Annotated in this window: 40 protein-coding genes; 27 read left to right on the top strand and 13 right to left on the bottom strand. The window is 66.1% G+C overall.

From position 1 onward, the window contains the following. Positions 1–52 precede the first annotated feature (52 nt). Both glgB and Q4E25_RS09600 read right to left on the bottom strand, forming a co-directional pair. Positions 53–2173, bottom strand: a complete 2121-nt coding sequence (gene glgB / locus Q4E25_RS09605; protein WP_303156579.1) for a 1,4-alpha-glucan branching protein GlgB — start codon at positions 2171–2173, stop codon at positions 53–55. A 54-nt stretch (positions 2174–2227) separates the two neighbouring features. Beyond that, a complete protein-coding gene (locus Q4E25_RS09600; protein ID WP_303156578.1) occupies positions 2228–4234 on the bottom strand; it encodes a maltotransferase domain-containing protein in 2007 nt (668 codons plus the stop codon). 58 nt (positions 4235–4292) lie between these two features. On the opposite strand from Q4E25_RS09600, the gene Q4E25_RS09595 reads away from it, so the two are divergent. The 9 genes from Q4E25_RS09595 to Q4E25_RS09555 all read left to right on the top strand — a co-directional run bounded on the left by Q4E25_RS09595 (position 4293) and on the right by Q4E25_RS09555 (position 15158). Continuing rightward, positions 4293–5168, top strand: a complete 876-nt coding sequence (locus Q4E25_RS09595) for an ABC transporter ATP-binding protein (RefSeq protein WP_303156577.1) — start codon at positions 4293–4295, stop codon at positions 5166–5168. A 33-nt stretch (positions 5169–5201) separates the two neighbouring features. Continuing rightward, positions 5202–6029: an NUDIX domain-containing protein gene (locus tag Q4E25_RS09590; protein ID WP_303156576.1), complete on the top strand. Its 828-nt coding sequence runs from the start codon at positions 5202–5204 to the stop codon at positions 6027–6029. Beyond that, on the top strand, positions 6026–7183 hold the full coding sequence (locus Q4E25_RS09585) for an SAM-dependent methyltransferase (RefSeq protein WP_303156575.1): 1158 nt from the start codon (positions 6026–6028) through the stop codon (positions 7181–7183). The genes Q4E25_RS09590 and Q4E25_RS09585 overlap by 4 nt, the downstream gene beginning before the upstream one ends. A gap of 19 nt (positions 7184–7202) precedes the next feature. Continuing rightward, a complete protein-coding gene (locus Q4E25_RS09580; protein ID WP_303156574.1) occupies positions 7203–7997 on the top strand; it encodes an electron transfer flavoprotein subunit beta/FixA family protein in 795 nt (264 codons plus the stop codon). A 36-nt stretch (positions 7998–8033) separates the two neighbouring features. Further along, positions 8034–8972 carry an electron transfer flavoprotein subunit alpha/FixB family protein gene (locus tag Q4E25_RS09575; protein WP_303156572.1) on the top strand — a complete coding sequence of 313 codons (939 nt, stop codon included), beginning with the start codon at positions 8034–8036 and terminating at the stop codon, positions 8970–8972. Further along, positions 8972–10105, top strand: coding sequence for a cysteine desulfurase family protein (locus Q4E25_RS09570; protein ID WP_303156571.1), 1134 nt, complete (start codon positions 8972–8974; stop codon positions 10103–10105). The genes Q4E25_RS09575 and Q4E25_RS09570 overlap by 1 nt, the downstream gene beginning before the upstream one ends. Before the next feature lie 56 nt (positions 10106–10161). Further along, a complete protein-coding gene (locus Q4E25_RS09565; RefSeq protein ID WP_303156570.1) occupies positions 10162–11451 on the top strand; it encodes an alpha/beta hydrolase family protein in 1290 nt (429 codons plus the stop codon). Then, entirely contained in the window at positions 11432–13867 is a 2436-nt protein-coding gene (locus tag Q4E25_RS09560) for a bifunctional lysylphosphatidylglycerol flippase/synthetase MprF (protein ID WP_303156569.1), read from the top strand. The genes Q4E25_RS09565 and Q4E25_RS09560 overlap by 20 nt, the downstream gene beginning before the upstream one ends. Positions 13868–13934: 67 nt before the next feature. Further along, positions 13935–15158: a glycoside hydrolase family 25 protein gene (locus Q4E25_RS09555; RefSeq protein WP_303156568.1), complete on the top strand. Its 1224-nt coding sequence runs from the start codon at positions 13935–13937 to the stop codon at positions 15156–15158. Here the strand turns inward: Q4E25_RS09555 and Q4E25_RS09550 are convergent. Next, positions 15155–16042, bottom strand: coding sequence for a spermidine synthase (locus Q4E25_RS09550; protein WP_303156567.1), 888 nt, complete (start codon positions 16040–16042; stop codon positions 15155–15157). The genes Q4E25_RS09555 and Q4E25_RS09550 overlap by 4 nt on opposite strands. Positions 16043–16158: 116 nt before the next feature. Here Q4E25_RS09550 and mnmA point away from each other — a divergent pair, with 116 nt between their 5' ends. Further along, a complete protein-coding gene (gene mnmA, locus Q4E25_RS09545) occupies positions 16159–17253 on the top strand; it encodes a tRNA 2-thiouridine(34) synthase MnmA (protein ID WP_303156566.1) in 1095 nt (364 codons plus the stop codon). Then, positions 17254–18165 carry a methionine synthase gene (locus tag Q4E25_RS09540; protein ID WP_303156565.1) on the top strand — a complete coding sequence of 304 codons (912 nt, stop codon included), beginning with the start codon at positions 17254–17256 and terminating at the stop codon, positions 18163–18165. Between the two features lie 53 nt (positions 18166–18218). Here Q4E25_RS09540 and Q4E25_RS09535 read toward each other — a convergent pair whose 3' ends face one another. The 4 genes from Q4E25_RS09535 to Q4E25_RS09520 all read right to left on the bottom strand — a co-directional run bounded on the left by Q4E25_RS09535 (position 18219) and on the right by Q4E25_RS09520 (position 21815). Continuing rightward, positions 18219–19346 carry an ATP-binding protein gene (locus tag Q4E25_RS09535; RefSeq protein WP_303156564.1) on the bottom strand — a complete coding sequence of 376 codons (1128 nt, stop codon included), beginning with the start codon at positions 19344–19346 and terminating at the stop codon, positions 18219–18221. 148 nt (positions 19347–19494) lie between these two features. Next, entirely contained in the window at positions 19495–20550 is a 1056-nt protein-coding gene (locus Q4E25_RS09530) for a serine hydrolase (protein WP_303156563.1), read from the bottom strand. Next, entirely contained in the window at positions 20550–21077 is a 528-nt protein-coding gene (locus Q4E25_RS09525; protein WP_303156561.1) for a helix-turn-helix transcriptional regulator, read from the bottom strand. The genes Q4E25_RS09530 and Q4E25_RS09525 overlap by 1 nt, the downstream gene beginning before the upstream one ends. 66 nt (positions 21078–21143) lie before the next feature. Beyond that, entirely contained in the window at positions 21144–21815 is a 672-nt protein-coding gene (locus Q4E25_RS09520) for a 3'-5' exonuclease (protein WP_303156560.1), read from the bottom strand. Between the two features lie 219 nt (positions 21816–22034). Here Q4E25_RS09520 and Q4E25_RS09515 point away from each other — a divergent pair, with 219 nt between their 5' ends. Together Q4E25_RS09515 and ligA are read left to right on the top strand one after the other, a co-directional pair. Further along, the gene (locus Q4E25_RS09515; RefSeq protein ID WP_303156559.1) at positions 22035–23294 is read left to right on the top strand and encodes an ATP-binding protein; all 1260 of its coding nucleotides are present in this window, start codon (positions 22035–22037) and stop codon (positions 23292–23294) included. Positions 23295–23366: 72 nt separating this feature from the next. Next, the gene (gene ligA, locus Q4E25_RS09510) at positions 23367–25391 is read left to right on the top strand and encodes an NAD-dependent DNA ligase LigA (protein WP_303156558.1); all 2025 of its coding nucleotides are present in this window, start codon (positions 23367–23369) and stop codon (positions 25389–25391) included. 6 nt (positions 25392–25397) lie between these two features. On the opposite strand, the gene Q4E25_RS09505 is transcribed toward ligA, so the two are convergent. After that, positions 25398–26060 carry an amino acid-binding ACT domain protein gene (locus Q4E25_RS09505; protein WP_303156557.1) on the bottom strand — a complete coding sequence of 221 codons (663 nt, stop codon included), beginning with the start codon at positions 26058–26060 and terminating at the stop codon, positions 25398–25400. Positions 26061–26309: 249 nt separating this feature from the next. On the opposite strand from Q4E25_RS09505, the gene gatC reads away from it, so the two are divergent. The 3 genes from gatC (at position 26310) to Q4E25_RS09490 (ending at position 28805) form a co-directional block, all read left to right on the top strand. Then, positions 26310–26612 (top strand): Asp-tRNA(Asn)/Glu-tRNA(Gln) amidotransferase subunit GatC, encoded by a 303-nt coding sequence (gatC, locus tag Q4E25_RS09500; protein ID WP_303156556.1) that lies wholly within the window; start codon positions 26310–26312, stop codon positions 26610–26612. Between the two features lie 2 nt (positions 26613–26614). After that, a complete protein-coding gene (gene gatA, locus Q4E25_RS09495) occupies positions 26615–28105 on the top strand; it encodes an Asp-tRNA(Asn)/Glu-tRNA(Gln) amidotransferase subunit GatA (protein ID WP_303156553.1) in 1491 nt (496 codons plus the stop codon). 79 nt (positions 28106–28184) lie between these two features. Continuing rightward, positions 28185–28805 carry an META domain-containing protein gene (locus Q4E25_RS09490; RefSeq protein WP_303156552.1) on the top strand — a complete coding sequence of 207 codons (621 nt, stop codon included), beginning with the start codon at positions 28185–28187 and terminating at the stop codon, positions 28803–28805. A 177-nt stretch (positions 28806–28982) separates the two neighbouring features. Here Q4E25_RS09490 and Q4E25_RS09485 read toward each other — a convergent pair whose 3' ends face one another. Continuing rightward, a complete protein-coding gene (locus tag Q4E25_RS09485) occupies positions 28983–29306 on the bottom strand; it encodes a hypothetical protein (RefSeq protein WP_303156550.1) in 324 nt (107 codons plus the stop codon). A 46-nt stretch (positions 29307–29352) separates the two neighbouring features. On the opposite strand from Q4E25_RS09485, the gene Q4E25_RS09480 reads away from it, so the two are divergent. The 4 genes from Q4E25_RS09480 to Q4E25_RS09465 all read left to right on the top strand — a co-directional run bounded on the left by Q4E25_RS09480 (position 29353) and on the right by Q4E25_RS09465 (position 35224). Continuing rightward, the gene (locus tag Q4E25_RS09480) at positions 29353–30750 is read left to right on the top strand and encodes a DHA2 family efflux MFS transporter permease subunit (RefSeq protein ID WP_303156548.1); all 1398 of its coding nucleotides are present in this window, start codon (positions 29353–29355) and stop codon (positions 30748–30750) included. Between the two features lie 72 nt (positions 30751–30822). After that, positions 30823–31854: an ATP-dependent 6-phosphofructokinase gene (locus tag Q4E25_RS09475; RefSeq protein WP_303156547.1), complete on the top strand. Its 1032-nt coding sequence runs from the start codon at positions 30823–30825 to the stop codon at positions 31852–31854. A gap of 125 nt (positions 31855–31979) precedes the next feature. After that, positions 31980–33485, top strand: coding sequence for an Asp-tRNA(Asn)/Glu-tRNA(Gln) amidotransferase subunit GatB (gene gatB, locus Q4E25_RS09470; protein ID WP_303156546.1), 1506 nt, complete (start codon positions 31980–31982; stop codon positions 33483–33485). Positions 33486–33775: 290 nt separating this feature from the next. Beyond that, positions 33776–35224, top strand: a complete 1449-nt coding sequence (locus Q4E25_RS09465; RefSeq protein ID WP_303156545.1) for a hypothetical protein — start codon at positions 33776–33778, stop codon at positions 35222–35224. Positions 35225–35353: 129 nt separating this feature from the next. Here Q4E25_RS09465 and Q4E25_RS09460 read toward each other — a convergent pair whose 3' ends face one another. Further along, positions 35354–36034 carry a LysE/ArgO family amino acid transporter gene (locus Q4E25_RS09460; RefSeq protein WP_303156544.1) on the bottom strand — a complete coding sequence of 227 codons (681 nt, stop codon included), beginning with the start codon at positions 36032–36034 and terminating at the stop codon, positions 35354–35356. A 70-nt stretch (positions 36035–36104) separates the two neighbouring features. Between Q4E25_RS09460 and Q4E25_RS09455 the strand changes: the two genes are divergently transcribed. The 4 genes from Q4E25_RS09455 (at position 36105) to Q4E25_RS09440 (ending at position 39322) form a co-directional block, all read left to right on the top strand. Next, on the top strand, positions 36105–36962 hold the full coding sequence (locus Q4E25_RS09455; RefSeq protein ID WP_303156543.1) for an ArgP/LysG family DNA-binding transcriptional regulator: 858 nt from the start codon (positions 36105–36107) through the stop codon (positions 36960–36962). 93 nt (positions 36963–37055) lie between these two features. Then, positions 37056–38333 (top strand): DoxX family protein, encoded by a 1278-nt coding sequence (locus tag Q4E25_RS09450; protein WP_303156542.1) that lies wholly within the window; start codon positions 37056–37058, stop codon positions 38331–38333. A gap of 165 nt (positions 38334–38498) precedes the next feature. Beyond that, positions 38499–39014, top strand: a complete 516-nt coding sequence (locus tag Q4E25_RS09445) for a hypothetical protein (protein WP_303156541.1) — start codon at positions 38499–38501, stop codon at positions 39012–39014. Further along, entirely contained in the window at positions 39014–39322 is a 309-nt protein-coding gene (locus Q4E25_RS09440) for a transcriptional regulator (RefSeq protein WP_303156540.1), read from the top strand. Before Q4E25_RS09445 ends, Q4E25_RS09440 begins: the two co-directional genes overlap by 1 nt. Here the strand turns inward: Q4E25_RS09440 and Q4E25_RS09435 are convergent. Genes Q4E25_RS09435 through Q4E25_RS09425 form a run of 3 tightly spaced genes read right to left on the bottom strand, consistent with a single transcriptional unit; the run spans position 39275 to position 43013 of the window. Beyond that, on the bottom strand, positions 39275–40555 hold the full coding sequence (locus Q4E25_RS09435) for a glycosyltransferase family 87 protein (protein WP_303156539.1): 1281 nt from the start codon (positions 40553–40555) through the stop codon (positions 39275–39277). The genes Q4E25_RS09440 and Q4E25_RS09435 overlap by 48 nt on opposite strands. 50 nt (positions 40556–40605) lie before the next feature. Beyond that, a complete protein-coding gene (gene ilvD / locus Q4E25_RS09430) occupies positions 40606–42459 on the bottom strand; it encodes a dihydroxy-acid dehydratase (protein ID WP_303156538.1) in 1854 nt (617 codons plus the stop codon). Between the two features lie 26 nt (positions 42460–42485). Continuing rightward, positions 42486–43013, bottom strand: coding sequence for a PH domain-containing protein (locus Q4E25_RS09425; RefSeq protein WP_303156537.1), 528 nt, complete (start codon positions 43011–43013; stop codon positions 42486–42488). Positions 43014–43324: 311 nt separating this feature from the next. Between Q4E25_RS09425 and Q4E25_RS09420 the strand changes: the two genes are divergently transcribed. The 3 genes from Q4E25_RS09420 to ilvC all read left to right on the top strand — a co-directional run bounded on the left by Q4E25_RS09420 (position 43325) and on the right by ilvC (position 46765). Beyond that, entirely contained in the window at positions 43325–45145 is a 1821-nt protein-coding gene (locus tag Q4E25_RS09420; protein WP_303156536.1) for an acetolactate synthase large subunit, read from the top strand. 3 nt (positions 45146–45148) lie between these two features. After that, complete coding sequence (gene ilvN / locus Q4E25_RS09415) at positions 45149–45670, top strand: acetolactate synthase small subunit (RefSeq protein WP_303156535.1); 522 nt, start codon at positions 45149–45151, stop codon at positions 45668–45670. Between the two features lie 81 nt (positions 45671–45751). Beyond that, positions 45752–46765: a ketol-acid reductoisomerase gene (gene ilvC / locus Q4E25_RS09410; RefSeq protein WP_303156534.1), complete on the top strand. Its 1014-nt coding sequence runs from the start codon at positions 45752–45754 to the stop codon at positions 46763–46765. Positions 46766–47069: the final 304 nt, after the last annotated feature.

The raw sequence follows: 47069 nt of genomic DNA, 5'->3' as shown, positions 1-47069 counted from the left end.
CGGGTAAGGCGCAGGGCGGGTGGAGCGTAGGACGGACTGGATCAGCGCGGGCTTAGCCGCGGAAGGCGTACCACTGTACCGAGTTGGCCGGCAGATGCAGCTCCATCTCGTTGCCAGCGGAGTGGACGTGGCGGGGGAGATCGTTGCCGGCGCCCTGGTAGACGGCGTCGTCAGTGTTGAGCACCATCTCCCAGGCGCCGTCGCGCGGAACCCACAGGCGGTAGTTCGGCACGGAGGAGCCGGAGAAGTTGCACACCGCCAGCAGGGCGGAGCCGTCGCTGCCGTAGCGCACGTAGCCCAGCATGGAGTTGGAAGAGTCATCCGCCTTGACCCACTGGAAGCCCTCCTCGCTGAAGTCCTGGGACCACAGCGCCGGGGTATCGCGGTAGACGGCGTTGATGTCGCGCACCAGGCGCTTGATGCCGTGGTGCCACTCGCTGCCCCAGCCCTCCAGGTTGGCCCAGTCGATGGAGTAGGACTCGTTCCACTCGCTGGTCTGGCCGAACTCCTGGCCCATGAACATCAGCTTCTTGCCCGGGTGCGAGAACATGTAGCCGTAGAGGGCGCGCAGGCCGGCGGCCTTGTTCCAGTCGTCGCCAGGCATGCGGCCCCACAGCGAGCCCTTGCCGTGAACTACCTCGTCGTGGCTAAAGGGCAGGACGTAGCGCTCCGAGTAGGCGTAGATCATGGAGAAGGTCAGCTCGCCGTGGTGGTAGCTGCGGTGGATGGGATCGTGCTTGAAGTACTCCAGGGTGTCGTTCATCCAGCCCATGTTCCACTTCAGGCTAAAGCCCAGGCCTCCCTGTTCCGTCGGGGCGGTCACCCCCGGCCAGGAGGTGGACTCCTCCGCGATGGTCAGCACGCCTGGGTGCGCGCGGTGCACGGTGGCGTTGGTCTCCTGCAGGAACTGCACGGCCTCGAGGTTTTCGCGTCCGCCGTACTGGTTGGGCAGCCACTCCTCGCGGGAGTAGTCCAGGTAGAGCATGGAGGCCACAGCATCCACGCGCAGACCATCGACGTGAAACTCCTCCGCCCAATACAAGGCGTTGGCCACCAGGAAGTTGCGCACCTCGTGCCGGCCGAAGTCAAAGACGTAGGTGCCCCAGTCCGCCTGCTCGCCGCGGCGCGGATCCGGGTGCTCGTAGAGGGCCTGGCCATCAAAGCGGCCCAGGGCGAACTCATCTTTGGGGAAGTGGGCCGGTACCCAGTCGATGATGACGCCGATGCCGGCGTTGTGGAGGGCGTCGATAAGAGCACGCAGCTCATCCGGGCTGCCCCAGCGGGCCGAGGGGGCGTAGTAGCCGGAGACCTGGTAGCCCCAAGAACCGCCGAAGGGGTGCTCGGCCACAGGCAGGAACTCCACGTGGGTGTAACCGTGCTCCACCAGGTAGGGGATGAGCTCCTCGCGCAGAGAGTTGTAGTTGGAGCCGATCTTCCACGAGCCCACGTGCAGCTCGTAGATGCTCATCGGCACGTTGAGATCGTCACTGCGCGCCTGCATCCATTCCGCGTCCTCCCACTGGTAGTCCGAGGCGGTGACCACCGAGGAGGTTTCCGGCGGGGCCACCGCGGCCTTGGTCAGCGGATCCGCCTTGTCCACCCGGCCGGCGTGCTTGGTCTGGATGGCGTACTTGTAGCGCTCGCCGGCACCCACGCCGGGGATGAAGACCTCCCACACGCCGGTGGAGCCCAGGCTGCGCATGGGGAACTGGGTGGGGTTCCAGCCGCAGAAGTCACCCACCACGGCAACACCCTCGGCGTTGGGCGCCCACACGGCAAAAGCCGTGCCCTCGACGGTGCCCATGTCCGTCTCGTAGCTCTTGAGGTTGGCGCCCAGTACCTCCCACAGGCGCTCGTGGCGGCCCTCGCCGATGAGGTGCAGGTCCAAAGTGCCCAGGGTGGGCAGGAAGTGGTAACCATCGGCCACCTCGCGGGGCGGCTGGCCCGGGTAGGTGATGCGCAGGCGGTAGTCCTCCTCGCGCTCAAGCGGGGCCTGCCACATGTCGTGGCCCGCCGGGGTCATGGGCACCGAGCCGGAGGCGGTCACCAGCTCCACCGCCTCCGCGCCCGGCTGGCGGGTACGCACCGTACCCTCGTGCCAGCCATAGAAGGCGTGTGGATCGTGGTGACGGCAGCTGTTGAGCCGAGCGAGGTCGGAGGCGGGGATAGTCATAAAATTCAACGTACCTTGCTGCAGGGCGCCGCGCCCTGCTTTGTGGGGAAGAGGCTACGGGCGGTAATCAGCAACGTGGCGCCAGGCCAGCTGCTCTAGGCGGTGCGGGTCCGCGGGCGGCAGCACAAAGAGGTGAGCGACATCACGCATGGGCTCGAGGCGTACGAAGTTGCGCTCGGACCACTGGTAGGCCGCGCCGGTGATGGCGTCGTGGACCACGTAGACATCGCCAGGCTCGCGCCCGATGGCGGACATGTCCACGGTGACGGTGGCCTCCTGCGCGTTGCGCGGATCGAGGTTGACCACCGCGAGGATGACGTTGCCGGTGGCCGGATCCGCCTTGGAGTAGGCCATGATGGCCTCGTTGTCCACCTGGTGGAAGTGCAGGTTACGCAGCTGCTGCAGCGCGGGGTTGTCGCGGCGGATCATGTTGAGCAGGCGGATGAAGGCCTCCAGCGAGTCCCCGGAGTTGACCGCGGCCTGGAAGTCACGCGGGCGTAGCTCGTACTTTTCGGAGTCGAGGTACTCCTCGGAGCCGGGCGCCACCGCCTGGTGCTCGTAGAGCTCGAAGCCGGAGTACACGCCCCACAGCGGGGAGAGCGTGGCGGCCAGCGCGGCGCGGATGGCGAACATGGCCCGCCCGCCGGTCTGCAGGGACTCGTGGAGGATGTCCGGGGTGTTGACAAAGAGGTTGGGGCGGCAGATATCGGCCTGCTCCACGTGCATCTGGGCAAACTCGGTGAGCTCGTGCTTGCTGGTCTGCCAGGTGAAGTAGGTGTAGCTCTGGGTAAAGCCAGCCTTGGCCAAGCCAAACAGGCGCGGCGCGCGGGTGAAGGCCTCCGCTAGGAAGATGACCTCGGGGTGGGTGACGTGCACCTTGGCAATCAACCAGGCCCAGAAGTTCGCCGGCTTGGTGTGGGGGTTATCCACGCGGAAGGTATGCACGCCGGCGTCCACCCAGCGCATCACTACGCGGTAGATCTCGGCGTAGATGCCCTCGGGGTCGTTATCGAAGTTGAGCGGGTAGATGTCCTGATACTTCTTCGGCGGGTTCTCCGCGTAGGCGATGGTGCCGTCCGCCAGCACGGTGAAAAACTCCGGGTTGCTCGTGGCCCACGGGTGGTCCGGGGAGGCCTGCAGCGCGAGGTCGAGAGCCACCTCGAGGCCCAGTTCGTTGGCGTGGGCCACCAGCTCGCGGAAGTCCTCCATCGTGCCCAGCTCCGGGTGGGTGGCGTGGTGGTCCTGGATGGCCCAGGGGGAGCCCACGTCACCGGGCTCGGCCACCACGGAGTTGTTCTTGCCCTTGCGGTGTACCTTGCCGATGGGATGAATCGGCGGGAAGTAGACGGTGTCAAAGCCCATGTCCGCCACGCGCTGCAGGGCGGCGGCGGTGGTCTTGAAGGTGCCGTGGACGGGGTTGCCTTCCTCGTCCCAGCCGCCGGTGGAGCGCGGGAAGAGCTCGTACCAGGAGTTATACAGGGCCTCGCGGCGCTCCACGTAGACCTCGTGGATTTCGCCCTCCACCAGTAGCTCGCGCAGTGGGTGGTGGTGCAGGATGTCCGCCACCTCCGGGGAGAGGGCGGTGCGCACACGCTTGTCGACGTCCATCTGCTCGTCCGCCAGCTCCGTCGCCGCCTGCATGAGCGGGCCGGCGTGATCGGTGGGGGACTGCATCGCGGCCTTGTCAAAGAGCTCGGAGCCGTGGAGCAGATCGTTGCGCAGCTCCTCGACGCCCTGGCCGGCCTCCATCTTCTTGGTCACCGCGTTGCGCCAGGTGGAGATCGGGTCCGACCAGGCGTCGATGCGGAAGAACCAGCGGCCCATCGTCGCCGGGCTAAACACGCCGTGGACGCGGTCAGGATCCTGCGGGTCCACGCTCATGGTGGAGGAGGACACAGCGGGGGATTCGGTGTTCCACACCGAGAGGGTAGCGGCGACGGCGTCGTGGCCCTCCCGCCACACCAACGCGGTGACGGGGATGACCTCTCCCACCACCGCCTTTGTGGCGAGGTTGCCGGCAATGGACGGGCGGACATCATCGATACCAAGGCGTGTAGTCATGCCCTTTAGAGTAATGCAGCTGTGTCAGTTTCACCGGGTAGCGGAAGAATCGGCCACAATGGGAGCCGTGAATACTCCAGCAGATCCTCAACAGCAGCCAGCGGCGGCCTACACCGCGCGCCACGCAGCCCCAGAACCCGTCACCGATGACGATTGGCTCATTGACTTTCGCGGCGTCGAGTTGCGCCGCGGCGGGCGCACGCTCGTCGGGCCCATCGACTGGCAGGTCGAGCTCGACGAGCGCTGGGTGATCATCGGCCCCAACGGCGCCGGCAAGACCTCCCTGGTGCGCATGGCCGCCGCCGAGGAGTACCCGTCTGCCGGCACCGCCTTCCTCATGGGGGAGCGCATTGGTAAGACGGACATGCGCGACCTGCGCGCGGCCATCGGCATCTCCTCGGCCGCCGTTCAGCACCGCATCCCTGACAACGAGCGTGTCGATGACCTCGTGGTCTCCGCCGGCTACGCCATCCTGGGCCGCTGGCGCGAGGAGTACCAGGACATGGACTTCGGCCGCGCCCAGGAGATCCTCGAGCAGGTCGGCGCCAGCCACCTCGCCGAGCGCACCTGGGGCACCCTCTCCGAGGGCGAGAAGAAGCGCGTCATCCTGGCGCGCGCCCTCATGGCCAACCCGGAGCTGCTCATCCTCGACGAACCCTCCGCCGGCATGGACCTGGGCGGGCGCGAGGACCTCGTGGGCTACCTGGGGGATCTGGCCCTGGACGCCGACGCCCCGGCCATCGTCATGATCACCCACCACGTGGAGGAAATCCCTTACGGGTTTACCCATGCAATGATCCTCGATGAGGGTAAGGTCGTGGCGAAGGGACTCATCAACTCCGTCCTGACGTCGGACAACCTCTCGAAGGCCTTCCACCAACCCATCCAGGTGGACCGCATCGGGGAGCGCTACTTCGCCCGGCGGATTCGCTAACTCTCGGAACTTCGCAACTCCTCGGAACAATGCATGACCCAACCCATTCATGACCGTATCGACGCGATCGACCCCACAGACACCGGCGGTTTCAACGGGGGTCGACTCGCCGCTACGGTCCTGCTCTTGCGCGACGGCGCCGAGGGGCTGGAAGTCTGGCTGCAGGAGCGCGTGCACACCATGCGCACCTACCCCGGTCACGCCGTCTTCCCCGGCGGCGGGGTAGACCCGCGCGACTTCCCACCGCGCATGTGGGATTCCGGTGAGCTGTGGGCGGGCAAGTCCGTAGTCTCTATGGCCCGGCGCCTGGGCGTGACCAAGTACAAGGCCCACGCGCTGACCTTCGCTGCTGCTCGCGAGCTCTTCGAGGAGGCCGGCACCCTGCTGGCCATCAGGGAGGACGGCATCGTCTCCGACGCCTCGCGCTACCACCGCGAGCGCGAGATGCTGGAAACCCACACCATTTCCTTTACCGAGTTCCTCTCCCACAACGGCATGCGCGTCGACGCCGACATGCTCCACCCGTGGTCGCGCTGGGTGGGGGAGGACCGCGGTCACTGGTATGACACCTTTTTCTTTATTGGTGTGCTTCCCGAGGGCCAAGAACCCGACGGGCGCACCACCGAGGCCGACGACGCCGGCTGGTTCCCGCCCTCTCTCATCCTCGAGGGCTGGCGCGCGGGCCTGGTCCGCCTGGCCATCCCCACCTGGGCGCAGATCCAGCGCCTGGCCCGCTACCCCAGCGTCAAGGCCGTGCTTGACGACGTCACCTTCTCCGACCTCCGCCCCATCATCGGGGATCCCTCCGAGGACCCGCTGTACCGCGAATACTTCACCACCCAACCCGTAGACCGCATATGAGCTATACCCTCTCAGACATCGCCTTCTTCCGCGCCCACGCCTCGGATATCGCCGCCGCTACCGCGGACCTGCCGCTGACCAAGAAGTCGCTAGTGGGGGACGTCGCCACGCTGCGCAAGCAATTCGGCGAGCACGGCCGCGCCGTAGCGGAACTGGCTGGAGCCCGCCGCGGGGACAAGCTGCCCGGGCACTGGCTCATGGACCACGACTCCGCCCAACAGGCCACACCGCTGCCGGTAGCGCGCTACCGCGCGCAGCTGCTGCGCGAGGCCGGGGTGGAACTCGTCCACGACGTCACCTGCTCCATTGGCACCGAGGGCAGTGCCTATCGGCCGGGCACCTACGTGGGCTCGGATCTCGACCGCGTGCGCGTGGAGATGGCCCGGCACAACGTCGCGCACCCCGTCTTCCAGGCGGACGCGTTGACGAGAACCACCACCGCCCCCGTGGTGATCGCGGATCCCGCGCGCCGCGCCGGGGGCAACCGCATCACCCGCCTGGACCAGCTGCTGCCGCCCCTGCCGGATCTGCTTAGCGCCCACGCGGAGCTGGCCGTTAAGTGCGCGCCGGGCATTGACTACTCCGAGTGGGAGGGCCTGGTCACGGTGGTCAGCCTCGACGGCGGGGTGAAGGAAACCTGCCTGTACACCCCGGTCCTCGGCCGGGGCAGGAGGGCGGTGATGCTGCGTACGCAAGGCGGCGAGGTGGGCGTGGACGTCCTCGACGATTCCGCCGCGGAGGAGGACCTGCCCGAGGCCGGTAAAATCGGGCGCTTCATTATCGACCCCGACGGCGCCGTCGTGCGCGCGGGCCTGGTGCGCCACTACGCCGCTCGCGAGGGCCTGCGCCAGCTCGACCCGCGCATTGCCTACCTCACCGGCGAGCGCATCCCGCAGGGGGCCTCCGGCTTTCCATTCATCGAGGCCGTGCCCATGAAGAAGCTCAAGGCGGCGATGGCCGCGCACGACGTGGGCAGCCTGGAAATCCTGGTACGCGGCCAGGACGTGGACCCGGACCAGCTGCGCAAGAAGCTCAAGCTGCGCGGCAGCACGGCAAAGACGGTGGTGATCACGCGCATCGGCGCGCAGGGAATCGCGTTGTTGTGCGGACCCCGAGTAGTATCGGGCGAAGGTAATTACGCAACAAAATTCTGACGGAAAGGCGAGTGCTCACATGCCAGTAATCGTGGCTCTGGTCAAACACGTACCGGATACCTGGTCCACCAAGACCCTGGAGGCGGATCACACCTTGGATCGCGCCAGCGTGGATAACGTCATCGACGAGGTCAACGAATACTCCGTCGAGCAAGCCCTGCGCCTGCGCGAGGCCAACCCGGAGTCTGACTTTAAGGTGGTCGCCCTGACCATGGGCCCGGCGGTCTCCGAGGAGTCCCTGCGCAAGGCTCTGGCCATGGGCGCGGACGAGGCCGTCCACGTCAGCGATGACGCGCTCTCCGGTGCCGACGCCCTAGCCACCGCCTGGGTACTCAACGCCGCGGTGAACAAGGTGGCGGAGACCTTCGGGGAGGTGCAGCTGATCACCATGGGCAACTCCTCCTCCGATGCCAGCACCGGCGCGCTCGCCGGCCTGCTCGCGGAGTACCGCCAGCTGCCGGCGCTGACCGAGCTCAACTCCGCCAGCCTGGCCGGTGGCACCCTCAGCGGCACCCGCGAGGACGCCCACGGCCACTGGGAGCTCGAGGCCTCCCTGCCGGCCATCGCCTCCTTTGGCGATAAGGCGGATAAGCCGCGCTTCCCCAACTTCAAGGGCCTCATGGCCGCCAAGAAGGCCGAGATCACCACGCTGAGCGTGGCGGAGCTGGGCATCGACGGCGTGCCGGCCACCACCGCAGTCACCGCCGCCGCGCAGCGCCCAGCCCGCACCGCCGGCGAGGTCATCGCGGAGCCGGATGCAGCCACGGCCGCGGCGAAGATCGCGGACTTCCTGGCCGCGAAGAACTTTATCTAGCCACCACCGAAGCGAAGAGAAGAAAAGGGAGCAAGAATGTCTCACGTCTACGTGCTTGTAGAACACGAAGCAGGCCAGCTGAGCGCCGTCACCGCTGAGCTCGTGACCGCCGCCCGCGCGCTGGGTACGGTCTCCGCCGTGGTGGTCGGCCCCGATGCCGCGGCCTTCGACGCCGAACTCGGCGCCCTGGGCGCCGCCCAGGTGGTGCAGGCCACCGCCGCCGATTACAACAAGCGCCTCATCACCCCGGAGGTGGACGCCCTCCACGCGCTGGCCGCGAACAACCCGGCGCCCGTCGTCTTAGCCGCCACCCCCACCAACAACGAGATCGCCGGCCGCCTGGCCGCCCGCCTGGGCTCGGGCGTGCTGGCCAACGTGGATGCCATCAACGCGGACGGCTCCGCGCACATGACCATCTTCGGCGGCTCCTACGAGACCACCTCCACGGCCACCGGCTCGGCCGTCTACACGCTGCGCCCGGGTTCCGTGAAGGCCGACCCCCAGCCGGTGGCCGCCGCCCCGGCGCCCTTCGAGCTGCCCGCGGCCACCGCCAAGGACGTCACCGTGACCTCCTTTACCCCGGCGGAGAGAACCGCCCGCCCGGAGCTGACCTCCGCAAAGGTCGTTGTGTCCGGTGGCCGTGGTGTGGGCGATGCCTTCGGCACCATCGTTGAGCCGCTGGCCGACGCCCTCGGCGGCGCCGTGGGCGCCACCCGCGACGTGGTGGATTTGGGCTACTACGACCCCGCGCATCAGATCGGCCAGACCGGCGTGACCGTTTCCCCGGAGCTCTACATTGCGCTGGGCATCTCCGGCGCCATCCAGCACACCTCCGGCATGCAGACCTCCGACACCATCGTGGTCATCAACCAGGACCAGGACGAGCCCTTCTTCCAGATCGCGGATCTCGGCGTGGTGGGGGATGTCCACGAGATCGTGCCGGCCCTGGTCAAGGAATTGGAGTCGCGCGCATAATGTCTCACTACTTCGATTACGCCGCCACCCAGCCCATGCGCCAGGTGGCCATTGACGCCTGGGTGGAGGCGGCGGGCGCGCTCAACTCTGGCGCCAGCTACGCCTCGGGCCGCCGTGCGCGCTCCGTGCTGGACGACGCCCGCGAGACCGTCGCCGAGCTGCTGGGGTGCGAGCCCATCGAGGTGATCTTCACCGCTTCGGGCACGGAGGCTGACAACATCGCGGTGCAGGGCTTCTACCGCGCCCGCCGCGGCGAGCAGGGCGGGCAACGCATCATCTCCACCCCGGTGGAGCACTCCGCGGTGCGCCAGACCGTCGAGCACCTGCGCAAGGCTGAGGGCGCGCAGGTGGAGCTGCTGCCGGTGGGTGCCGACGGCCGCGTCACCGACTTCAGCGCGTTGGATACCCCGGCCGCGCTAGCCACCTGCATGTGGGCTAACAACGAGATCGGCGTGATCGAACCCATCGAGGAGGTCATCGCCCGGGCCACCGCCGTGGGCACCCCGGTGCACGTGGACGGCGTGCAGGTCGTAGGCAAGATCCCGGTGAACTTCCACGCGGCCGGCATGAGCACCCTGGCAGCTAGTGCCCACAAGTTCGGCGGCCCGCGCGGCACTGGCCTGCTGCTGGCCAAGCGCACCCCGGTGCCGCAGCCGCTGACTTTCGGCGGCGGGCAGGAGCGCGGCCTGCGCCCCGGCACGGTGGACGTGGCCAGTGCCAGCGCCCTGGCCGCGGCACTGCGCGAATCCGTGGCTGAGATGGAAGCGGAGGAGGCCCAGGTGCGCCGCCTGCGCGATAAGCTGCAGCAGGCCATCGTGAGCACCATCGAGGACGTCCAGGTCAACTCTTCTGAGCCGGGCCTGGCCTCCCACCTGCACGTCTCCTTCCCCGGCACTGACGGCGATAGCCTCATCATGCTGCTAGATTCTGCCGGCATCGAGGCCTCCGCGGGCTCTGCCTGCCACGCGGGCGTCAACCGCATGTCCCACGTGCTGGAGGCCATGGGGGTCAGCGAGGAGCGCGGCCTGGGAAGCCTACGTTTTAGCCTGGGCAGGATGACCACCGAGGAGGACGTGGACTACGTGGCCCAGAAGCTGCCGGAGCTCATCCAGCGCGCACGCAGCGTCTCGTAGAAAAGTCACAGACTTCTCGCAGCCCATTCTCTTTCACCCGGTCATAGTCTGACCGGGTGAATTCTTTTGTCGGTGTGCCGGTCCTCCGCGATATCCTGCGCCTTCCCCTGACGGGCCCGGTCAACGGCGCGCTCTACACGGCGGTGCTCGTGCTCGGCGCGCTGCTCATCGCTTGGAGGCTTAAGCGCCGCGACGGCCTCTCCCTGCTGCTGGCGCTGCCCTTGGTGGTGGCCGCCTACGCTGCGCTGCGCCGCTGGGACGTGCCGGTGCATCTTTTCGTCGCCGGGCTGGTACCCGTGGTAGCAGTCATTTCGCTCATCCACCACTCGGGGCGCCGCGCGCTCATGGCCGCGGTGGCCGTCGTCAGCGCAGTGGCCACCGCTGGGCTGGTCAACGTGGAGTACCAGTCTTACCCGGACGTCGGCTCCCTGGACCCGCAGCCGGTGGCCCCGGAGATGAGCTACGCGGAGTCTAGCTCGCGGGGCCTAGAGTCCCCAGGCGCCGATCACTCTGCGGCTGGCTCCGGGGCGGCCATTGTGCACGTGGATCTGCCTGGCAGGTCCTCCGGGTTCCACGCCCGCCAGGCCATCGCCTACCTCCCGCCTGCCTACTGGACTCAGCGCCTGCCGGTGCTCGTCTTGCTGCACGGCAACCCCGGCGGCCCGGAGCAGTGGTTCGGCGCAGGGGAGGCCGCCGAGACCGCCGATGCCTTCCAGCGCGCCAACGGGGGACTCAGCCCCATTGTTGTGGCCGTGGACGCCACCGGCAGCGAGAGTGCCAACCCTATCTGCGTGGACTCGCCGATGGCCAACGTCATGACCTACCTCAGCCGCGACGTACCCCAGGATCTCAAGCAACTCTTCCGCGTGGACGAGGACCAAGAGCACTGGACGCTGGCCGGGCTCTCCTACGGAGGCACGTGCTCGCTGCAGGTTCTCACCACCCACCCCGAGGCCTTTGGCTCCATCGTGGACATCTCCGGCGAGCCCGAGCCGACCATCGGCAGCCACCGCGCCACCGTGGAGAAGTTCTTCGGCGGCAGCGAGCGCGCCTTCGCGGCGAACAACCCCGCTGATCTGCTCAGCACGCAGCGCTATCCGGGCAAGAAGGCCGTCTTCATCACCGGAAACCGCGATGAGGTCTCCCTGGACGCGCTGCGCGAGCTCTCGGAAAAGGCCCGCCGGGCGGGTATCGCCACCTTTTACGGCATCCGGCCTGGCGGCCATTCCTTCGACGTGTGGCGCCCCGCGCTGCGCGACACCTTCGCCTGGGCGGCCTACCGCGGCGGCCTGAGCACCACCACTGATCCCTTCGATGGAGTCCACGATGACGATGTTCACCTCTGAGACATTCACCAAGACCATCCCTGCCGCGCTGTGGCGCGCCCGCACGCTCGCCGCCGGTGTCCCCGTCACCTGCGGCCTGCTGCTGAGCATGTGGCTGGCCTTTGCCGCGCGCGGGGTGCTCCCGCCGGTCCTGCCTGCGCTCTTGACAGCCTCCACGCTCGGCGGGCTGGCCTCGCTGAGCCTTCTGGCCCTGGCGCTGTGCATTCCCGCGGAGCGGGTGCTGGGATCGCGGGGCATGCTGCTGGCGGGGCTGGGCATCGAGCTGCTCGCAGTGCCCGTCGCTCTGGTGGCCGCCCGCGGTATCGAGCTGGCCGGGCTCAACCGCTGGGGCGAGGACCTCCTGCACTCCACGCAGCTGACCCCCATCGCGTTCATCGTAGGTGCGGCGGGCTGCGCCTCGGCGTGGATGCCGCGGCTGTGGCAGCGCCGCGTGCGCGTGGTCATCCTCGCGCTCATGGCCACCATGGCGCTGTACTCGGGCTCGCTTGCCGACGTCCTCGGTACCACCGCAGCGTTCATGTCGATCGCAGCGGGCATCGCCTGGGCGCTGCTGTGCCGGGGGCGTGCGGAAGGCGGGGTGATGCCGGTGGGGTGGGCGTCGACAAGCGAGAAGCGCGTACTCACCGCCATCGTGGTGGGGGCGGTGGCGCTGGGCCCGCTGTTGGTGGCGCTCAACCCGGCCGCGGAGGGGCCCTTCAGCCCGGTGACCCAGTTGATGTGGTCCGGTGACGTATCGGCCTACCAGGCGCAGGCGGCCTGCGCGGCGGATAGCGCCTCGCAGCTGTGCCGGGAGGCGGTGGATTTCAGCCGCGTCTCCGGGCTCGGGCCGCTGGTGGCCAACCTCATGCCTGCGGTGATCCAGTTGGTGGTGTGCTTCGGGCTCATGCGCGGCCGGCGCGCGGCGTGGTGGGCGGCCTGTGCCATCCAGCCCATTGTCATGGCTGTGCTCTTGACGCAGCTGGCGGATCTTGATGCTGACGGGATAGTGCTCTACGGGGTGAACCTCGCCACGGTGGTACTGCCGTGGCTGGCCTGCCTGGTGGTTCTGCTGTGGAACCGGCGGGCCTTCAGCGTGCGCGAATCCCGCGCTGAGCTGCGCCGCGCCCTGCGCCGGGTGCTGGCGGTGGCGGCGCTGTGTGCGGGCGTGTGGTGCGCCGGAGCCTACGGGCTGCGCGAGTCCTTCCTGGGTGGGGCTGGCTGGCCGGAGATCCTCGGCGAGTTGCCCCTGCGCTTCCTCCCGCCGGTGGTGGGGCTGATGTTTCCCTACTGGATGGTCCCGAACAGCGCGGCGAGCTGGATGCTCTACGAGTGGACGGGCACGGTGCTGTGGCTCGCGGTGGCCTGGGTGGCCTACCGGATGTTCGCCACCCCGGCGGATCCGGCGGCCGAGGCTACCCGTGCCCGGGCCCGCGCGGTGCTGGATCAGGGCAGTGGCGACCACCTCTCTTTCATGTCCCTGTGGCCGGGAAACCGCTACTTCTTTAACGCGGCCGGTACGGGCTACGTGGCCTATCGGGCCTGGGGCGGGGTAGCGCTGACGCTGGGGGAGCCGGTGGGGTGCGAGCGCGCGCAGGTGGCCGAGGAGTTTGAGGCCTTCGCCCGCGAGCAGGGGCTGCGGCCTGCCTGGTACTCAGTGGGGGCTTCGTTTCAGCGTCCCGGCTTTAGCCGCGTGGAGGTCGCCGAGGAGGCCGTGCTCTCCACCGAGCACGCGGACTTTAAGGGCAAGAAGTTCCAGAACGTGCGCACCGCCCGCAACCGTGCAGTCACGGAAGGAGTACGGACTTACTGGAGTACGTGGGAGGAGCTGAGCCTGGTAATGCAATCGCGCATCAGCGAGCTTTCCGAGTCCTGGGTGGTGGACAAGGCCCTGCCCGAGATGGGCTTTACCCTTGGCGGGCTGGCCGAGATGCAGGTGCCGGGCACGCGGCTGCTGGTGGGTGTGGATAAGCAAGGCGCGCTGCACGGGGTGACCTCTTGGCTGCCGGTGCGCGAGGAGGGGCGCTTGGTGGGCTACACCCTTGACGTCATGCGGCGAGCGGAGGGCGGCTTCAAGGGAGTCATGGAGTTTCTCATCTCCGAGGCGCTCCTTGTGGCCAAGGAGGAGGGCTGCGGGTGGATTTCGCTCTCGGGCGCCCCGCTAGCTGCGCACCCGGAGAACCCCGGCCTGGTGGACGCTCTGCTCGCTCGGCTGGGGCAGGGCATGGAGCCGGTGTACGGCTTTCGTTCCTTGGCGGCCTCGAAGCGCAAGTTCCAGCCGCAGGAGCACACCTGGTATGTGGTCTACGAGGACGAGCTGGCCTTGCCGGCCATCGGTATGGCGGTGGCGCATGCCTACCTGCCGCAGATGCGCCCTGCTGACGCCGCCCGCGCGGTGAAGGCCTGGCGCCAGGCTCGTGCCCGTGTGCGGCAAGTGTGAAGAAAGTTATCTATGTTTCGCGTGTTGTGAACGTGACAAATGGGACTAAGCCGGTACTGTGGCGCGCATGACCTATGCACGCCGCCTTGTTGCCATCGCCGTTTCCGCTGTGACTGCCCTGACACTTTCCTTGTCCCCTGCCGCCGCAATCCCGTCCACCGCGCCCTCGGGCATCGACGTCTCCTCCAACAACCACGCCTCGCTGCGTGGCATCGACTGGAACGCCGTGAAGTCCGACGGCCAGTCCTACGCCTTTGTCAAGGCCACCGAGGGCACTGGCTACGTCAACGAGAAGTTCGTGGGCGACGCCAACGCCGCCCGCGTGGCTGGGCTTAAGGTGGGCGCCTACCACTACGCCCGCCCCGCTGGCGACGCCAAGTACCAGGCTGCCAACTTCGCATCCCAGATCGCGCTGGTGCCCGGCCAGACCCTGCCGCCGGTGCTCGACATCGAGGTCAGCGAAGGGCTGAGCCAGGCGCAGCTGACCGAGTGGATTGACACCTTTATGACTGAGGTCAAGCACCTCACCGGCCGCACCCCGATGCTCTACACCTACAAGTACTTCTGGATGGGCGAGATGGGCAACACCACCGAGTTCTCCGAGTACCCGCTGTGGCTGGCCGCCTATCAGGACACCGCCCCGGAGCCCGTCGGCGGCTGGGACAAGCTGGCCTTCTGGCAGCGCTCCGGCTCCGGCCGCGTGGCCGGCGTGGAGACCGACGTGGACATGAACCTCTTCAACGGCACCCACGCCCAGCTGGAGTCCTTCTCCGCCGGCAACTACATCGACTTCGGCGGTGTGCTGCGTGAGATGACCGTGCCTGGCCTGGACCTCGGCGAGGACGCCACCGCGCTCATCGGCGCGATTATCGCCCTGGCCGCCGGTGCCGCCCTCATGCCCGCGGTGGTGGACGCGGCTGCCGACGCCGGCATCAGCATCGACCCGCAGGGCCTGGCCACCCAGGCCGAGCAGCTGCTCAACGACGGCGCCATCACCACCGATGACCTGCAGAAGCTCATCAGCAACGACGCCACCGTGAGCGACCTGGCCATCTTCCTAGACAACGCCGATCATCTGCAGCAGATGAGCTCTGCCAACACCGGCGCCGCCCCGGAGGCAGGCGCCGCCGATCAGGGTGGCGATGAGAGCAACGCCGCGGCTGTGTCCGACATCGAGGTCGACGCCGAGGACGTCGCTGCCGCCTCCGAGATGGCCGACGCCGCCGGCGTGGAGACCCCGGACGTGGATCACGTCCAGGTGGCCGGCGCGGTCAACCAGGCCCTCAACTAGTCGGCGCTGACCTCAGCAGATTTTACCGGAGGATCCCAGCGCGGCTGCGCGGCGTCGATGAACCTGCGCGTCCACGCCTCGTCCTTGTAGTGGGCGGGAACCGCCCCGGAGAGCAGGGGCTTGGCCAGGGCGGCGGCCTCCGGCGAGCCCTCGGCGGGTAGTTCGGCGTCGGAGCCAATGAGGATGATGTTGCCGTAGCGCCGACCCTTGAGCATAGGGGGATCGGCAATGCACGCGACGTGCTCGAAGACCTCCCGCATTCCGGCCAGCTCCGCGGTTGCCCCGCGCAGATCCGAGTGATCGCCGCAGTTGGCCACGTAGAGCCCGCCCGGGCTAAGCACCCGGTGGGCGTGGTGGAAAAACTCCACCGTGGTCAGCGGCTGCGGTGTTTCGGCACCGGCGAAGACGTCGCGGATGATGACGTCGAAGCGCCCAGGCGGGAAGCCCTCGGTGACCTCCCTGGCCTCGCCGGCGCGGATCTTGACCCGCGGGGCCTTGGGGATATCGAAGAGCTCGCGGATGAGCTCGCCCAGGCGAGCGTCGAGCTCCACCACGGTGTTGTGGGAATCCGGCCACAGGTCCGCGACATACCGTGGCAGCGAGCAGCCCCCGCCGCCCAGGTGCAACAGGCGCCTGCCAGGTGAGAGGGACTCCAAGGCAGCGGCGATCCAGCGCATGTACTCGAACTCCAGCTCGCGCGGCTGGCCCAGCACGATGTGCGAGGAAGGAACCCCGTTGATGTTGAGGATGTAGGCATCCTCCCGGAAGGTGTCCGCCTCCACCACGAGCTCCCCAGTGGAAATGGCGTAGGTGCCCGCGATGCTCTTCGTCGCTTTGCCCGCGCCTGCGCTGCTGGAACCTCCGCTGCCTCGTTTTCTACCCATTGCCCCAGAACTAGTCGCAGCACGCGCGGGCGCCGAATTGCGTGGACTGAGAAGGCGTGGACTGAGCCAGACGGGAGCGTTTGGACTGTGCTCACGAGGAGTCCATACTGTTAGGCATGCGAGTTCTAGTAGCAATGTCCGGCGGCGTGGATTCCTCCGTTGCGGCGGCCCGCGCCGTCGAGGCCGGTCACGACGTGGTGGGGGTCCACCTCGCGCTGCACAAGGACGCCCAGCAAACCCGAGAGAAGGCCCGCGGCTGCTGCTCCCTGGAGGATTCTGCCGATGCCCGCCGCGTGTGCGACAAACTGGGCATTCCCTTTTACGTGTGGGACTTCTCCGAGGAATTCAAGGAGGCCGTCATCGGGGACTTCGTGGACTCCTACGCCCGCGGTGAGACCCCGAACCCGTGCTTGCGCTGCAACGAGAAGATCAAGTTCGCTGCGCTGCTGCGCAAGGGCATGGCGCTGGGCTTCGATGCCGTGGCCACCGGCCACTACGCCACCATCGATGAGAACGGCTACATGCGCCGCTCCCTTGATGAGAACAAGGATCAGTCCTACGTGCTGGGGGTCATCACCAAGGAGGAGCTGGATCACTGCTTCTTTCCGATCGGCGATACGCCCAAGCCCCAGATACGCGAGGAGGCCAAGAAGCATGGCTTCTCAACGGCCACCAAGCCCGACTCCTACGACATCTGCTTCATCCCGGACGGCAACACCCAGGCCTTCCTGGGCAAGTCCATCGGCATGCGCCCGGGCATGATCGTAGACACGGAGGGCCAGGAGCTCAAGGAACACGACGGCGCGTGGAATTTCACCATTGGCCAGCGCAAGGGGCTGGACATTAAGACCCCGACCGCCGACGGCAGCCCGCGCTACGTCACGGACATCGACGCCGAGTCCGGCACGGTGACCGTCGGCTCGCGCGCGGATCTTAGCGTCAGCGGCATTGAGGCCGACCGCCTCAAGTACCTCCACCCGGCCATGGAGGGGGAGTTTGACTGCGAGGTGCAGGTGCGCGCCCACGGTTCGGTGGTGCCATGCCGCGCGCACGTTGACCGCGAGGCTGACCGCATGGTGCTCGAACTCAAGGAGCCGCTGCAGGGCGTGGCCCGCGGGCAGGCGGCCGTGCTCTACCTGCCGAGCACCGACGAGCTGGGCGATATCGTGCTGGGTTCGGGCACCATTTGCGCAACCTCACGAGCCGCATAGATGACTGGGTTTGCACGCGGCCCCATGCCGGGCCTGTCCATTGCCGAGGCCGCCGACATCATCATGGGGGAGACAGGCCAGCTGCCCGCCATCCCGCAGCTCCCGCAGCGTGGGCTGGGATCGGATGCGGTGGGGCGCACCGCCAGCATGCTCGCGGCCATCAGCATTGACCGCGGCCCACGCGCGTGGCGGATGACCGCGCGCCCGCAGCTGCTTACTCGCAGGATCTGGGACAGGTTGGAGCGCGATCTCGACGAGATCCAGGAGGCCTGGGGCGAGAGCGTGCAGCGCATCAAGGTGCAAGCGATGGGCCCGTGGTCGCTGGCGGCGAGCATTGAGCTCTCCAATGGGCACCGGGTGCTCACAGATCGCGGCGCGCTAGAGGAACTCACCGAGGCCCTGCGCGCAGGCGTGGCCGAGCACGCGGCCGACGTGGCCCGTCGCTTCCATGCCGAGGTGGCGGTGCAGCTCGACGAGCCACTGCTGGCGCAGCTTATTGCGGGGCAGGTGCCCGGCACCACGGACTTTGATACCATCCCGCCGCTGCCGGCCGAGGCGGCACTCGAGCGGCTGGCGCCCTTCGAGGCCGAGTACCTCTACGCACCGCCGGTGTGGGAGGCCGCCCGCGCGGCAGGCACCTTCCTCACTGACTTCGCTGGGCTCGACACCGGCGAGCACTTCGACGGCCTCGGCGAGCACCTCAGCGCGGGTAAGCGCATCGGCTTCGGCGTTGCAGGCAGGGATGCCCGCGCCGAGGCGATAGCCATTGCTCGTCATTTCGACCGCATGGGCATGCCGCGCGAGTTGCTGGTGGATCACGTGGACGTCTATCCGGTCGCGGCGAATGCGGCCACGCTGCGCTCGGCGGCGGCGACCGCCGGCATGCTCGAGCGCGACGCCGGGGACCTCTAGACGGGGTTTATCGGCGCGGCGTGAGCTAGCGGGGGCTCCTTGAGCCAACCGCTCTAGTCGACTCTCCCCAGCCGGTCCGTTCCGGTGAAGTAGCGCTCCATGTAGGGGATGACGAATTGGAGCTGGCCGTGGGCGATGGGTTCGATGAGGTCGGCGTCGATAAGCCGCTGGCGCGTGGCCGATAACGAGCGGACCGTGCGCTGGAGGTGCGCAGCGATGTCCGCGATGTCCGCCACACCGCCGGTGATGACCGCGGACATGGCCTCGAGGAACTCGCGCTGCGCCGGCGGCAGGGCCGTGGTGGCCGGCTGATGCACCTGGACTCCCAGGGTGGTGATGGCCTGCTGGGAAATCGCCTCCACGTGCTCGGCCTCGATGTGGCTCGTGCCCAGGCGCTCGGCGCGCGACCACGCCAGGGAGCCCACCAGCTGGACCAGGTAGGGGTAGCCGCGGGAGAGCTCCACGGCGGCGCTGACGGCGGGCCCGGTGAACTGCAGCCCGGAGTTGGCGGCGGTGGCGGTAAAGGCCTCGGCGGCGTTGGCGGGGGAGAGCGGGCCAAGGACGAACTTCTGGGCGCGGCGCAGGAAGGTCACGCCGGGCAGATCCAGCAGCTTGTTGATGCCCTGCGGCAGCCCGGCGGCGACAATCGCCACGTCCAGCTCGTCGCGCACGAGGTCCTGATAGGTCACCGCGATGGTGGTGAGATCCTCGGTGTGGGCGTCTTGCACCTCGTCGATGCTAAGCAGCACCCCCACCCCGCGCAGCAGGGACAGCAGCTCGCGCAGGCGGGTGTTGAGGTTGTGCGTGAAGGGCACCTCGGTAGTGTGCTCGATGCCGATGGAGCCCACCCCGCCGATGCCTAGGCGGTTGATTCTGCGCTTATCGGAGGGCGAGAGGCGCTCGATGATGCGCGGGATGGTGGTGTTGACCAGCTCCTCGACCATGGTGCTGCGGCCGGAGGCGCGCAGCGTGATCCAGCCCTGGGTCTCGGCGATATCCTCGAGCTCGTTGAGCAGGACCGTCTTGCCGATTCCGCGCGCACCGCTGATGACCAGCGAGCGGCCCGCGGTTCCTGCCTGAGCGTGCAGCGCCCCGCGGAAGGTATCGAGGACAACCGAGCGCCCCACCCAAAACAGGGGCGGGGCGCCGAAGGTGGGGCGGAAGGGGTTCTGCGCAGTCATGTCGCCAGTATAGCGCGAGTGGAGACTTGGGAGATTTCGGAGACTTTTAATGCGCCGGAGATTCGGGAGACTTTGCCTCCTGGCGGGCGGCGGCCGGGTGCGCGGGTGCGGGCCGGGTGAGCAAGATGGGGGCGAAGAGAAACATGGTCTAGCTCATCTCCTTGAACAGCTCGTGGGCAAGGCTCTCAGTGCCCATCAAGGTGTCGTTGTTGGCAAAGGCCGCATGGCGGGTGTCTGGGTCGATGATCAGCATGGTGGAATAGCCGTAGGTTCCGCCGTCGTGCCAGTAGCCGCCACCGTCCTCCGGCGCGTTGACCTCCCAGCCGTAGGTGACGTCACCGTTGCTCATCATCCACTGGGCAAACTTCGACATGTCAGCGGCGGTGGAGCGAATCGCGCCGGCGGGGGCGGAGCCCTCCATTTCCCAGGGCTGGGCGGCACGGCCACTGGCCATGATGCCGCGTGGGGCATCGGCAGGCACGCTACCCGGGGTCATGAGGTAGGTCTCGCTCATGCCGGCAGGGTGGAAGATCCGCTCGCGCAGCAGCTGCTCGTAGGGCACGCCGGCCTCGGTTTCGAGGACGTGGCCGAGCAGCGCGTATCCCAGATTGGAGTAGCTTTCCTCCCCGCGGCCAGAAAGTTCGGCGTCGGTGGCCGCCTCCATGATGTCATGGACGCTCTCGCCCTCGTAAGGGTTGGCGCCGGTGATCATGTCCGTGATGTTGCTCAGCGCATTGGTGCTGGCCAGCCGCGGCAGGCCCGAGGTGTGATCCCGCAGCTCGCGCAGACTGACCGTGGCGATGGGTGTATCGCCGACGTCGAGCACCTCGCCCACGGTGGTGTCTAGGCTCAGCCGCCCAGCGGCCACCTCCTGGTGGAGCAGTTCCGCGGTGAACATCTTGGTCACCGAGCCGATCTCTACCTCCGTGTGCGCGTCTGCGCCCAGGCCCGCAAAGGTGGTCTCATCGCCGTTGAGGGTAAAGGCAGTGACGTTGCGGAAGCCGCGCTGCGCGTGCTTGTCGATGGCCCCGGCAAGGTCGGCGTCGCCCGTGCGCTGGGTAGAGAGCGTGATGGGCTTGGGGCCGATGAGTATCAGGGCCCCGGCCAGGATGAGGGCGACGAGGATGGCGAGGACCAGTGTCAGGGGGCGGCGCCGTACGGGTTCAGTATTGTGCGCTGTGTGATTGTGTGCTGCGTGGCTCATCAGTGATCCTCCGCCGCGATAACGATGCTCATCAGGGGGACGACCCTGCTGGGGCGGATGGACCACCGGCCCTCGTCTTTGGCTACCCAGCCGGCGGACTGCAATGCGCCGAGGTGGTGGTAGGCGGTGCCGGTGGAGCTGACTACCTCTTCCTCTACGAGCTCCGCCGCGGTGGCAGGCGCGCAGAGGAGCCTGCGCAGGATCTCACCGCGCACCGGGTGGGCCAGCGCGGCGAGGCGCTCCAGTTTGTCGGACCAAGACTCATCCGCGATGAAGTGGGTGGGGCGCTGCCACTGGTAGGCAAAGCGCTTGCCACCAAAGCTGACGTCGCCGCCGAAGATGACGGAGCCATCGGGGATCTCCGGGCCGTTCTGCAGGGCGCTGACGAGCCAGAAGCGATCGGCATCCGGGGAGGAGACGGTGTGGTGTTGAGGGGAAGTGGGGCTGGAAATGCCGTTGCCGGAATCGAGCGCTTCGATGCGGCGCTCAAGCTCAGCCAGGCGTGCTTCAAGGTCGGTCGCTTTCATAATTCTAGAATTAAAGAACTCTAGAATTATGGTAACCGCTGGAGGGAAATAGCTCCTGTGCCGGGCTTAAGAAATCATCGGCCACGCGGCGGAGACGTCAGAGGCAGCCTTGCCCTGGCCCTGCAGGTACTTCTTGAAGGACTCGCGGTCTTTGTACCACTCGACCGCTTGGAACTCCATGAGCTCCGTGGTGTCCATCTGGGATAGCTCTGGGTAGTGCTGGCGCACCTGTTTCCACGCCACGCGGGCGGCGGCGAGTGCATCCGAGGTGGCCTCGTGGGCGTTATCCAGCTGCACGCCGTAGTGCGCGGAGACGTCAGTCAGCGTGCGCTTGCCCTTGCGCCACTTGTCCTTGACGCGGTCGATGACGAAGGGATCGTAGACTGGCCCGTTGACGGTGAAGTCCCCGGTCAGCGCGCGCAGGACGGAAAGGTCATAAGCCGCGTTGTAGACAACAAGCGTGAGGCCTTCCTCCCAGCCTTGGTAGATGGCCTCCACGGTTTCCTTGAGGACTTCCTCGTGCGGGCGGCCCTCCGCGCGGGCCTTTTCCGTGGTGATGCCGTGGATCTTGGCGGCTGCCTCCGGGATCTCCACGCCGGGATCCGCCAGGGTTTCTTTCTTGGTCACATCCCGGCCATCAATGCGCACGAGCGCGGAGGTGACAATGCGGGCTTCTTTGGGGTTGGTGGAGGTGGTCTCCAAATCGAAGGAAAGCATGCGGGTGGCGTCGAAGTTCATGCGTTTCACTCTAGTGCCTAGCCCGGACAGCGCGGCGCGGTGTTCGAAAGTCCGCGAGACTGGCACTGTGAGTCCTGCAGAATGACGAACTCGGTGCTGCAGAATGACAGACGTGTCTCTGTAGAATGACGAACTCGATGTTGCAGAATGACAGACATGGTTCTGCAGAATGACGGATAGAGTATTGTGAAATGACTATCGGCAGGTAGGATGGGCTCTATGAATTCATACATTCGGCGAGGTCTTGAAGAGCTGGCGCGGGAGGTTCTTGAGTTTTCTCCTATCTTGCATGTCACCGGTTCCCGTCAGGTGGGCAAGTCAACGCTGACTCAACACCTCGGCTTGGATGAGGCGGTCTACGTCACGCTCGATGATCCCGCTGCACTGTCCTTGGCTCAGGATGACCCACTGTATTTTGTGAAACAGGGTGGTGATCGAGCGCTCATCATTGATGAGATCCAGCGCTTGCCGGAGTTGAGCTTGGCCTTGAAAGCGGAAGTCGATGCAGATCGGCGCCCCGGCCGTTTTGTCATAACGGGGTCCTCTGATTTTGCGCGCGGATTAGGGCGCAAGGATTCGCTAGCCGGCCGGATGGTTGATCTGCATCTTCACCCCCTGGCACAACAGGAGGTGGCTGGGACCCTGGACATGGGGACTTTTGTTGATAGAGTGCCGGAGCTTCTTTCCCTGAGCTCGCAAACAGTAGCACCAGAGGTTGTCACGCGAAAAGAACTGGTAGGCATGCTCCTTCGAGGCGGGTATCCGCCCGTGCTGGAGTTGAGTCCGCGGATGCGCAAGCTGTGGTTTGACTCCTACCTAGGGCACATGACCGTCGTGGAAGAGACGCTGGCGCAGGAGCGTGCGCAACCTGGGCGTCTCCAGTCACTCATGCGTCTGTCAGCAGCGCACCAGGCGGGGGAGTTGGTTCCCTCGAAGTTGGCCAGGGAAGCTGATATTCCGGCATCGACCGTGCGCAGCTACCTGGATACGCTTGCGCGGCTGTTTCTGCTTTCGCAAGCCAAGGCGTGGAAAAATAACCTGACAGCCCGGGAGGTTTCCAAACCAAAGGCCTGGGTCACTGATTCTGGATTGGCATGCTGGCTCTCAGGTCAAGAGGAATCGGCACTCATGAACCCGATGGCCAGCTCCAACTTTGGCCATCTGGTCGAGGGCTTTGTCCTTCAAGAGCTCTGTGCCCAGCAGGGATGGGCGGATACTGACTACCGGATTCTCCACTGGCGTGAAAGCGGGGGAATGGAAGTAGACGCGATCATCGAGTACGCAGATGGAAACATTGTGGCTGTCGAAGTGAAGTCTGGGTCAACGGTGAAAAGTGACCACGCCAAGCACCTCGCGGTTCTTCGGGAGAAGCTGGGCAAGAAGTTTGTAGGAGGCTTCGTGTTGGCTCCCATTGATCGCGTGCAACCATTGGGAGAAAAGCTCATCGCCCTGCCGATGTCCTACCTGTGGCGGAGTTGATGAGAACGCTTCTGACCACCGCCGTCATGTAACCCGCTGCCGTGTCCGCGGCACTGGCTAGACTGGTTCACCGTGACTAACCCAGTAGATATCCAACGCGAATGGTCCGAGCTCGCCCAGGAGGTACGCCGCCACCGGGAGCAGTACTACAACGGCGAACCCACGATCCCGGACGCGGACTTCGACGCCCTCTTCCAGCGCCTGCTGGCCCTCGAGGCCGAGCACCCCGAGTTGCAAACCCCGGACTCGCCCACCCAGCAGGTGGGCGCGGCGCCGGAGGGTGCGGCGGATATTGAGCACCTGGAGCGCCTCTACAGCCTGGATAACGTCTTCAGCGCAGAGGAGATGCAGGACTGGCTGGACCGCACCCCGGCCAAGACTTACCTCACTGAGCTGAAGATTGATGGCCTGTCCATCGACTTGGTCTACCGCGACGGCACACTCACCACCGCCGCTACGCGTGGCGACGGCCGCGTGGGCGAAGACATCACCGCCAACGCCAAGGTGATCCCGGACATCCCGCACCAGATCACCGGCACCGATGACTACCCCGTGCCGGCGGTGCTGGAGGTGCGCGGGGAGGTCTACATGCGCCCCGATGAGTTCGAGGAGATCAACGCCGCGCGCCGCGAGGAGGGCAAGCCCACCTTTGCCAATCCGCGCAACGCTGCTGCGGGCGGGCTGCGCATGAAGGACCCCAAGGAGGTCAAGAAGCGCCGCCTACACATGGTCTGCCACGGCATCGGCGCGCGCGAGGGCTTCGAACCCGCTTCCCAGCATGACGCCTACCGGGCCCTGGAAGCCTGGGGTTTCCCGGTGAGCCCTTATACCAAACAGGTGCACTCGGCCGAGGCCGTCCAGGAGCAGGTGAGCTACTGGGCCGAGCACCGCCACGACGCCTACTTTGAGATGGACGGCCTAGTGGTCAAGGTCGACGATCTTGCCAGCCAGCGCGCGCTCGGGGCAACCTCCCGCGCGCCGCGGTGGGCGATTGCCTATAAATACCCGCCGGAGGAGGTCACCACCAAGCTGCTCGACATCGAAGTCAGCGTGGGCCGCACCGGGCGCGTGACCCCCTTTGCGGTCATGGAACCGGTCTTTGTCTCCGGCTCGACGGTCTCGCGCGCCACGCTGCACAACCAGTTCGAGGTCAAGAACAAGAACGTGCTTATCGGGGACACCGTCATCATCCGCAAGGCGGGGGAAATCATCCCGGAGGTGCTGGGCCCGGTGCTGGAGCTGCGCGACGGCTCCGAGCGCGAGTTTGTCTTTCCCGAGACCTGCCCGGCCTGCGGGACCACGCTCGCCCCGCAGAAGGAGGGCGACCAAGACTGGCGTTGCCCCAACACGCGCAGCTGCCCGGCGCAGCTGGCCGCCCGCCTTGAGTACTTGGCCTCCCGCAAGGCGCTGGACATCGAGGTGCTGGGGGAGAAGGCCGCGGTCGATCTCATTGACTCCGGCGTGCTCAAGGACGAGTCGGATCTCTTCGATCTCGATGCCGAGGCGCTGCTCAAGACCAGTGCCTTTACCACCAAGGCGGGTAACCTCAACGCCCAAGGCAAGAAGCTGCTGGAGAACCTCAAGTCGGCCCGCGAGACGGAGTTCTGGCGTGTGCTCGTCGCGCTGTCCATCCGCCACGTCGGCCCCATCGCCGCCCGAGCTCTGGCCAGCCGTTATGGCTCGATGGAGGCGTTGCGGGAGGCGTCGGAAAGCGAGCTCGCTGAAACCGACGGCGTGGGGGAGATCATCGCGGCCTCGTTTAAGCAGTGGTTCGAGGTGGACTGGCATCGCGAGATCGTGGAGAAGTGGGCCAAGGCTGGGGTGAGCATGGAGGACACCACCAGTGACAAGCCAGAGCAGACCCTCGAAGGGCTCACTGTGGTGGTCACCGGCACCCTGGAGAATTTCACGCGTGATTCCGCCAAAGAGGCCATCATCTCCCGCGGTGGCAAGGCCGCGGGCTCGGTGTCGAAGAAGACCGACTACGTGGTGGTGGGGGACAACGCCGGCTCCAAGGCGGATAAGGCCCGGGATCTGGGCCTGCGCATCCTGGACGAGTCCGGTTTCCAGCAGCTGCTCGAGACCGGCGAGGCCTAAGCAGAGTTAGTTGCGTAGGAACGCGCCCAGGATGGTGCCCAGGTCACCGAGGTGCTCCACCTCGGAGGCCAGGTAATCCGGCCCGCCCACGCGGCCCATGACGATGACGTAGTCGGTGCCGGTCAGCGGGGCGGCCGCCAGCGCGGAATCGAGCAGCGCCCAGGCCTCCGGAATCCATTCCTCGCGCTCCGGGTTGAGCACCCGGGCGCGCTCGACGTCGATGTTGGTGGGAATAGTCCCGTCATCCTCCGGGGCGGCGTCTGAGGAGGCAATGCGGCGGATCGGATCGGCGTTTTCGATCACGATGGCCCAGTTGGAGGTCAGCGCGCGGGGGATGGCTGCGCAGACCTCCGTCATGGCGGCGGTGACGTCCTTCTTCGAGGCCACGTGCGCCAGCAGGTGGATCTGCCCGCGGCGGTCCACGCGCCCGCTGAAGGGGCGGATCGAGTCGATGACCACGCCTTCCACACCCTGGGCGGCGGTGATGATTTCATCGGCCATGGTGCCCTGGGGCAGCTCGACGACGATGTCGTCCATCACCGTCCCCTCGGGAAAGTTTTCAACGATATCCACGGACTGGATGTTGGCGCCGATGCCACCGAGGGAGTCGGCAAGCAGGCCCAGGCTGCCGGGCGAATCAGGAAGAAGGACACGAACGAGGAAGGACATGGCTAACTCTTTGTTGACTCTCTAATAGAAAATTCTGTACTAAGCGGTCTTCATGCTACCTGCCCGGCCGAATACTATTCAATAACCTGCGTAGATTAATTCGAGTTATCGCTGCCCGGCGGCAGGCTGCGGCCGAGCACCGAAAGCAGCCCGGCACGTATCCAGCCAGTGATGGCGCGTGCCGGCGCGTGCAGTACGATGGTTGCTTAGCTACAAACCGTCTACCTGAATTAAAAGGATGGAGTTCGCGTGTCTGAGATTTCGCGTGATGAGGTCGCGCACTTGGCCAAGCTGTCACGGCTTGCGCTCAGTGAAGAGGAACTGAAGCACTTCGCTACCCAGATCGACAAGATTGTGGATTCCGTGTCCGCAGTGGGCCAGGTCAACACCGAGGGCGTCGAGCCCATGTCTCACCCGCACTCTGTTGACGCCCCGATGCGCCCCGATGAGATCGTGCGCCTGCTCACCGCCGAGCAGGCCTTGGACCAGGCGCCGGACGCGGAGGATGACCGCTTCGTAGTGCCGCAGATTCTGGGTGGAGGAGACGAATAATTATGGCAACCTTTATCACGCCCGCCGAGGGCATTGTGTCTATGACCGCCGCCGAGCTGGCGGAGAAGATCCACTCCCGTGAGTTGACCTCCCGCGAGGTCACCCAGGCCTTCCTTGACCGCATCGCGGAGACCAACGGCGAGCTCAACTCCTTCCTGCACGTCGGCGCCGAGGAGGCCCTGGCTACTGCCGACGCCGTCGATAAGGCCCTGGATGCCGGTGAAAAGCCTGCCTCCTCTCTGGCCGGCGTGCCGCTGGCGCTCAAGGACCTGCTGGTGACCACCGACGCGCCCACCACCGCCGCCTCCAAGATGCTCGAGGGCTGGATCTCGCCTTACGACGCCACCCTGGTCACCAAACTGCGCGAGGCCGGCATCCCGATCCTGGGCAAGACCAACCTCGACGAGTTCGCCATGGGCTCCTCCAATGAGAACTCCGCCTACGGCCCGGCCCGCAACCCCTACGACACCGAGCGCACCCCGGGTGGTTCCGGCGGCGGCACCGCGGCCGCGCTGGCCTCCGGCCAGGCACCGCTGGGCATCGGCACCGACACGGGCGGATCCATCCGCCAGCCTGCCGCGCTGACCAACACCGTGGGCGTTAAGCCCACCTACGGCACCGTGTCCCGCTACGGGCTCATCGCCGCCGCTTCCTCCCTGGACCAGGCAGGCCCCACCGCCCGCACCGTGCTGGACACCGCGCTGCTGCACGAGATCATCGCCGGCCACGACGCCTTCGACGCCACCAGCGTGGACAAGCCGGTGGCCCCAGTGGTGGCCGCGGCCAAGGAGGGCGCCAAGGGTGACCTCAGCGGCGTGAAGATCGGCCTCATCAAGCAGTTCGAGCGCGACGGCTGGCAGCCGGGTGTGATGGAGGCGTACCACCAGGCCGTCGATCAGCTGGTCTCCCAGGGTGCGGAGACCGTCGAGGTGGACTGCCCGCACTTTGACGACGCCCTGGCTGCCTACTACCTCATCATGCCCTGCGAGGTTTCCTCCAACCTGGCGCGCTTTGACGGCATGCGTTACGGCCTGCGCGTGGGCGATGACGGCAGCCACTCCGCCGAGGAGGTCATGTCGCTCTCTCGCGCGGCCGGCTTCGGCCCGGAGGTCAAGCGCCGCATCATGCTGGGCACCTACGCGCTGTCCGTGGGCTACTACGACGCCTACTACCTGCAAGCCCAGCGCGTGCGCACCCTCATTGCCCAGGACTTTGCCCAGGCCTTTGAGAAGGTCGACGTGCTTGTCTCGCCCACCACCCCGACCACCGCCTTCAAGCTGGGGGAGAAGGTCGAGGACCCGATGGCGATGTACAACTTCGACCTGTGCACCCTGCCGCTGAACCTGGCGGGCGTATGCGGCATGTCCGTGCCCTCGGGCATGGCCTCGGACAGCAACCTGCCCACCGGCCTGCAGATCATGGCCCCGGCCTTTGAGGACGACCGCCTCTACAAGGTGGGTGCCGCCTATGAAGCTGGCCGCCAGCTGGACTAGCTGTGGCGCAGCTGCCAATTGAGTAACTGTTGTTTATCCCCCGTTGATTGAGTGATCAGCGGGGGATAACTTGTGGGCCATGCACATCAAAAAGTTTGCGACCGTAGCTTTGTCAGCCTCGACCGCGCTTGTGCTGGGTACGGGAATTGCCCAGGCGGCCGAGCCCTCCAACCCCTTTCCCTTTGACGTGAACTCGAGCAACCTCAACGCCGACGCCGTGGTCAAGGCAGCTGCCGAGGCCCTCGGCTCCTCCACCGCCCAGCCCGGCGAGACCACACCGCAGGGTGACGGTTCCCAGCACGTGAACCTCATCTCCCCGCTGGGCGCGGGCCTGCAGAAGGCCGATGCTGAGACAGCCACGCAAGTTCTGACCTCCGGCAACCTGCGCAGCGTGGCGCAAGACGGCGCCGTGGTGGTCAACTTCAACGAGGACGGCACCGTGCGCGCGCACGACGGCTGCAACCTCAACACCTCCGACTACGAGGTGACCCCGCAGGGCACCCTCAAGGTGGGCGACTTCGCCTCCACCCTCAAGGCCTGCGACCCGGCCACCGACCACAACCGCGCTGAGCTGCTCAACCTGCTTAAGTCCAACCCGTCGGTCTTCACCGGCGAGGGCGGCTTCGTGGCCTTGGGCACCAAGGACGCGGCCATCATGTTCAACCTGGAGGAGCGCCAGCCGGTGGAGCCGGCCAACTAAGCTCCAGTCACTGAGCGCGCCGCAGGAATCTAACTCAGATATCTAGCCCTGGAAGTACAGACCTCGACGTCGCCAAGCGCAGAGCCCACGGCCCAACGCACCGCGACCTGCAGGTCTCGTTTTCCAGGGCTAGACTTTTAGGGTTGATATATCTCGGGATAGGCCGTGGCTCCTGGTCTACTTGGAATCGGAGAGCGCGTAGGCGGCGCCAGCGGCCACGGCGGTGACGGTGAGCACGGCCGGCCAGGAGCCGATCTTCTTGGCCAGCGGGTGGGAGGCTCCGAAGGCACCCGCGTAGAGTGCGCTGAGGCCCGCGGTGGTGGCCGGGTTGGTCTTAGCCAGCCAGCTGCGGCCGGCCCACAGGCCAGCGGCTCCCAGCACAACGCCGCCGAGCGGGCGGATGCCGGTCTCGCGGGCGGTCAGCCAGCCGCCGATGAGACCGAGGGCCACGGTGGTGGCGGTGGATACTTCCTTGGGTTTCTTGATCTTCATCATTGCCATGGGCCAAGTTTAGGTCCGTATTCGAGATGTAGCTACACTCCGGATAATGACCGTGTCGAGTACCCCCGCTTCCCAGCTGCCACCGGAGCGCGACGCCTGGCGCGCCATGTTTGCGCTCTCCCTCGGTTTCTTTGTCTCCCTGCTGGATCAGTCGATGATCGCCGTGGCCCTGCCCGGCATCCAGAAGGGGCTGGGCGCGGGGGTCAATGAAATCATGTGGGTCTCTGCCATCTACCTCCTCGCGGTGGTGGTGCCCCTGCTCTTTACCGGGCGCCTGGGGGATATCTACGGCCAAAAGCGCATCTTTCAGCTTGGAGTGGGCATCTTCGGCCTGGGCGCTATCGCCTGCGCGCTGGCCCCGACAATCGGTGTGCTCATCGCCGCCCGCGCGGTGCAGGGCATCGGCGCATCCCTGCAGATGCCGCAGAGCATGGCCGTGATCAACCGCATCTTTGCTCGCGAGCGCCGCGGCCGAGCCCTAGGCGTGTGGGGAGTGGTGGGTTCGGTGGCTTCGCTGACCGGCCCGCTGCTCGGCGGCTTCCTCGTTGGGGCCTTCGGTTGGCAGGCGGTGTTTTGGGTGCACGTCCCGCTGGTGGCCGCCGCCGTGGTGCTGGCAGCACTGTGGGTGCCCACGCTCAGGACCACGGCGCGCAGCATCGATAGCGCGTCCGTGGCCGTGTCCTTCGTGGCGCTGAGCTGCCTCGTCTTTGCCATCCAGCAGGGCCCGGAGACGCACTGGGCGCTGTGGAACTGGGTGGTGCTGCTCGTCGGGGCGCTCGCGCTCGTCCTCTTTGCGCGCTTGCAGGCCAGCGCAGATCAGCGCGGCGCCGAGGCCCTCATCCCGCTGCAGCTTTTTAAGGACCGCAACTACTCCGCGGGCTCGGTGGCCATCTTTGCCATGGGCTTCATGGCGGCCTCCATGATGATTCCGACGATGATGTGGCTGCAATCAGTCAAGGAGCTCTCCGCCGGCCAGGCGGGCCTGGTGGTCACGCCCATGGCGGTGGTCTCCTTGGGCGTTTCGCCGCTGGCGGGCATCCTGGCGGACAAGCTCGACCCGCGTCGCCTAGCGCTGACCGGTTTTGGCATCCTCGTCGGCGCCTTTGCGCTGCTGTGGTGGATGATGGACTCCGATCACCACGCCTGGTGGGTGGCGCTGCCCGCCGCGCTGCTGGGGGCGGGGCAGTCCTTCATCTGGGGCTCGAATGCCGCGACCACCATGCGCGACGTTCCCCCGGAGCTCATGGGCGCGGCCTCGGGCGTGTACAACACCTCCCGCCAAGTCGGCTCGGTCATCGGCGTGGCGGCGGTCTCGGCGGTCATGCAGGTCGCCGCCATCCCCACTGCTTTCAGCGTCATCATCGCCATGCTCTGCGCCGGGCTGGTTTCCTCGCTGTTCTTCCGCAACACCCTGCACGCCGAGAGCACGCGTCCGGTGGCCTAGGGCGCGCGTTGCTGAGCGCGCGCTTTCCTCCCGGCGGTGCGAGTGAGCACTTCGCCGGGTATCTTGGGGGATATGCGTCTTGCTGTCTTGACTTCCGGTGGCGATTGCCCCGGACTGAATGCTGTTATCCGTGCGGTGGTGCGCACCGCGTCGAACGAATTCGGCGATACCGTCGTCGGCTACGAGGACGGCTGGGTGGGCCTCATTGAGGATCGCCGCCGTGACCTGTATGACGACGCCGAAATTGACCGTATTCTTCTGCGCGGCGGCACCATCCTGGGCACCGGCCGCCTGCACCCCGATAAGTTTAAGGCGAGCCTCGACACCATTAAGGCGAACATGGCGGACGCCGGTGTCGACGCCCTCGTGGCCATCGGCGGCGAGGGCACCCTGAAGGGTGCCAAGTGGCTGTCCGATAACGGAATCCCCGTCGTCGGCGTGCCCAAGACCATCGACAATGACGTCAACGCCACCGACTACACCTTCGGCTTTGACACCGCCGTCTCCGTGGCGACCGACGCCATCGACCGCCTGCACACCACCGCGGAGTCCCACAATCGCATCCTCATCGTCGAGGTCATGGGCCGGCACGTGGGCTGGATTGCCCTCCACGCCGGCATGGCCGGCGGCGCGCACTACACCGTGATCCCCGAAGTCCCCTTCGACATTGCGGAGATCACCAAGGCCATGGAGCGCCGTTTCCAGATGGGAGAGAAGTACGGCATCATCTGCGTGGCCGAGGGCGCGCTGCCCAAGGAGGGCACGATGGACTTCGAGGAGGGCGGCGTGGACCAGTTCGGCCACCAGACCTTCAATGGCATCGGCCAGGTCATCGGTGACGAGATCAAGAAGCGCACGGGCTACGACGTGCGCACCACCGTGCTGGGCCACATCCAGCGCGGCGGCACCCCGACCGCCTACGACCGCGTCCTGGCCACCCGCTACGGCACCCACGCCGCCCGCGCCGCGCACAGCGGCCAATCCGGCATGTGCGTGGCCCTGCACGGCGAGAAGATTGAGCTGGTGCCGTTGGAGGACGCCGTCGGCAAGCTCAAGGTGGTGCCGCAGGAGCGCTACGCCAACGCCCAGGCGCTCTTCGGCTAAGACACCCCGTCAATCGCCACGGCGCCAGGGCGAGCCTGCGGCCCGTGGTGCAGCGCGCCCGCGCTTTATCCACCCACGGTAGGGGGATGAGCGCGGGCGCGCTGCGTCATACTAAGATGGCACGCATGACTGCTGCGATGTATGACCTGATGGACTACGACGAAGTCCTGGAAAAGTTCGAACCCGTGATGGGCATGGAAGTCCACGTGGAGCTCAATACGAAGACCAAGATGTTTTCGACCTCCGCGACCAACTTCAACGCAGCCCCGAACTCCAACGTTGATCCCGTCTCCCTGGGCCTGCCGGGCGCACTGCCGGTAGTCAACGCCAAGGGTGTCGAGGGCGCCATCAAGATTGGCCTCGCGCTCAACTGTAAAATCGCTGAGTCCTCCCGCTTTGCCCGCAAGAATTACTTTTACCCGGATCAGCCGAAGAACTACCAGATCTCGCAGTACGACGAGCCCATTGCCTACGACGGCTACCTCGACGTCGTCCTCGAGGACGGCACCGAGTGGCGCGTGGAAATCGAGCGCGCCCACATGGAGGAGGACACCGGCAAGCTCACCCACCTGGGCGGCGCCGATGGCCGCATCCACGGTGCTACCTCCTCGCTGGTGGACTGCAACCGCGCCGGCATCCCGCTGATCGAGATCGTGACCAAGCCCATCATCGGCGCCGGTGAGCGCGCCCCCGAGGTAGCCCGCGCCTACGTCTCCGCGCTGCGCGAGCTGGTCGCCGCCCTGGGCGTTTCCGATGCCCGCATGGATCAGGGCTCGATGCGCGTGGACTCCAACCTCTCCCTGCGCCCGATTGGCCAGGAGGAGTTCGGCACCCGCACGGAGACCAAGAACATCAACTCCCTGCGCTCGGTGGAGCAGGCCGTGCGCTTCGAGATGCAGCGCCAGGCGCAGGTGCTTGTCGACGGCGGCGAGATCATCCAGGAAACCCGCCACTACCAGGAGACCGACGGCTCCACCTCCAAGGGTCGCCCGAAGGAGACCGCGGAGGACTACCGCTACTTCAACGATCCGGATCTGCCCCCGGTCATCGTCTCCCGCGAGTGGGTGGAGGAGATCCGCCAGACCCTGCCGGAGATGCCGTGGATCCGCCGCGCCCGCATCCAGGAGGAGTGGGGGCTTAAGGACGAGGAGATGCGCGATCTGGTCAACGCCGGCGCGCTGGATCTCATCATCGCCACCGTCGAGGAGGGCACCTCCCCGGACGAGGCCCGCTCCTGGTGGGTGTCTTATCTCACCGGTAAGGCCAACGAGGCAGGCCAGGAGCTGAGCGAGCTGCCCATTACCCCGGCCCAGGTGGCGCGCGTGGTTGCGTTGGTCAAGGAGGGCAAGCTCACCACCAAGCTGGCCCGCCAGGCCGTCGATGGTGTCTTGGCCGGCGAGGGTGACGTCGACGAGGTCGTCGCTAAGCGCGGCCTCGAGGTGGTGCGCGATGACGGTGCCATCGAGAAGGCCGTGGATGACGCCCTGGCCGCCAACCCGGACATCGTGGAGAAATACCGCGCGGGCAACAAGAAGGTCACCGGCGCCATCGTTGGTGCGGTAATGAAGGCCACCCAGGGCAAGGCCGATCCGGGCCAGGTGAACAAGCTCATCGCGCAGAAACTGGGCTAAAACCAGAGCGCGCTGCACTGCGCGCACATTGCGAGCGGGATCACTGTGAAGGTGATCCCGCTCAACTTTTCGGGGGTGCCGGATGAATCTCACGGCCGTTTTATTCGCTTGTTTTATGCACGGCGCGTACCGTGGATCGATGTTGCGTCGTCAGACCTGCTCTTCACCGCGAAGGGGACAGCGTGAACTCGGGAAGCACGATGCATAACTTCGTGCATAGATTGCGCACCCTGCGCGCGGGACAGGGTAGACGGACGCTGATTTACGCATAACCGATATTTAAGGAAACTGTGTCTAAGAAAAACATCCTGTCTATCGCATTGTCCTTCGTGGGCTTGCTCGTGGGTGCCGGCTTTGCCACCGGCCAAGAGGTGGTGCAGTACTTCACCTCCTTCGGCATCAATGGCATGTGGGGCATCCTCGTTGCGGGCATCGTCATGACCTTGGCCGGAACCGTGTTCCTGCAGCTGGGTAGCTACTTCCACGCTTCTGAGCACAACCAGGTCTTCCGCCAGGTCACCCACCCCATCATCTCCAAGCTTCTCGACGTCTCCGTGGTGCTCACCCTCTTCGCCATCGGCTTCGTCATGCTTGCCGGCGCTGGCTCCAACATGCAGCAGCAGTTCGGCTGGGAGTCCTGGTGGGGCTCGGCGCTCATGCTCATCCTGGTGATGATCACGGGCATGATGGATGTCAACAGGGTGTCCAACGTCATCGGCATGCTCACGCCGACGATCATTATTGCGGTGATCTTCGCGGGCGTGTACACGCTGACGCACATGCCGGCGGATGTCTCCGCCGCGGTGGCTGCGGCTGAGGCCACCGAGTCTCCGATTTCCAACTGGCTGGTCTCCGCGCTCAACTACAACGGCCTGGCGCTCATCCTGGCGGTGTCCATGTCCCTGGTCATCGGCGGTGATAACATCAGCCCGCGTGAGGCCGGCTGGGGTGGCGTCATCGGCGGCGCGGTGTACTCCGTGCTCATGGCTATTGCCGGCTTCTCGTTGCTGATGAATGCTGAGTCCGTTGGTGACTCGGACATTCCGATGCTCACCCTGGTGGATAACGTCCACCCGACGCTGGGCTTCATCATGGCCATCATCATCTTCCTGATGATCTTCAACACGGCCATCGGCATGTTCTACGCGCTGGGCAAGCGCCTTTCCTCTGGCAAGGAATCCAAGTACCGCATCATCTTCATCGCCGGCTGCCTGGCTGGCTTTGCGGTGTCCTTCGCAGGCTTCAAGGCACTTATGCAGTACGTCTACCCGGTGCTGGGTTACCTGGGCATCTTCCTGGTTGCCGTCCTGGTCTTCGGCTGGGTGCGCTCCCTGAGCCAGATCCGTGACGAGGGGCTGCGCCGCGAGCGTATCCGCGCGCTGCTGCACCTCAAGCTGCACCCGGACTACGAGTACGACGCCAAGCGCTACGACGACGAGATCGGCCAGCAGATCGCGGACTCCAACATGGAGGACGAGGCACTCTACGAGGACCTGGTGGGGGAGGTCGTCGAAGAGCTGCACTCCGATGAGGACGTGGACTTTGACAAGGAGGACTACGAGGAGGAGCGCAACGACGCCAGCTACTACACCGAGCGCGACGCCGTGGAAACGGACCGCTCCCCGGAGGAGATCAAAGCCTGGGTGGAGGAAAACGATGCCACCGGCGATCCCCTCGACGAGCTGAAGGAAAAGGAAGCAGAGCAGGGCGAAAGCTCCAAGGACGAGGCCAAGAGCTAGGCCGAGAAGAGGGCCACGAACAAGCCCTGAGCTGCCCGGGCCATATAGCTCACGTCTGGGCACACAAGAACGCCAGCGCTAGGACGTAGCGCCGGCGTTTCGTTTCGTGCGTGAGGAGTAGGTGCAGGATTAGTGCAGCAGGAGCTTCGCGGTGAGCAGCATCATGACGCAGCCGATGCCGAAGTTGACGTAGCGCCACGTGGTGGGCTTAGCCAGCACCTTGGAGAGCTTGAAGGCGCCAAAGCCCAGGGAGGGGAACCACACCGCGCTGGCCATGATGGCGCCGGCGCCGAAGACCCAGCGCAGATCGCCGTACTGGTTGGCAATGCCGCCGAGCATCACCAGGACGTCAACGTAGGCCAGCGGGTTGAGCCAGGTCAGGGCCATGGCGCCCATGACCGGCTTGACCCAGCTCTGGGAGCTCACACGCTGGCGGGTGCGGGTGAGCAGGGTAGTAGAGCCGGTGCCGCCGAAGGGCTCGCCGGTCTCTGCCACCGGCGCGGTCTCCTCGACGATGAGCGCTTCCTGCTGCTTCTTGAAGGCGTCGCGGAAGCACGTAAAGCCAAAGTAAATGAGGTAGGCGGCGCCCAGATACTTGATGATGACCAAGCCGGTGGGGAACTTCTCCACCAAGATGCCCACGCCCGCCACGCCGGCGTTGATGAGGATGACGTCGGAAAGAAAGCACGCAAACACAATGGGGCCGACATGATCGCGTTTAACGCCCATCTTGATGATGTAGGCGTTTTGGGGGCCGATAGCGATGATGAGGGACAAACCTAGTGCAAAACCTGCGAGCAGAACCGTCATGACAAGTAGTGTGCATAGCGCGTCCTTTGAAGTCCAGTTAATGAATCTACAGTTGGTTTAGAATGGCTTCATGAACCCGGTGCACTTGGAAACTTTGCTGGCCATCGTGGAGGAAGGCTCTTTTGAAGTCGCCGCGGCGGTGTTGGGAATCACTCCCTCGGCGGTGAGCCAGCGCATCAAGGCGCTAGAAACCTCCACTGGCCGCGTGCTTTTGCGGCGCGGCTCCCCGGTGCGCGCCACCGAGGCGGGTGAGGTGCTCGTGCAAGCCGCCCGCCGCATGGCGCTGGTGCGCGCGGAGGCCAACGCCCGCCTGTCCACCCGTCTGGCGCGTGTGCCCATGACGGTGGCCATCAACTCGGCTTCGCTGGCCACGTGGTTCCGGCAGGTCATCCGCGATACCGCCCGCCGAGGCCACGCCGCGCTGCACATCAAGATCGAGGACGAGGCCCACACTCTGAAGATGCTGCGCCGCGGCGACGTGCTGGGCGCTATCACCAGGGAAAAGACCCCGGTCTCCGGCTGCGAGTCCACGTTCGTGGGCACTGCCCGCTACCGCGCGATGGCCTCGCCGCGGCTGGCCGAGGAATTCGATAGCTGGGAGACGATGCCCGTGGTCTCCCTGGGCTCCAATGACGAGGTGCTCAAGGAGGCCATGCACGCGCGTTCCATCGACCCCAACGTCCTGCGCGCGCGGGTCTCGCAGTTTCCCTCCTCGGAGTCCTACCTGGAGGCCGTGCGCCACGGGATGGGCTGGGGCCTCATCACGGAGCTGCAGGCCCGCGAGCTTATCGACGCCGGCGAGCTCGTCATCCTCGATTCCGAACCGATGGATATCAACCTCTACTGGCAACGCTGGCGCTTGGAATCCGAGGTGCTGGCCGCACTGACCCGTGACGTGGTGGCCGCGGCGAGCGTCATGCGCTCGTAGACGCTTAGTTTACGGCCGTCTTTACGGCCTTCTTTCGCCGCCGCGCCGAGGCGAATGCGCCATCGGTGCAGCTCGCTGCCTTAGGTTTAAGGCATGAGCGATAAGAATGTGCCGGACAAGGCCACCGAATTTGACGACGACTTCGATGTGCCCACCTACGACCCATCGCGCGCGACGCCCGCCGAGGAGGTAAAGGCGGATACGGCCGCGGGCCCCGCAGCAGACGAAAAATCGGATGTGGCAGCAGAAGATGTGGCCGCAAAGAAGGCAGAGGCTAAAGCAGGGGAGACCGCGCCTGTAGCTGATGCCGAGACCTCTGCGGAGGCTGAGACCGAGCCTGAATCGCAGCCTGCCGCTACGTCTGATGCTCCGAAGCGCAGCTCGCTCTTCGAGCGCGCGGGCCGCGCCGAGCCGCAGGTGATCAAGCCGCGCGCCCCGCGCGAGGAGGCCGCCGCTGCAGCACCAGCCGTCGAAGAGAAGGCCACCACCGAGCTGGCCGCGGATGCGTCGGAGACAGCAGCCGCGGAAACTTCTGAGGCCGCGGAGACCGAGGTCTTTGCTTCTCCCGCCGCCGCTGATGCAGCCGAGGCGCGCACCGAGCGCCTGAGCTTTGACAGCGCCGCTGCGCAGCAGGATGCGGCATCCGCTGAGCCGGAGACCACCGCCTTCCCACGCGAGGAAGCGCCTGCGGCAGCCACTGCCTCTGTTGCGGCCACTGCCGGCGCCACCGCCGCCGTGGCTGGCGGGGAGCCGGAGCAGCAGGCAGCGCCCGCGGAATCGCCGGAGGAGGAGGCAGCGCGTCTTCGCGCCGAAGAGGAAGCCGCCGCTGAGCGCGAGGGCTACCGCACCTACGGGCGCCGCGGCACCATGGACTTCGGCCTCTTCTTCGTGCGCCTGGCGCTGGGCGCCTACTTGCTCATCGCGGGTGCTAGCACCTTCTTCAAGCTGGGCGGCAATGAGGGCCTGTCCGGCCTGGAGGCGCAGTTCGCTGACTACTCCATGGCCTCCGTGCTGGCCATCGGCGTGCCCACCCTGCAGCTCATCGCCGGCGCCTTCTTGCTCTTCGGCCTGGTGACCCCGCTGGCGGCCATGTTCGGCCTGGTGGTCACGGGCTTCTCGGCGTTGGACGCGCTGTATACCTCGCATGCCGGGCTCAATGTGTTTGCCTGGTCCGAGGCTGTCTGGCTGGGGCTGGTGCTCTTCGTCATCGCGGTGGCTCTGCAGTTTACCGGCCCCGGGTTTGTGTCCCTGGACTTCAAACGCTCCTGGGCGCGCCGTCCTCTGGCTACCTCGTGGGTCTTCGTCTTGCTGGGCATTGCCGCCCTGGTGGCCATCTGGTGGTTCGGCGCGGGCGTGAACCCCGTGGCCTAGGACTTCTTCTCGCTCACTGATGATCCGCAGCGGGCCGTGCTAAGAGATCGGCACGGCCCGCGTACTCAATCCGGGGGGAGGGGAACGTTCGTAGCCTGGTGTCGCCCTCACCGAGCGCCCATAGTGGCTAGGAGGAAACGATACTGACGCGCACTGGAGGAGAACATGAGCCAGCACAAGCACGTAGAGGAGCAGCCTCAACAGGACACCCAGGTAGACAGGGCGAGCGCCCGCGCGGCGCTGGACTTCTACGCCGAGCAGACGAAACGCGCCCGCCGCGCCCCGCACCCGCTGAGCTCGGCGGTCCTGGCCGTGGTCTTCGCGCTGGCCTACTACCTGATGTGGACCGTGGAGAGCATCCCGGCCATCGTGATCGCGGCGGTAGTTGCCGGCGGGGTCATTCTCTTCGCGCTTCTCGGGCCTTGGTTGCTGCGCCGGCCTAAGGTGCGGCCCTCCTATAAGCAGAACCCGCGCCAGGATGTCCGCCCGGACGGCCCGTTCTTTCTGGGCATCGCGGCGATCATGCTGCCACAGATCCTCACTACCTTCGTCGAGGACCACCCGGTGCTCGCACCCATCGGCGGCGTGCTGCTGGGGCTGGCCATCTTCTGGGTGCTTTACTCTCGAGCCTTTGATCTGCCCGGCCGCAACGCACGCAAGAACCTCGGAAAGGACGCCTAATGCCAGCTCTTCACCCGTTGCTTATTCCGCTGGAGGGCTTCAAGCTCTGCGCCACCCTCGACGCCTTCGCCGCCACCCAGGGCGAGATCAACCGCGAGATGAAGTCCACCGAGCTGGCCAAGCACGCCGAGCTCACCCAGCAGGAGTTCGGCCGCCACCTCGCGGCCCTGGAGGAGGCCGGATTCATCAGCAGCTTCCGCGAATACGGCAGCAAGCAGGACACCGTATGGCTTTCACTGACCGCCGCCGGCCAGCGGGCCTTAGCTGCGCACGTCGCGGCGCTGGAGCAGATCGCTGCTGGCGCCTAGGCCACGCACCGGCACGAAGCGCAGCAGGAAGCAATACAGCGCCAGCGTGACCACGGACAGCCACACGAAGTCATCCACCAGGAACTTCTGGTAGAAGGGCATGGCGTAAACATCCACCGAATCCCCGAACCACCACTTCGGCGGGACGGTGACCAGCATGGCCACCCAGGCGGCCAGCACCGCCAGCAGGGAGCCCGCCGCCCAGTGCGTGGTGCGCCACTGCCAGGCGCGCAGGATCCACAGCGGCAGCGCCAGCGCCAGCCACACCCAGTGGTGGGACCAGGACACTGGCGAGATGAGCAGCATGATGACGGCGGTGGTCAGTTGGGCGTCGACTAGCAGGCCGCGCCTGAGCTGCGCCAGGATGATGCGCGAGCCCAACCCGATGACCACCAGCACCAGCACCAGCCAGAGGACGTTGAGCAGGGTGCCGTTATCCTTCATCGCCTCATCGGAGGTGCACAGGCGCTGCAGCACGCCCTTGAGCGAGGAGTTGGACTGGTAGGACGTACCCACGCCGAAGTCTTCGCCGGAGCCCATGGCCAGCAGCTTGGAGGTAAAGAACTCCACGAAGGCATCCCAGCGAAACGCCGCCGCGGCCAGGGTGGCCAGCACGGCGGATACCGCCGCGGTGAGGATGGGCTTGATCTCCTTGCGCAGCAGGAAATAGAGCAGCATGGCCAGGGGAGTGACCTTGATGGCCGCCGCCAGGCCGATGAGCCAGCCCTGCGGCAGGCGGCGCCTGCGCGGCAGTAGATCGAACATGACCAGCGCCATGATCACGATGTTGATCTGCGCGAAGCCGTTGTTGAGGCGGACGGGCTCAAAGGCCATGGTCACTGCCCAGGTCAGAGCGGTCACCGGCAGCAGCCACTGTTTGTGCTGGAGCACGGCGCGGAAGAGCAGGTAGAGGCAGGCCAGCACCAGCAGATCGGAGAGCACGATCATGACGTTGCCGGCCATGTCGTGGCTCATCCAGTCAAAGATGGTCAGCGGCACCATGACCAGCGCGCCAAAGGGTGGGTAGATGAAGGGCAGCGCGAGGTCCCCGGCGTACATCGGCTCGGAGTAGACCTCGCGGCCCTCGAGGAAAGCTTTGACTCCCTCGCGGTAGATGACCATATCCACCGGGAAATCAGTCATGAGTGTGTGCGCAATGACGCCGCCCAACCCGGCCAGCAGGCCGAGGGCGGTCAGCGCGTAGCGCAGCGCAGGATTCGTGGCTTGTTTCATCGCCTTAACACCTTAGGCGCTGCGCTGCGCGGACTTGGAATCGGCGCGGGTTAGTGTACTGAGCCGTCGACCATGCGCACCGCGCCGCGGTCGGCCGAGGTGGCCATCGTCGCGTAGGCACGCAGCGCCTTGGTCACCGGGCGCGTGCGGTTAAGCGGCGTCCAGGGCTTCTCCCGGGCCTCCTGCGCTTGACGACGCCTCTCCAGCTCCGCCTCATCCACGTCCAGCGTGAGCGCGCGCTGGTGGATGTCGATGGTGATGGTGTCGCCGTTTTCCACCAGGCCGATGAGTCCGCCGTGGGCGGCCTCCGGGGAGATGTGCCCGATGGACAGCCCGGAGGTGCCGCCGGAGAAGCGTCCGTCGGTGATCAAGGCGCAGGCCTTGCCCAGGCCGGAGCCTTTGAGGAAGGAGGTGGGGTGCAGCATCTCCTGCATGCCCGGGCCACCCGCGGGGCCCTCGTAGCGGATGACGATGACCTCGCCGGGCTGCACCTCGCGCTTGAGGATGATGGAGACTGCCTCCTCCTGGGACTCCACCACCCGGGCCGGGCCGGAGAAGGTCCACAGCTCCTGTTCCACGCCGGCCGCCTTGACGATGGCGCCGTCGGGTGCCAGGTTGCCGCGCAGCACCACGAGCCCGCCGTCGGAGGAGAAGGCGTGCTCGGCGTCGTGGATGCAGCCGGTGGCGCTGTCGGTGTCGAGGGACTCCCAGCGGTTGGACTGGGAGAAGGGCTCGGTGGTGCGCACTCCGCCGGGAGCGGCGTGGAAGAGCTCAACGGCGGCGTCGGTGGCCTGGCCGCCGCGAATGTCCCAGTCATCGAGCCACTGCTCGGCGTTGTCATAGAGCGCCGTGTGCACCTTGAGGTTGAGGTGACCGGCGCGGCGCAGCTCGCCCAGGATGGCGGGGATGCCGCCGGCGCGGTGCACGTCCTCGATGTGGTAGGTGCCGTTGGGGGCCACCTTGGACAGGCAGGGCACGCGGTAGGAGATGTCGTTGATGTCATCGAGCGTGAAGTCCACCTCGCCCTCCTGGGCGGCGGCCAGGGTGTGCAGGATGGTGTTGGTGGAGCCGCCCATGGCCATGTCCAGCGCCATGGCGTTGCCAAAGGCCTCCTTGGTGGCAATCGAGCGCGGCAGCACGGACTCGTCCTCCTCGCCGTAGTAGCGGGAGCACATGTCCACGATGACCTGGCCGGCCTGCTCGAAGAGGCCGCGGCGCGCGCTGTGGGTGGCCAGGGTGGTGCCGTTGCCGGGCAGGGCTAGGCCGAGGGCCTCGGTCAGGCAGTTCATGGAGTTGGCGGTGAACATGCCGGAGCAGGAGCCGCAGGTGGGGCAGGCGGATTCCTCTATGGTGCCCAGATCGGAGTCGGAGACGGCGTCGCTTGCCGAGGCCGTGATGGCCGTAATGAGGTCCGTCGGGGTGTGGGCGATGCCGTCGACCACCACGGCCTTGCCGGCCTCCATCGGGCCGCCGGAGACGAAGATGGTGGGGATGTTGAGGCGCAGTGCGGCGTTGAGCATGCCCGGGGTGATCTTGTCGCAGTTGGAGATACACACGAGGGCGTCGGCAGTGTGTGCGTTGACCATGTACTCGATGGAGTCGGAGATGATCTCGCGCGAGGGCAGGGAGTAGAGCATGCCGCCGTGGCCCATGGCGATGCCGTCGTCGACAGCGATGGTGTTGAACTCCTTGGGCACGCCGCCGGCGGCGCGCACAGCGTCGGCCACGATGTCACCGACGTTCTTGAGGTGGACGTGGCCGGGCACGAACTGGGTGTAGGAGTTAGCAATCGCCACGATGGGCTTGCCAAACTCGTGCTCCTGGGTGCCGGTGGCGCGCCACAGGGCGCGGGCTCCCGAGGCCTGGCGGCCGACGGTGGTGACTTTGGAACGCAAAGGGAACATGGTGGGAGATCTTTCTGTGATGGAGATTAGTGATCTAGTTCGGGGTGTTGTTTGAGGTACTCGGCATATTCCTCCTTGGTGAGCAGGACCTGCTGGCCGTCTCGGTGGATGATGACCACCTTCTCGTCGGCCGCGGCGCGCCCGGCGCTAAGGGCGTCGGGAATGCGCCCGCGGGAGGCCTCGGAGAGCTTCGGCAGGGAGTTGAAGGTCACCCCGGGCATGCTCAGGCGCTGCCCGCCGGTGCTGACGAAGGCGGTGGCGCGCTGGAAGCCCACGCCCTCGCACTTCTCCCAGGGCACGAAGCGGGAGCCGCGGAAGGCGTAGGTGATGGAGATGCCGGATTCGTCGACGCGCGTCTTGGAGCGCAGGACCCACCACAGGCCGAGGACGGGGATGATAAACAGCCAGGCCAGGTACTTGGGGGCCCATCCGATGCTCAGCAGCGCGATGAGCGAGAGGATGATAATGCCCAGGACGTGCTCGCGAGTGGGGCGGAAGGTGGCCGGAGCCGGGCTCGCGGCGGGCTGTGCGGACTGTGGGTTCGTGGACGTCATGGTTAGCTATGTTAATTCACGGGTGGCGGGGGAGCGAACGCCCCCACCTGTTATATCCCGATATGTGGGAAAACGATCTCAAAAACGGGGGTAATGGCTGCGAGCTTAATTCTATCGGTATATAGTTTGACGCATGATCATTCTTCGACTTCACGTAGTAGTACCGCGGCGGCGTTTGCCCTCGTGACATCCTCGTGACGTCGACAAGCAAGCGCCCTCGCCCCTTCCCAGCGGAAGGTGAGACGAGGGCGTTGTCATATGTGGTCATCTGTGGTCAGCCCAACCCTCTATCAGCAAGGAGTACAACCATCGTGGCAGCTTCAACTCCGCCCACACAGGCGCCCGAGCGCATGACTGGGGCCCATGCAATTGTCCGCACCCTGGAAGACCTCGGCACCGACCTCGTCTTCGGCATCCCCGGCGGCGCCGTACTTCCGCTGTACGACGCCCTCTTTGAGTCCACGAAGCTGCGCCACGTCCTGACCCGCCACGAGCAGGGCGCGGGCCATGCCGCAGAGGGCTACGCTCAGGCCTCCGGGAAGGTCGGCGTCATGATCGCAACCTCCGGGCCGGGTGCTACCAACCTGGTCACGCCGCTGGCCGACGCCTACCTCGACTCCGTGCCGGTGGTGGCCATCACCGGCCAGGTGGGCCGTACCCTGCTGGGCACCGACGCCTTCCAGGAGGCCGACATCCGCGGCATCACGATGCCGATTACCAAGCACAACTTCATCGTCACGGACGTCGACGAAATCCCGGCGACCATCGCCGCGGCCTTCCACCTGGCCTCCACCGGCCGCCCGGGCCCAGTGCTGGTGGATATCCCGAAGGACATCCAGAACTCCGCGATGGACTACGCCGGCCCCACCCCGCTGGACCTGCCGGGCTACAAGCCCACGGTGACCCCGCACCGCCGCCAGATTCAGCAGGCCGTGCGCCTCATCTCGCAGGCCAAGCGCCCGGTGATTTACGCCGGCGGCGGCATCATCAAGGCCAACGCCTCCCAGGAGCTGCGCGAGTTTGCCGAGTTCACGGGCATCCCGGTGGTGACCACCCTCATGGCGCTGGGCTCCTTCCCGGATTCTCATCCGCAACACATGGGAATGCCTGGCATGCACGGCACGGTTCCCGCCGTGGCCGCGCTGCAGCGCGCGGACCTTATCATTGCCATCGGCGCGCGCTTCGATGACCGCGTCACCGGCGATACCGAGACCTTTGCTCCGCACGCCGAGGTCATCCACGCGGATGTGGACCCGGCGGAGATTGGCAAGATCCGCGAAGTTACCGTGCCCATCGTGGCCGATGCCCGCGAGGTGCTGCGCCACCTGCTCAAGGTCTACCAGTCCGATAGCGCGCTGGAGCGGCCACAGATTGAGGAGTGGATGGGTTACCTGCAGGGCATGCGCGAGCGCTTCCCGCGCGGCTACGAGCCCACCCCGGACGGGCTGCTCAACCCGCAGTACGTCATCGAGGAGCTCAGTCGCATCGCGGGACCGGAGGCCACCTATTGTGCGGGCGTGGGCCAGCACCAGATGTGGTCCGCCCAGTTCATCGACTTCGAGCACCCCCGCAGCTGGATCAATTCCGGCGGTGCGGGAACGATGGGCTACGCCGTCCCCGCCGCGCTCGGTGCTAAGGCCGCCTGCCCGGATAGGGAGGTGTGGGCCATCGACGGAGACGGCTGCTTCCAGATGACCAACCAGGAGCTGACCACCGCCGCCGTCGAGGGCTTTCCCATCAAAGTGGCCGTGATCAACAACGGCAACCTGGGCATGGTGCGCCAGTGGCAGACGCTGTTTTTCAACCAGAATTACTCCAATACCAAGCTGCGCGAGCCGGATGCGTTTGTGCCGGACTTTGTGCGGCTGTCGGAGGCGATGGGCTGCGTGGCCATCCGCGTGACCACCCCGGAGGAGGTGGCCCCGGCCATCGAGCGGGCGCGCGAGATCAACGACCGCCCAGTGGTCATCGATTTCATCGTGGGCCAGGACGCGCAGGTCTGGCCGATGATCGGCGGCGGCGCCTCGAACGAGGAGATTGAATACGCGCGCGGGCTGCGGCCGCTGTTCGATGAGAACGAATCCGCAGCCGAAGAAATCACTGACATCCATCAGACCCTCGAGGAGGCCTAAGCCATGGCACCGAACGACGTCACCCGACACACCCTGTCCGTCCTGGTTCAAGACGTGGAGGGCATCCTCTCCCGCGTGGTGGGCATGTTTTCCCGCCGCGGCTATAACGTCATCTCGCTGGTCTCGGCCCGCACTGAGACCCCCGGGGTAAACCGGCTGACCATCGTCGTGGACGCCTCCCACGTGGTCATGGAGCAGATTAATAAGCAGCTCAACAAGCTGGTCCCGGTTCTCAAGGTGGTGGAGCTGGAGGAAGACGCCATGATCGCGCGAGCGCTCATGATGGTCAAGGTCAGCGCCGATAACACCAACCGCCCGCAGGTGGTCGACGCCGTCAACATCTTCCGCGCGCGCGTGGTCGATGTGGCGCCGGAGTCCCTGGTGATTGAGGCCACCGGCACGCCGGGCAAGCTGCGCGCGCTGCGCCAGGTTCTTGAGCCCTTTGGCATCAAGGAGCTGGTGATGTCTGGCCACGTGGCGCTGGCGCGCGGGCCGAAGCAGACCACGCCCATCAACAAGAGTTAACATCTCATACTGCGGACATCGCGTCCCGCGGTATGATACAACTGAACGTACACGCTTTTCACACACACGGAGGTAACACTCATGGCTATTGAGACTCTCTACGATTCCGACGCTGACCTGTCCATCATCCAGGGCCGCAAGGTCGCCATCATCGGCTACGGCTCCCAGGGCCACGCGCACGCACAAAACCTGCGCGATTCCGGCGTTGAGGTTGCCATCGGTCTGCGCGAGGGCTCCAAGTCCTGCGAGAAGGCCGAGGAGGCCGGCTTTAAGGTTCTCAGCAACGCCGAGGCCGCCAAGTGGGCTGACGTGGTCATGCTGCTGGCCCCGGATACCTCTCAGGCAGCCATCTTTGCTCAGGACATCGAGCCGAACCTGGAGGACGGCAACGCGCTGTTCTTCGGCCACGGCCTCAACATCCACTTCGGCCTGATCAAGCCGGCGGAGAACGTCACCATCGGCATGGTGGCCCCGAAGGGCCCGGGCCACTTGGTCCGCCGCCAGTTCGTCGACGGCAAGGGCGTTCCCTGCCTCATCGCCGTCGAGCAGGATCCAAAGGGCGAGGGCCGCGAGCTGGCTCTGTCCTACGCCGCCGCCATTGGTGGTGCCCGCGCCGGCGTTATCCCGACCACCTTCAAGGACGAGACCGAGACCGACCTCTTCGGTGAACAAGCCGTGCTGTGCGGTGGCCTGGAGTACCTCATGATGTCTGGCTTCGAGGTTCTCACCGAGGCTGGCTACGAGCCCGAGATGGCCTACTTCGAGGTGCTGCACGAGATGAAGCTCATCGTCGACCTCATCTGGGAGGGCGGCTTGGCCAACATGAACTACTCCATCTCGGACACCGCGGAGTTCGGTGGCTACGTGGCCGGCCCGCGCATCATCGACGAATCCGTCAAGAGCCGCATGAAGGAGGTTCTCACCGACATCCAGGATGGCACCTTCGTCAAGCGCCTCGTTGCCAACGTCGAGGGCGGCAACAAGGAGCTCGAGGGCATGCGCGCCAAGGTCAACCAGCACCCAATCGAGGACACCGGCGCCAAGCTGCGTGATCTCATGAGCTGGGTCAAGAATCCTCTGACCGAGACCGCCTAAGCCCCGCTTAGCGACGCCCCGCGCGCGTCACCACTGCGCGCATCACCGCCGAACCGCGCGCCAGTGTCTCGCCGGATCGCGCGCTCGCACCCGGTATCAGTGGCGCTGCGGATGCCCAAGGCTTCGAACGCTTCACCGTGCTTGGGCACGGCGTGTAGAGGAACCGGTCTTCCGGTTCCCCTGCTGGGTGCGTGGTGTCTGCTGGGTGCTGTGGCGGGTGGCGCTGCCTAGGCTGTTTGCTGGGCTGCTTGCTTGGCGCGTTGGGCGGCTACGGCCTGCTCGGTGGTCTGGCCGGGATACACCC

This window comes from Corynebacterium sp. (genome assembly GCF_030532325.1).
Taxonomy (GTDB): Bacteria; Actinomycetota; Actinomycetes; order Mycobacteriales; family Mycobacteriaceae; genus Corynebacterium.
The sequence above is the reverse complement of the archived record's forward strand: the minus strand, read 5'-3'. Positions and strand labels throughout refer to the sequence as shown.

What these genes read in the sequence shown, in the direction of transcription:
- glgB (WP_303156579.1), bottom strand. Translation starts at nt 2,173, where the DNA reads ATGACTATCCCCGCCTCCGACCTCGCTCGGCTCAACAGCTGCCGTCAC.
- Q4E25_RS09600 (WP_303156578.1), bottom strand. Translation starts at nt 4,234, where the DNA reads ATGACTACACGCCTTGGTATCGATGATGTCCGCCCGTCCATTGCCGGC.
- Q4E25_RS09595 (WP_303156577.1), top strand. Translation starts at nt 4,293, where the DNA reads ATGGGAGCCGTGAATACTCCAGCAGATCCTCAACAGCAGCCAGCGGCG.
- Q4E25_RS09590 (WP_303156576.1), top strand. Translation starts at nt 5,202, where the DNA reads ATGACCCAACCCATTCATGACCGTATCGACGCGATCGACCCCACAGAC.
- Q4E25_RS09585 (WP_303156575.1), top strand. Translation starts at nt 6,026, where the DNA reads ATGAGCTATACCCTCTCAGACATCGCCTTCTTCCGCGCCCACGCCTCG.
- Q4E25_RS09580 (WP_303156574.1), top strand. Translation starts at nt 7,203, where the DNA reads ATGCCAGTAATCGTGGCTCTGGTCAAACACGTACCGGATACCTGGTCC.
- Q4E25_RS09575 (WP_303156572.1), top strand. Translation starts at nt 8,034, where the DNA reads ATGTCTCACGTCTACGTGCTTGTAGAACACGAAGCAGGCCAGCTGAGC.
- Q4E25_RS09570 (WP_303156571.1), top strand. Translation starts at nt 8,972, where the DNA reads ATGTCTCACTACTTCGATTACGCCGCCACCCAGCCCATGCGCCAGGTG.
- Q4E25_RS09560 (WP_303156569.1), top strand. Translation starts at nt 11,432, where the DNA reads ATGACGATGTTCACCTCTGAGACATTCACCAAGACCATCCCTGCCGCG.
- Q4E25_RS09555 (WP_303156568.1), top strand. Translation starts at nt 13,935, where the DNA reads ATGACCTATGCACGCCGCCTTGTTGCCATCGCCGTTTCCGCTGTGACT.
- Q4E25_RS09550 (WP_303156567.1), bottom strand. Translation starts at nt 16,042, where the DNA reads ATGGGTAGAAAACGAGGCAGCGGAGGTTCCAGCAGCGCAGGCGCGGGC.
- mnmA (WP_303156566.1), top strand. Translation starts at nt 16,159, where the DNA reads ATGCGAGTTCTAGTAGCAATGTCCGGCGGCGTGGATTCCTCCGTTGCG.
- Q4E25_RS09540 (WP_303156565.1), top strand. Translation starts at nt 17,254, where the DNA reads ATGACTGGGTTTGCACGCGGCCCCATGCCGGGCCTGTCCATTGCCGAG.
- Q4E25_RS09535 (WP_303156564.1), bottom strand. Translation starts at nt 19,346, where the DNA reads ATGACTGCGCAGAACCCCTTCCGCCCCACCTTCGGCGCCCCGCCCCTG.
- Q4E25_RS09530 (WP_303156563.1), bottom strand. Translation starts at nt 20,550, where the DNA reads ATGAGCCACGCAGCACACAATCACACAGCGCACAATACTGAACCCGTA.
- Q4E25_RS09525 (WP_303156561.1), bottom strand. Translation starts at nt 21,077, where the DNA reads ATGAAAGCGACCGACCTTGAAGCACGCCTGGCTGAGCTTGAGCGCCGC.
- Q4E25_RS09520 (WP_303156560.1), bottom strand. Translation starts at nt 21,815, where the DNA reads ATGAACTTCGACGCCACCCGCATGCTTTCCTTCGATTTGGAGACCACC.
- Q4E25_RS09515 (WP_303156559.1), top strand. Translation starts at nt 22,035, where the DNA reads ATGAATTCATACATTCGGCGAGGTCTTGAAGAGCTGGCGCGGGAGGTT.
- Q4E25_RS09505 (WP_303156557.1), bottom strand. Translation starts at nt 26,060, where the DNA reads ATGTCCTTCCTCGTTCGTGTCCTTCTTCCTGATTCGCCCGGCAGCCTG.
- gatA (WP_303156553.1), top strand. Translation starts at nt 26,615, where the DNA reads ATGGCAACCTTTATCACGCCCGCCGAGGGCATTGTGTCTATGACCGCC.
- Q4E25_RS09490 (WP_303156552.1), top strand. Translation starts at nt 28,185, where the DNA reads ATGCACATCAAAAAGTTTGCGACCGTAGCTTTGTCAGCCTCGACCGCG.
- Q4E25_RS09485 (WP_303156550.1), bottom strand. Translation starts at nt 29,306, where the DNA reads ATGGCAATGATGAAGATCAAGAAACCCAAGGAAGTATCCACCGCCACC.
- Q4E25_RS09480 (WP_303156548.1), top strand. Translation starts at nt 29,353, where the DNA reads ATGACCGTGTCGAGTACCCCCGCTTCCCAGCTGCCACCGGAGCGCGAC.
- Q4E25_RS09475 (WP_303156547.1), top strand. Translation starts at nt 30,823, where the DNA reads ATGCGTCTTGCTGTCTTGACTTCCGGTGGCGATTGCCCCGGACTGAAT.
- gatB (WP_303156546.1), top strand. Translation starts at nt 31,980, where the DNA reads ATGACTGCTGCGATGTATGACCTGATGGACTACGACGAAGTCCTGGAA.
- Q4E25_RS09460 (WP_303156544.1), bottom strand. Translation starts at nt 36,034, where the DNA reads ATGACGGTTCTGCTCGCAGGTTTTGCACTAGGTTTGTCCCTCATCATC.
- Q4E25_RS09455 (WP_303156543.1), top strand. Translation starts at nt 36,105, where the DNA reads ATGAACCCGGTGCACTTGGAAACTTTGCTGGCCATCGTGGAGGAAGGC.
- Q4E25_RS09450 (WP_303156542.1), top strand. Translation starts at nt 37,056, where the DNA reads ATGAGCGATAAGAATGTGCCGGACAAGGCCACCGAATTTGACGACGAC.
- Q4E25_RS09445 (WP_303156541.1), top strand. Translation starts at nt 38,499, where the DNA reads ATGAGCCAGCACAAGCACGTAGAGGAGCAGCCTCAACAGGACACCCAG.
- Q4E25_RS09440 (WP_303156540.1), top strand. Translation starts at nt 39,014, where the DNA reads ATGCCAGCTCTTCACCCGTTGCTTATTCCGCTGGAGGGCTTCAAGCTC.
- Q4E25_RS09435 (WP_303156539.1), bottom strand. Translation starts at nt 40,555, where the DNA reads ATGAAACAAGCCACGAATCCTGCGCTGCGCTACGCGCTGACCGCCCTC.
- ilvD (WP_303156538.1), bottom strand. Translation starts at nt 42,459, where the DNA reads ATGTTCCCTTTGCGTTCCAAAGTCACCACCGTCGGCCGCCAGGCCTCG.
- Q4E25_RS09425 (WP_303156537.1), bottom strand. Translation starts at nt 43,013, where the DNA reads ATGACGTCCACGAACCCACAGTCCGCACAGCCCGCCGCGAGCCCGGCT.
- ilvN (WP_303156535.1), top strand. Translation starts at nt 45,149, where the DNA reads ATGGCACCGAACGACGTCACCCGACACACCCTGTCCGTCCTGGTTCAA.
- ilvC (WP_303156534.1), top strand. Translation starts at nt 45,752, where the DNA reads ATGGCTATTGAGACTCTCTACGATTCCGACGCTGACCTGTCCATCATC.